Annotated in this window: 43 protein-coding genes, 2 tRNA genes and 1 pseudogene; 20 read left to right on the top strand and 26 right to left on the bottom strand. The window is 72.9% G+C overall.

Annotated features, from left to right (window positions below; all coding sequences use genetic code 11):
• Positions 1-80: 80 nt before the first annotated feature.
• Positions 81-428 (bottom strand): DUF4233 domain-containing protein, encoded by a 348-nt coding sequence (locus tag IF99_RS0116120; protein WP_030997191.1) that lies wholly within the window; start codon positions 426-428, stop codon positions 81-83.
• A 2-nt stretch (positions 429-430) separates the two neighbouring features.
• Positions 431-1,951 (bottom strand): bifunctional tetrahydrofolate synthase/dihydrofolate synthase, encoded by a 1,521-nt coding sequence (folC, locus tag IF99_RS0116115; RefSeq protein WP_030997190.1) that lies wholly within the window; start codon positions 1,949-1,951, stop codon positions 431-433.
• A gap of 108 nt (positions 1,952-2,059) precedes the next feature.
• Here folC and IF99_RS0116110 point away from each other — a divergent pair, with 108 nt between their 5' ends.
• Together IF99_RS0116110 and IF99_RS0116105 are read left to right on the top strand one after the other, a co-directional pair.
• The gene (locus IF99_RS0116110) at positions 2,060-3,070 is read left to right on the top strand and encodes a rod shape-determining protein (protein ID WP_199806503.1); all 1,011 of its coding nucleotides are present in this window, start codon (positions 2,060-2,062) and stop codon (positions 3,068-3,070) included.
• A 93-nt stretch (positions 3,071-3,163) separates the two neighbouring features.
• Entirely contained in the window at positions 3,164-3,712 is a 549-nt protein-coding gene (locus tag IF99_RS0116105) for a hypothetical protein (protein ID WP_030997188.1), read from the top strand.
• Between the two features lie 87 nt (positions 3,713-3,799).
• On the opposite strand, the gene IF99_RS0116100 is transcribed toward IF99_RS0116105, so the two are convergent.
• Positions 3,800-6,421 carry a valine--tRNA ligase gene (locus IF99_RS0116100; RefSeq protein ID WP_030997187.1) on the bottom strand — a complete coding sequence of 874 codons (2,622 nt, stop codon included), beginning with the start codon at positions 6,419-6,421 and terminating at the stop codon, positions 3,800-3,802.
• 197 nt (positions 6,422-6,618) lie between these two features.
• Here IF99_RS0116100 and IF99_RS0116095 point away from each other — a divergent pair, with 197 nt between their 5' ends.
• Entirely contained in the window at positions 6,619-7,644 is a 1,026-nt protein-coding gene (locus tag IF99_RS0116095; RefSeq protein ID WP_030997186.1) for a hypothetical protein, read from the top strand.
• Between the two features lie 83 nt (positions 7,645-7,727).
• Here IF99_RS0116095 and clpX read toward each other — a convergent pair whose 3' ends face one another.
• From clpX to IF99_RS0116070, 5 genes are all read right to left on the bottom strand, one after another.
• Positions 7,728-9,014, bottom strand: a complete 1,287-nt coding sequence (clpX, locus tag IF99_RS0116090) for an ATP-dependent Clp protease ATP-binding subunit ClpX (RefSeq protein WP_007827092.1) — start codon at positions 9,012-9,014, stop codon at positions 7,728-7,730.
• Between the two features lie 193 nt (positions 9,015-9,207).
• Positions 9,208-9,879, bottom strand: a complete 672-nt coding sequence (locus tag IF99_RS0116085; RefSeq protein ID WP_007827091.1) for an ATP-dependent Clp protease proteolytic subunit — start codon at positions 9,877-9,879, stop codon at positions 9,208-9,210.
• A 115-nt stretch (positions 9,880-9,994) separates the two neighbouring features.
• Positions 9,995-10,600 carry an ATP-dependent Clp protease proteolytic subunit gene (locus IF99_RS0116080; RefSeq protein WP_010271700.1) on the bottom strand — a complete coding sequence of 202 codons (606 nt, stop codon included), beginning with the start codon at positions 10,598-10,600 and terminating at the stop codon, positions 9,995-9,997.
• Between the two features lie 375 nt (positions 10,601-10,975).
• Positions 10,976-12,361 carry a trigger factor gene (gene tig, locus IF99_RS0116075; RefSeq protein ID WP_030997185.1) on the bottom strand — a complete coding sequence of 462 codons (1,386 nt, stop codon included), beginning with the start codon at positions 12,359-12,361 and terminating at the stop codon, positions 10,976-10,978.
• A 254-nt stretch (positions 12,362-12,615) separates the two neighbouring features.
• Positions 12,616-12,692: transfer RNA gene (locus IF99_RS0116070), tRNA-Pro, on the bottom strand.
• 196 nt (positions 12,693-12,888) lie between these two features.
• Between IF99_RS0116070 and IF99_RS0116065 the strand changes: the two genes are divergently transcribed.
• Positions 12,889-12,962, top strand: a tRNA-Gly gene (locus tag IF99_RS0116065).
• Between the two features lie 380 nt (positions 12,963-13,342).
• Here the strand turns inward: IF99_RS0116065 and IF99_RS0116060 are convergent.
• The gene (locus IF99_RS0116060) at positions 13,343-13,537 is read right to left on the bottom strand and encodes a hypothetical protein (protein WP_009065301.1); all 195 of its coding nucleotides are present in this window, start codon (positions 13,535-13,537) and stop codon (positions 13,343-13,345) included.
• 598 nt (positions 13,538-14,135) lie between these two features.
• Here IF99_RS0116060 and IF99_RS0116055 point away from each other — a divergent pair.
• Both IF99_RS0116055 and IF99_RS0116050 read left to right on the top strand, forming a co-directional pair.
• Positions 14,136-15,281 (top strand): acyltransferase family protein, encoded by a 1,146-nt coding sequence (locus IF99_RS0116055; protein ID WP_030997184.1) that lies wholly within the window; start codon positions 14,136-14,138, stop codon positions 15,279-15,281.
• A gap of 151 nt (positions 15,282-15,432) precedes the next feature.
• Positions 15,433-16,641: a cation:proton antiporter gene (locus IF99_RS0116050; RefSeq protein ID WP_030997183.1), complete on the top strand. Its 1,209-nt coding sequence runs from the start codon at positions 15,433-15,435 to the stop codon at positions 16,639-16,641.
• Between the two features lie 271 nt (positions 16,642-16,912).
• Here the strand turns inward: IF99_RS0116050 and IF99_RS0116045 are convergent, their stop codons facing one another.
• Positions 16,913-18,088: a PP2C family protein-serine/threonine phosphatase gene (locus IF99_RS0116045; protein WP_030997182.1), complete on the bottom strand. Its 1,176-nt coding sequence runs from the start codon at positions 18,086-18,088 to the stop codon at positions 16,913-16,915.
• Between the two features lie 182 nt (positions 18,089-18,270).
• Here IF99_RS0116045 and IF99_RS0116040 point away from each other — a divergent pair, with 182 nt between their 5' ends.
• Positions 18,271-19,503 carry a GNAT family N-acetyltransferase gene (locus IF99_RS0116040; protein ID WP_030997181.1) on the top strand — a complete coding sequence of 411 codons (1,233 nt, stop codon included), beginning with the start codon at positions 18,271-18,273 and terminating at the stop codon, positions 19,501-19,503.
• Between the two features lie 74 nt (positions 19,504-19,577).
• Here the strand turns inward: IF99_RS0116040 and IF99_RS0116035 are convergent, their stop codons facing one another.
• Entirely contained in the window at positions 19,578-20,393 is an 816-nt protein-coding gene (locus tag IF99_RS0116035) for an Fpg/Nei family DNA glycosylase (protein WP_030997180.1), read from the bottom strand.
• Positions 20,394-20,395: 2 nt separating this feature from the next.
• Positions 20,396-20,887 carry a ribose-5-phosphate isomerase gene (locus tag IF99_RS0116030; protein ID WP_030997179.1) on the bottom strand — a complete coding sequence of 164 codons (492 nt, stop codon included), beginning with the start codon at positions 20,885-20,887 and terminating at the stop codon, positions 20,396-20,398.
• Positions 20,888-21,094: 207 nt separating this feature from the next.
• Between IF99_RS0116030 and IF99_RS0116025 the strand changes: the two genes are divergently transcribed.
• Positions 21,095-22,669, top strand: a complete 1,575-nt coding sequence (locus tag IF99_RS0116025) for an amino acid permease (protein ID WP_030997177.1) — start codon at positions 21,095-21,097, stop codon at positions 22,667-22,669.
• Between the two features lie 169 nt (positions 22,670-22,838).
• On the opposite strand, the gene IF99_RS0116020 is transcribed toward IF99_RS0116025, so the two are convergent.
• Positions 22,839-23,426: a biotin transporter BioY gene (locus IF99_RS0116020; protein ID WP_030997176.1), complete on the bottom strand. Its 588-nt coding sequence runs from the start codon at positions 23,424-23,426 to the stop codon at positions 22,839-22,841.
• Positions 23,427-23,870: 444 nt separating this feature from the next.
• On the opposite strand from IF99_RS0116020, the gene IF99_RS0116015 reads away from it, so the two are divergent.
• The 3 genes from IF99_RS0116015 (at position 23,871) to IF99_RS0116005 (ending at position 26,903) form a co-directional block, all read left to right on the top strand.
• Complete coding sequence (locus IF99_RS0116015; protein ID WP_420705675.1) at positions 23,871-25,532, top strand: amino acid permease; 1,662 nt, start codon at positions 23,871-23,873, stop codon at positions 25,530-25,532.
• A gap of 257 nt (positions 25,533-25,789) precedes the next feature.
• Entirely contained in the window at positions 25,790-26,431 is a 642-nt protein-coding gene (locus IF99_RS0116010) for a superoxide dismutase (RefSeq protein WP_007827063.1), read from the top strand.
• Between the two features lie 250 nt (positions 26,432-26,681).
• Complete coding sequence (locus tag IF99_RS0116005) at positions 26,682-26,903, top strand: hypothetical protein (protein WP_030997174.1); 222 nt, start codon at positions 26,682-26,684, stop codon at positions 26,901-26,903.
• Between the two features lie 66 nt (positions 26,904-26,969).
• Here IF99_RS0116005 and IF99_RS0116000 read toward each other — a convergent pair whose 3' ends face one another.
• The gene (locus IF99_RS0116000) at positions 26,970-27,617 is read right to left on the bottom strand and encodes a DsbA family protein (RefSeq protein ID WP_030997173.1); all 648 of its coding nucleotides are present in this window, start codon (positions 27,615-27,617) and stop codon (positions 26,970-26,972) included.
• A 321-nt stretch (positions 27,618-27,938) separates the two neighbouring features.
• Here IF99_RS0116000 and pepN (IF99_RS0115995) point away from each other — a divergent pair, with 321 nt between their 5' ends.
• Together pepN (IF99_RS0115995) and IF99_RS0115990 are read left to right on the top strand one after the other, a co-directional pair.
• A complete protein-coding gene (pepN, locus tag IF99_RS0115995; protein ID WP_030997172.1) occupies positions 27,939-30,509 on the top strand; it encodes an aminopeptidase N in 2,571 nt (856 codons plus the stop codon).
• Between the two features lie 376 nt (positions 30,510-30,885).
• A complete protein-coding gene (locus IF99_RS0115990) occupies positions 30,886-31,968 on the top strand; it encodes a hypothetical protein (RefSeq protein ID WP_030997171.1) in 1,083 nt (360 codons plus the stop codon).
• 219 nt (positions 31,969-32,187) lie between these two features.
• Here IF99_RS0115990 and IF99_RS0115985 read toward each other — a convergent pair whose 3' ends face one another.
• Together IF99_RS0115985 and IF99_RS0115980 are read right to left on the bottom strand one after the other, a co-directional pair.
• Positions 32,188-33,987: a TIGR03767 family metallophosphoesterase gene (locus IF99_RS0115985; protein ID WP_030997170.1), complete on the bottom strand. Its 1,800-nt coding sequence runs from the start codon at positions 33,985-33,987 to the stop codon at positions 32,188-32,190.
• 532 nt (positions 33,988-34,519) lie between these two features.
• A complete protein-coding gene (locus IF99_RS0115980; RefSeq protein ID WP_030997169.1) occupies positions 34,520-34,990 on the bottom strand; it encodes an NUDIX hydrolase in 471 nt (156 codons plus the stop codon).
• A gap of 430 nt (positions 34,991-35,420) precedes the next feature.
• Between IF99_RS0115980 and IF99_RS0115975 the strand changes: the two genes are divergently transcribed.
• Positions 35,421-36,449, top strand: coding sequence for an aspartate-semialdehyde dehydrogenase (locus IF99_RS0115975; protein ID WP_030997168.1), 1,029 nt, complete (start codon positions 35,421-35,423; stop codon positions 36,447-36,449).
• Positions 36,450-36,673: 224 nt separating this feature from the next.
• On the opposite strand, the gene IF99_RS0115970 is transcribed toward IF99_RS0115975, so the two are convergent.
• Complete coding sequence (locus IF99_RS0115970; RefSeq protein ID WP_324604381.1) at positions 36,674-37,975, bottom strand: FAD-dependent monooxygenase; 1,302 nt, start codon at positions 37,973-37,975, stop codon at positions 36,674-36,676.
• Between the two features lie 551 nt (positions 37,976-38,526).
• On the opposite strand from IF99_RS0115970, the gene pepN (IF99_RS0115965) reads away from it, so the two are divergent.
• A complete protein-coding gene (gene pepN / locus IF99_RS0115965) occupies positions 38,527-41,100 on the top strand; it encodes an aminopeptidase N (protein WP_030997166.1) in 2,574 nt (857 codons plus the stop codon).
• 1,011 nt (positions 41,101-42,111) lie between these two features.
• Positions 42,112-43,125, top strand: coding sequence for a CDP-diacylglycerol--serine O-phosphatidyltransferase (gene pssA, locus IF99_RS0115960; protein WP_030997165.1), 1,014 nt, complete (start codon positions 42,112-42,114; stop codon positions 43,123-43,125).
• 145 nt (positions 43,126-43,270) lie between these two features.
• Here the strand turns inward: pssA and IF99_RS0115955 are convergent, their stop codons facing one another.
• The 8 genes from IF99_RS0115955 to IF99_RS0115920 form a co-directional block, all read right to left on the bottom strand.
• Positions 43,271-43,678, bottom strand: a complete 408-nt coding sequence (locus IF99_RS0115955; protein WP_030997164.1) for a PPOX class F420-dependent oxidoreductase — start codon at positions 43,676-43,678, stop codon at positions 43,271-43,273.
• Positions 43,679-43,837: 159 nt separating this feature from the next.
• Entirely contained in the window at positions 43,838-44,080 is a 243-nt protein-coding gene (locus tag IF99_RS0115950; protein WP_030997163.1) for a hypothetical protein, read from the bottom strand.
• 258 nt (positions 44,081-44,338) lie between these two features.
• Positions 44,339-46,441 carry a 4-alpha-glucanotransferase gene (gene malQ, locus IF99_RS0115945; RefSeq protein WP_030997162.1) on the bottom strand — a complete coding sequence of 701 codons (2,103 nt, stop codon included), beginning with the start codon at positions 46,439-46,441 and terminating at the stop codon, positions 44,339-44,341.
• A 36-nt stretch (positions 46,442-46,477) separates the two neighbouring features.
• The gene (locus IF99_RS30820; RefSeq protein ID WP_037827029.1) at positions 46,478-46,828 is read right to left on the bottom strand and encodes a hypothetical protein; all 351 of its coding nucleotides are present in this window, start codon (positions 46,826-46,828) and stop codon (positions 46,478-46,480) included.
• Between the two features lie 378 nt (positions 46,829-47,206).
• Positions 47,207-48,154 (bottom strand): SAM-dependent methyltransferase, encoded by a 948-nt coding sequence (locus IF99_RS0115935; RefSeq protein WP_037827026.1) that lies wholly within the window; start codon positions 48,152-48,154, stop codon positions 47,207-47,209.
• Positions 48,151-48,798 carry a cysteine hydrolase family protein gene (locus tag IF99_RS0115930; RefSeq protein ID WP_030997159.1) on the bottom strand — a complete coding sequence of 216 codons (648 nt, stop codon included), beginning with the start codon at positions 48,796-48,798 and terminating at the stop codon, positions 48,151-48,153. Before IF99_RS0115930 ends, IF99_RS0115935 begins: the two co-directional genes overlap by 4 nt.
• Positions 48,795-50,066 carry an isocitrate/isopropylmalate family dehydrogenase gene (locus tag IF99_RS0115925; RefSeq protein WP_030997158.1) on the bottom strand — a complete coding sequence of 424 codons (1,272 nt, stop codon included), beginning with the start codon at positions 50,064-50,066 and terminating at the stop codon, positions 48,795-48,797. Before IF99_RS0115925 ends, IF99_RS0115930 begins: the two co-directional genes overlap by 4 nt.
• A gap of 23 nt (positions 50,067-50,089) precedes the next feature.
• Positions 50,090-50,623, bottom strand: a complete 534-nt coding sequence (locus IF99_RS0115920; protein WP_030997157.1) for an EF-hand domain-containing protein — start codon at positions 50,621-50,623, stop codon at positions 50,090-50,092.
• Positions 50,624-50,972: 349 nt separating this feature from the next.
• Between IF99_RS0115920 and IF99_RS0115915 the strand changes: the two genes are divergently transcribed.
• On the top strand, positions 50,973-52,721 hold the full coding sequence (locus IF99_RS0115915; protein ID WP_037827033.1) for a serine/threonine-protein kinase: 1,749 nt from the start codon (positions 50,973-50,975) through the stop codon (positions 52,719-52,721).
• A gap of 67 nt (positions 52,722-52,788) precedes the next feature.
• Complete coding sequence (locus IF99_RS0115910; RefSeq protein ID WP_030997155.1) at positions 52,789-53,817, top strand: LLM class flavin-dependent oxidoreductase; 1,029 nt, start codon at positions 52,789-52,791, stop codon at positions 53,815-53,817.
• Between the two features lie 281 nt (positions 53,818-54,098).
• Here IF99_RS0115910 and IF99_RS0115905 read toward each other — a convergent pair.
• Positions 54,099-54,626, bottom strand: a pseudogene (locus tag IF99_RS0115905) (HNH endonuclease); the annotation flags it as partial.
• Positions 54,627-54,853: 227 nt separating this feature from the next.
• Between IF99_RS0115905 and IF99_RS0115900 the strand changes: the two are divergent.
• Complete coding sequence (locus IF99_RS0115900; RefSeq protein WP_030997153.1) at positions 54,854-55,930, top strand: mechanosensitive ion channel family protein; 1,077 nt, start codon at positions 54,854-54,856, stop codon at positions 55,928-55,930.
• A gap of 391 nt (positions 55,931-56,321) precedes the next feature.
• Entirely contained in the window at positions 56,322-57,506 is a 1,185-nt protein-coding gene (locus tag IF99_RS0115895; protein ID WP_030997152.1) for an ROK family transcriptional regulator, read from the top strand.
• The last annotated feature ends 165 nt before the right edge of the window (positions 57,507-57,671 follow it).

Below are 57,671 nucleotides of genomic sequence, written 5' to 3'. Positions count from 1 at the left end.
CAGGGAAGCGTATACGGGGCGCGGCCCCCATCCGTACGCAGGTTCGCCCCACCACCCGCGTCGCCCTTCGCCGTTCGCCCTCAGACGCCGGAGGGGCTGGGGTGCTCCGCCGCGAACCTCGCCTTGGCCTCGTCGATCTTCCGCCCGTAGTGCACAGAGGCCCACCAGAGCCCGCCGAACGCCGCGCCCAGGATGAACATCATCGGCACCACGATCCCCGAAAGGAACAGGGCCACCTGGAGCACCCAGCCGAGCGCGACCCCGACGGGGCGCGTGACGACGCCGCAGAGCAGGACGCACAGGAGCATCGCGCCCCCGCACACCCCCCACACCGTGCCCTGCCCGAGGTCCGTCTTCATCGCGACGAGACCGGCGAAGCCGATGATGAAGAACTCGCCGATGAGCGTCGAAGCGCAGAGCGTCCGCACGGTCAGCCCTTCCTTCCCAGGAGCAGCCGGGCCTCGCCGACCGTGATGACGGAACCGGTCACGAGCACGCCGCCGCCGGCGAACTCGCCCTCCTCCTCGGCGAGCGTCACCGCCGCTTCGAGCGCCTCGGGCAGTCGCGGCTCGACCTGGACGCGGTCCTCGCCGAAGACCTCGACGGCGAGCGCGGCGAGCGCGTCCGCGTCCATGGCACGGTGGCTCGTGTTCTGCGTGATCACGACCTCCGCCATGAGCGGCTCGAACGCTTCGAGCAGCCCGCGGGCGTCCTTGCCCTCGCTCACTCCGACGACCCCGATGAGCCGCGAGAAGTCGAACGCCTCGCCGATCGCCTCGGCGGTGACCCGCGCGCCCGCCGGGTTGTGCGCCGCGTCGAGCACGACGGTCGGCGACTTCCGCACGGTCTCCAGGCGGCCCGGCGAGGAGACGGCCGCGAAGGCGGCGCGCACGACCTCGCCCGAGAGCGGCTCGGGCCGCTGCGAACCGACGCCGAAGAACGCCTCGACGGCGGCGAGCGCGACGGCCGCGTTGTGCGCCTGGTGGGCGCCGTGCAGCGGGAGGAAGACCTCCTCGTACTCGCCGCCGAGCCCCCGCAGCGTCAGGAGCTGGCCGCCGACGGCGACCTGGCGCGAGACGACCCCGAACTCCATGCCCTCGCGCGCGACGGTCGCGTTCTTCTCGACGGCCTTCTTGAGGATGACCTGTGCCGCGTCCACGGGCTGCTGGGCGAGGACGACGGTCGCGTCCTGCTTGATGATCCCGGACTTCTCGACGGCGATCTCGCCGGGCGTGTCGCCGAGGCGGTCCGTGTGGTCGAGGGAGATGGGGGTGATGACGGCGACATCCGCGTCGATGACGTTGGTCGCGTCCCAGCTGCCGCCCATGCCGACCTCGACGACGGCGACGTCGGCGGGCGCGTCAGCGAAGGCGGCGTAGGCCATACCGGTCAGCACCTCGAAGAAGGAGAGCCGGTACTCCTGCTGGGAGTCGACCATCTCGACGTACGGCTTGAGGTCGCGGTAGGTCTCGATGAAGCGCTCGGCGCTGATCGGGGCGCCGTCGAGCGAGATGCGCTCCGTGACCGACTGCACGTGCGGCGAGGTGTACCGGCCGGTGCGCAGGTCGAAGGCGGTGAGCAGGGCCTCGATCATGCGGGCCGTGGACGTCTTGCCGTTGGTGCCCGTGATGTGGATCGACGGGTAGGAGCGCTGCGGTTCGCCGAGCACGTCCATGAGCGCGGCGATCCGGCTCACCGAGGGTTCGAGCTTGGTCTCGCCCCAGCGCGTGGACAGCTCCGTCTCCACCTCGCGCAGGGCCCGGTCCACCTCCGGGTCCTCGGGCCGCGCGGGGACATCGGCCTGCGGGGGCCCGGCCTGGGCGCGCAGGGTGCGGCTGCCGGCCTCGATCACCGCGAGGTCCGGGTCCCTGTCGGTCTCGGCGTCGATGATCCGGTCGAAGTGCTCGTCGTCGCCGTCGGTACGGTCGTCGTGCGGGGGCTGCTCACTCACACCGCCAGTCTACGGAGCGCCGCCGACGCGCGGGGCGGCAGCCTCGCCAGGAGTCCACAGGGACCCCGGACACCCGTATGACCGGATAATCAGGCACACTTGGCGATCATGGACATAGGCATTGATCTCGGCACCGCGAACACCCTTCTGTATGTGCGGGGCAAGGGCATCGTGCTGAACGAACCCTCGGTCGTGGCGGTGCGCGAGGGCCGCAAGGGCAGGACCGTCGCCGTGGGCACGGAGGCGAAGGAGACGCTGGGCCGCTCCCCCGGCACGATCACGGCGGTGCGGCCCCTGGAGTCGGGCGTCATCAGCGACTTCGACGCGACCGAGGAGATGATCCGGCACTTCGTCCGCAAGGCGGCGCCGCGTCGCTCGACGCGGATCAGGCTCGTCGTGTGCGTCCCGAGCGGCGTCACGCCCGTCGAGCGCCGGGCGCTCGTGCGGGCCTCGCACTCGGCGGGGGCGCGGAGCGTGTACGTGATCGAGGAGCCGATGGCCGCGGCGATCGGGGCGGGCCTGCCGGTCGGTGACGCGCGCGGCTCGATGGTCGTGGACATCGGCGGCGGTACGACGGAGGTCGCCGTCCTCTCGCTCGGCGGCCTCGTCACGGCGCGCTCGCTGCGGGTCGGGGGGCACGTCCTGGACACTGCGGTGACCGACCACGTGCGCAAGAGGCACGGCCTGCTCATCGGCGAGCGCACCGCGGAGGATGTCAAGGTCGCGATCGGCTCCGCCTGGCCCGTCCCCGAGGACCCCGAGCTGGAGAAGCGCACGTACGAGGTGCGCGGCCGCGAGAAGATCGCGGGGCTGCCGCGCCGGATCGAGCTGACGGCCCCGGAGGTCCGCCGGGCGCTCGACGAGCCGGTGGAGGCGATGATCCGGGCGCTGCGCGAGACCCTGGAGGAGTGCCCGCCGGAGCTGGCGGGCGACCTCATGGAGCACGGGATCGTGCTGACCGGGGGCGGCGCGCTGCTTCCCGGGCTGGACCTGCGGATGTCCTCGGCGACCGGTATCCCCGTCTTCGTCGCCGAGGAGCCGCTGGAGTGCGTGGCGCGCGGCTGCGGGGAGTGCGTGGAGCACTTCGACACCTTGCGGCACGTGCTGCGGGAGGGGTGAGCGCGGCCTCGCGGTCCGCCACACGGGGTACGGCGTCGCTCCCCTTCGGCGCGGTCACCGGTGTAACGAGCCGATAAATAGTGCAATGCGCCTATGTGGTATGCGCAGAATCCGGGCCGGGCGGCCCGTCAGCTCGCCGGTGACCTGGCACTCCTCGCGTGGGTCACCACATGGGCCTTCGGGGCCGCGGTCCTCCATCAGCTCGCGGACGGCATCGCCGGCCGCCTCTCGGCGGCGGGGCCGGCGTCGTGGTGGCGCCTGCTGCCGAAACCGGCGCAGGACGTGCTGTCCCTCGTCGACCCCGTCCAGTGGCCGCACCTCGTCACAGCGGCGGGTCTGGCGGTCTTCCTCCTCGCGAGCGTGCCCGCGATCGGCTGGTGGGTGCCGCGCCGCATGCGCTGGCACCGCCGGGCGAGCGCGGCCCACGCCCTCGCCGCCTCGGAGGACGGCCGCGAACTCCTCGCCCTGCGCGCGCTGATGCGTCCGCTGGACGACGTGGGCCGCACCGCGACCCTGACCGGGGCGACCCCGGGCCGCCTCGCCGAGGGCTGGCGCGACGCCGACCCGGCCACGCTGGAGGCGCTGGCGGGGGCGGAGTTGCGCAGGCTGGGACTGGAGGGCGCATCCGCCACCGAGCACTGAGACCGGCGCGCTCCCCTCGACCCCGTACCCGAAAAGGCCCGGCCCCCGCGTACCGCCGCGGGTGCCGGGCCTCCGTACGGCCGGGTGTCAGCCCTGCGGCAGCTTCTCCAACTGCCCCGTCAGGCGCACGATGTCCTCCTCGGCCTTCCGCAGTCGTCCGCGGATCTTCTCCACGACCGGTTCCGGCGCCTTCCCGAGGAACGCCTCGTTGCCGAGCTTCCCCTCCGCCTGCGCCTTCTCCTTCTCGGCAGCGGCGAGGTCCTTCGTCAGCCGCTTCCGCTCCGCCGCGACGTCGATCGTCCCCGAGAGGTCGAGCGCGACCTCCGCGCCCTCGACCGGGAGCGTCGCGGTGGCCGTGAAGCCCTCGCCCTCGGGCTGGAGGCGCAGCAGTTGGCGGATGGCCGGCTCGTGCGGCGCGAGCGGTGTGCCGTCCAGGTGGAGGCGGGCCGGGACCCGCTGGCCGGGCTGGAGGCCCTGGTCGCCGCGGAAGCGGCGGACCTCCGTGATGACCCGCTGGAGGGTGGCGATCTCCGCCTCGGCCGCGGCGTCGCGGAAGCCGGAGTCCTTCGGCCAGTCGGTGACGACGATCGACTCGCGCCCGGTGAGCGTCGTCCACAGCGTCTCGGTGACGAAGGGGACGATCGGGTGGAGCAGGCGCAGGGTGACGTCCAGGACCTCGCCGAGCACGCGGCGCGCGTCCTCGGCGGGCTGCCCGCCCGCCTGGAAGACGGACTTCGCCAGCTCCACGTACCAGTCGAAGACCTCGTCCCACGCGAAGTGGAAGAGGAGGTCGGAGAGCTTCGCGAACTGGTAGTCGTCGTAGAGCGCGTCGGCCTGCGCGGTGACCTCGCCGAGCCGAGTAAGAATCCAGCGGTCGGTCGCGGAGAGCCGTTCGGCGGGCGGCAGCGCGCCCTCGACGGTGGCACCGTTCATGAGCGCGAAGCGGGTCGCGTTCCACAGCTTGTTGGTGAAGTTGCGGGAGCCCTGGACCCACTCCTCGCCGATCGGCACGTCGACGCCCGGGTTGGCGCCGCGCGCGAGGGTGAAACGGAGCGCGTCGGAGCCGTACTTGTCCATCCAGTCGAGCGGGTCGACCGCGTTGCCGAAGGACTTCGACATCTTCTTGCCGTTCTGGTCACGGACCATGCCGTGCAGGACGATCTCGGAGAACGGCGGGGTGCCGTCCATCGCGTAGAGGCCGAACATCATCATCCGGACAACCCAGAAGAAGAGGATGTCGTAGCCGGTGACGAGGACGGAGTTCGGGTAGAACTTCGCGACGCTCGCGGTCTGTTCGGGCCAGCCGAGGGTCGAGAAGGGCCAGAGCCCGGAGGAGAACCACGTGTCGAGGACGTCGGTCTCCTGGTGCCAGCCCTCGCCGCTCGGCGGCTCCTCGCCGGGGCCGACGCAGACGGTCTCGCCGTCGGGCCCGTACCAGACGGGGATGCGGTGGCCCCACCACAGCTGGCGCGAGATGCACCAGTCGTGCAGGTTGTCGACCCAGTCGAAGTACCGCTTCTCCATCTCCCGCGGGTGGATCGTGACGCGTCCGTCGCGCACGGCACCGCTCGCGGCCTCGGCGAGCGGGCCGACCTTGACCCACCACTGCATCGACAGGCGCGGCTCGACGGCGGTGCCGCAGCGCGAGCAGTGCCCGACGGAGTGGACGTACGGGCGCTTCTCGGCGACGATCCGGCCCTCTTCGCGCAGCGCGGCGACGATCGCCGCGCGGGCCTCGAAGCGGTCCAGGCCCTCGAAGGGGCCGGGGACGGTGAGGATCGCGCGCTCGTTCATGACGGTGAGCGTCGGCAGGTCGTGGCGCCGGCCGATCTCGAAGTCGTTGGGGTCGTGCGCCGGGGTGACCTTGACGGCACCCGTGCCGAACTCGGGGTCGACGTGCGCGTCCGCGACGACGGGGATGGAGCGGCCCGTGAGCGGAAGCTTGATGAGCTTGCCGATGAGGTGCTGGTAGCGCTCGTCGTCGGGGTGGACCGCGACGGCGGTGTCGCCGAGCATCGTCTCGGCACGGGTCGTGGCGACGACGATGGACTCCTCGCCGTCCCCGTACCGCATCGAGACGAGTTCGCCGTCGTCGTCCTGGTACTCGACCTCGATGTCGGAGATCGCGGTGAGGCAGCGCGGGCACCAGTTGATGATGCGCTCGGCGCGGTAGATCAGCTCGTCGTCGTAGAGCTTCTTGAAGATGGTCTGGACGGCCTGCGAGAGGCCCTCGTCCATCGTGAAGCGCTGGCGGGACCAGTCGACGCCGTCGCCGAGGCGGCGCATCTGGCCGAGGATCTTCCCGCCGAACTCCTCCTTCCACTGCCACACGCGCTCGACGAACGCCTCACGGCCCAGGTCGTGGCGCGACAGGCCCTCCCCGGCGAGCTGCTGCTCGACCTTGTTCTGGGTCGCGATGCCCGCGTGGTCCATGCCGGGCTGCCACAGCGTCTCGTGACCCTGCATCCGCTTGCGGCGGGTGAGGGCGTCGATGAGCGTGTGCTCGAAGGCGTGGCCCAGGTGGAGGGAGCCGGTGACGTTGGGCGGCGGGATGACGATGGTGTACGGGGGCTTCTCGCTCGTGGCGTCCGCCTCGAAGTAGCCGCGCTCCACCCAGCGCTCGTACAGCGGCCCCTCTACGTCGGCCGGCGTGTACTGGGTCGGCAAAGCGGAGGCGGGCGCTGGAGTCTGCTGAGAGTTCTCGGTCACCCGCCCAGTTTAGAGCGGCGGGGCAACTGCCCCGCACGCGGTTTCCCGGAGGCCCCCGCACGCTCCGGCTTGGTAACAGTGCGGACCCCGCCCGCCCGGGACGGGGGGCTTTCGGACAGGATGGCCGGAGCACGGCTGTCGCGTACGCGACAGCCGGCGCCAGACGTCCGAAGTACGCAGCGAGAGGGAAGCCCAGCATGAGCGAGCAGCAGCCGGGCCCCTACGGGGGCTCGCAACCGCAGCAGCCTCCGGGGGGCAACGGCCCGAATCCGTACGGCTATCCGCAGCAGGGCCCGTACGGGGCACCCCCGGCGGGCCCCTACGGCGCCCCGGCACAGGGCGGCCCCCAGGAGGCGCCGAACCCGTACGCGCAGGGTGGGCCAGGACCGTACGGGCAACAGCCGGGCCCGTACGGCCAGCAGCCGGGCCCCTACGGGCAGGTCCCGCAGCAGGGCCACGGGGCCGGTTATCCGGGCGCTCCGCAGGCCGGGGCGCCGACGGGCGGCGGCAAGGGGAAGCGGAACGGGCTGATCATCGGCGGGGCCGTCGTCGTGGTGGCGCTGGCGGTCGGCGCGTACTTCGTCCTCGGCGGCTCGGACGGCGGCTCGGGGCTTCCGGACGACGGCCCGCACAAGCTCACCGCTCCGCAGACGGTGCTCGACACGTACGAGAAGAGCAAGGACGGCGCGGGCGAGGACGACTTCTCCGAGAAGGACATCGAGGAGATGAAGAAGTACGGGGTCGACGCGGAGGTGGACAAGGTCCTCAGCGCCGACTACCAGACCGCCGACCCGTCCACGGCGCAGACGATGGCCGACCTCAAGGACATCGACCTGCTCAGCTACGCGGGCGGGTACGGGAAGCTCAAGAACCCCGACAAGGCGGTCGACGCCCTCTTCAAGGTGCTCACGCGGCACTCGGAGAAGAAGGAAGGCGGCACCGGGCGGCCCACCTTCATCGGCACTCCCAAGGAGTACAAGCCGGCGGGCGGCGACGGAGCGATCTTCAAGTGCCAGCAGGCGACGAGCGAGATGCAGGGCGGCGGCCGCAACGGCGTCCCCAAGAAGATGAAGATCGCGGTCTGCGCCTGGGCCGACAACTCCACCATGGCCGTCGCGATGCCGACGAACCTGGGCGACGTCATGCTGGAGGAGGCGCCGAGCCTGCCGGAGGCCGCCCAGCTGACGGCGAAGCTGCGCGAGGAAGTACGCGTCAAGAAGTAGCGAAGGAACGGGAAGGGGGCGGGCGCCCGACGCGGGGCGCCCGCCCCCTTCCCCTTTCCGCGTCCCGGCGGACGCGGGCGGCCTCAGGCCGACTTCTGCTCGCCCGCGCCCCGGCCGCGCGCCTCGCGCGGGATGAGGGTCGGGTTGACGTTGGAGCGGACGACGTCGGCGGTGATGACGACGCGGCCGACGTCCTGGCGCGAGGGCACCTCGTACATGACCGGCTGGAGGACCTCCTCCATGATGGCGCGCAGGCCGCGCGCCCCGGTCTGCCGCAGGATCGCCTGGTCGGCGATGGCCTCCAGCGCCTCGTGCTCGAACTCCAGCTCCACGCCGTCGAGTTCGAAGAGGCGCTGGTACTGCTTGACGAGCGCGTGACGCGGCTCGACGAGGATGCGCAGGAGCGCCTCGCGGTCGAGGCTGTGCACGGAGGTGACGACGGGCAGACGGCCGATGAACTCGGGGATCATCCCGAACTTCACGAGGTCCTCGGGCATGACCTCGCGCAGGTGGTCGCTCGACTCGATCTCGCGCTTGGAGCGGATCGTGGCGCCGAAGCCGATGCCCTTGGCGCCCGCGCGGGCCTCGATGATGCGCTCCAGACCGGAGAAGGCGCCGCCCACGATGAACAGCACGTTCGTCGTGTCGATCTGGATGAACTCCTGGTGCGGGTGCTTGCGTCCGCCCTGCGGGGGCACGGAGGCCGTGGTGCCCTCCAGGATCTTCAGGAGTGCCTGCTGCACGCCCTCGCCGCTCACATCGCGGGTGATCGACGGGTTCTCGCTCTTGCGGGCGACCTTGTCGATCTCGTCGATGTAGATGATCCCGGTCTCGGCCTTCTTGACGTCGTAGTCGGCCGCCTGGATGAGCTTGAGAAGGATGTTCTCGACGTCCTCGCCGACGTATCCGGCCTCGGTGAGCGCGGTCGCGTCCGCGATGGCGAACGGGACGTTGAGCATCCGGGCGAGGGTCTGGGCGAGGTGGGTCTTGCCGGAACCGGTGGGACCGAGCAACAGGATGTTGGACTTGGCCAGTTCGATCGCGTCGTCCCGGCCCGTGGGCCCGCCGTTCTCGCCGGCCTGGACGCGCTTGTAGTGGTTGTAGACCGCGACCGAGAGGGCCTTCTTCGCCGGCTCCTGGCCGACGACGTACCCCTCCAGGAACTCGTAGATCTCGCGGGGCTTGGGCAGTTCCTCCCAGCGCACCTCCGAGGTCTCGGCGAGTTCCTCCTCGATGATCTCGTTGCAGAGGTCGATGCACTCGTCGCAGATGTACACACCGGGACCTGCGATGAGCTTCTTTACCTGCTTCTGGCTCTTCCCGCAGAACGAGCACTTGAGCAGGTCGCCGCCGTCACCGATGCGTGCCACGAGGTGCTTCCCCTTCGCCTGGGAGACGCGCTCGACGCGCGGACTCCTGGTCCCTCAACTCGACGGTACCTTGCCGGGAGCCCGGTCCGGGCCCCCCTCGGCCCGGATCACACGGACTGTGACCGAACCGGGAGGGGGCCCGGGACGCGGGAACCCGCTGAAACCACCGCTCAGACGGCGGAATCCACCACACTCAGGCGGCGGAACCCACCACCTTACGCGGGGTGGTGATCTGGTCGACAAGCCCGTAGGCGAGGGCGTCCTCGGCCGTGAGGATCTTGTCGCGCTCGATGTCGTCGCGGATCTTCTCGATCGGCGTCGTCGAGTGCTTGGCGAGCATGTCCTCCAGCTGCGTACGCATACGCATGATCTCCTTGGCCGCGATCTCCAGGTCGGAGAGCTGCTCGCGGCCGGTCTGGCTGGAGGGCTGGTGGATCAGGACGCGGGCGTTGGGCAGTGCCATCCGCTTGCCGGGGGCACCGGCGGCGAGCAGCACGGCGGCGGCCGAGGCGGCCTGGCCCATGCAGACGGTCTGGATGTCCGGCTTCACGAACTGCATCGTGTCGTAGATCGCGGTGAGCGCGGTCATCGAGCCGCCGGGGCTGTTGATGTAGATGGAGATGTCCCGGTCGGGGTCCATCGACTCCAGGCACAGGAGCTGCGCCATGACGTCGTTGGCCGAGGCGTCGTCGATCTGCACGCCGAGGAAGATCACGCGCTCCTCGAAGAGCTTCGCGTACGGGTCGTACTCGCGCACGCCCTGCGAGGTGCGCTCGACGAAGCGCGGGACGATGTAGCGGTTGTCCACCTGGGGGCCCGTGTAGAGGCCGCTGCCGGGGAAGTTGTTCATGTGGGTGTTCACCATCCTGTGGCGTTTCGGGCGGGGGGTCTCGTCAGGAGAGGCACGGACCGGGGGCGGGTCCGGGTGGGACGAGGAGTCCCGGGGGACCGCGCGGGCCCCGGTACCGGCGGGACCGGGATCAGGCCCCGGTGCCACCGCCGCCCGGGACGCCGGAGGCGACCGTGATGATCTCGTCGATGAGGCCGTAGTCCTTGGCCTCTTCGGCGGTGAACCAGCGGTCGCGGTCGCCGTCCCTGATGATCTTCTCGATCGTCTGGCCGGAGTGGCGGGCGGTGATCTCGGCCATCCGGTTCTTCGTGCGCAGCAGGTACTCGGCCTGGATCTTGATGTCCGAGGCCGTACCGCCGATACCGGCGGAGCCCTGGTGCATGAGGATGTCGGTGTTCGGCAGGGCGAACCGCTTGCCGGGCGTACCGCCGGTGAGGAGGAACTGGCCCATGGAGGCCGCCATGCCCATCCCGATCGTGATCACGTCGTTGGGGATGTACTGCATGGTGTCGTAGATCGCCATGCCCGCGGTCACCGAGCCGCCGGGGCTGTTGATGTAGAGGTAGATGTCCTTCGACGGGTCGGCCGCCAGGAGGAGCATCTGTGCGGTGATCTTGTTGGCGATGTCGTCGTCCACCTGCTGGCCGAGGAAGATGATCCGCTCGCCGAGCAGTCGGCTGTAGACCTGGTCGCCGAGACCACCACCACTGAAGGCTTCGCCGGCGGCGGAGGGCATCAGATTCGTCACGTATCCACCTGCTCGTCTTGACGACGGCACCGGGCCGTCTTACGTCGTCTGCTGGAGCCTGGGACCCCGGCCGCCCGCCGTGCTCGACGGGGCTTCGGGGACTCCCCTGCCCTCGTATTCAAGGACCCTAACGCGCGGGTCGGCGCAGGCCATCCCGCATTCGGAACTGTTCGCTGTGAGCGCAGGTTCCGGCGGCGGGGGGCGGAGACCGGCTCGGCCTGGCGGCCGGCCCTGTCCTCAAGCGCCGGACGGGCTTCATTTTCGGGCCGGGGCGCGATCCGGGGTGCGCGTTGTCCGGGAACGTACGCGGGAGGGCCCCGGGATCGGTGTGATCCCGGGGCCCCTCCATCTACGTACGACCGCTTACTTGGACTCGGCCTCGGCCTCGGGGGCGTCGGTGGACTCGACGGCCTCGGTGGTCGTCTCCTCCTCGTCCTCGTCGTCGCTCAGGTCGACGACCTGGCCGTTGGTGTCCTTGACCGTGGCGGCCTCGACCACCGTCGCGAGGGCCTTGCCGCGGGCGACCTCGCCCACGAGCATCGGGACCTGGCCGCCCTCGACGACCGCCTGGGCGAACTGGTCGGGGCTCATGCCGGAGGAGGCCGCACGGCGCAGCAGGTGCTCCGTCAGCTCCTCCTGCGAGACGTTGAGCTTCTCGCGGGAGACCAGCTCGTCGAGGACGAACTGGGTCTTGATGCCCTTGACCGCCTGCTCCTCGGTCTCGGTCTTGAACTCCTCGGCGGTCTTGCCCTGGATCTCCAGGTACTTGTCGAGGTCCAGGCCCATCTGCGGGAGCTGGTGGTGCTCCAGGTTGTGGGTGCGGGTCTCGATCTCGTCCGCGAGCAGCTTCTCGGGGATCGGGACCTCGACCAGCTCCAGGAGCTTGTCGAGCACGCGCTCCTGCGCCTGCGTGGCCTGGTCGTACTGCTTCATGTTCTCCAGGCGCTTGCGGCTGTCGGCGCGCAGCTCCTCAAGGGTGTCGAACTCGCTCGCCATCTGGGCGAAGTCGTCGTTCAGCTCGGGGAGCTCGCGGGCCTCGACCTTGGAGACCTTGACGGCGACCTCGGCCTCCTTGCCCGCCGCGGAGCCGCCCTTCAGCTCGGAGGTGAAGGTGGCCTCGCCACCGGCCTTGAGGCCCTTGACGGCCTCGTCGATGCCGTCGAGCAGCTCGCCCGAACCGATGGTGTACGAGACCTCGCTGGCGATGCCGTCGTCCAGCACCTCGCCCTCGACCTTGGCCTCCAGGTCGATCGTGACGACGTCGCCGTCCTCGGCGGCACGCTCGACGGCGGAGGTCGAGGCGAAGCGCTCGCGCAGCTCCTCGACGGCCTTGTCGACGTCCTCTTCGCTGACCTCGATCGGGTCGACCTCGACCTCGATGCCGGAGTAGTCCGGGATCTCCAGCTCGGGGCGGATGTCCACCTCGGCGGTGAAGGAGAGCAGCTCGCCGTCCTTCAGCTCCTTGATGTCCACCTCGGGCTGGCCGAGGACGTTCAGCTCACCCTCGTTGACGGCCTCGGTGTAGAACTTCGGGAGCGCGTCGTTGACGGCCTCCTCCAGCACGGCACCACGGCCGAAGCGCTGGTCGATGATGCGGGCCGGGATCTTGCCCTTGCGGAAGCCCTTCACCGTGACCTGCTGGTTGATCTTCTTGTACGCCGCGTCGAGGCTGGACTTGAGCTCCTCGAAGGGCACCTCGACAGTGAGCCGAACCCGGGTCGGGTTCAGGGTCTCCACGGCGCTCTTCACGGTTAGGTCTCCTTGGTGGCTGACTTCTGGGTGGTGCGCGGCCACACCGTTCGTGCGGACCGGACGATGAGGGCCCGGGGGCGTCCGGCACGTTCTTCGATGGGCACGACGCCTCAGGGCCGTTGAGAGCTCTGGGCACGTTCACCGGAAACGCGGACACACGGGCACGCAGCTTGCATAGTAACCGTGCGCGTGAGAAGACCTGCAATGCGATCTTGAGGCTGGTACGACAGCGCTCTCGCCGCTGGTGCTGCTGGTCGGGGTGGCCGGATTCGAACCGACGGCCTTCCGCTCCCAAAGCGGACGCGCTACCAAGCTGCGCCACACCCCGCTGGTGCGGATCGTAGGGTACATGGCCCGCGACCGCACAGGTCACGAGCGGCACGCGGGGCGGGACACGGGGTGACGTGCGGGGCAGGTGCGACGGCGGGGACGGACGCGCGGGAGCGAAGGGGTGTGCGCCGGGCCCCGGCGAACCGCTACGATGCTGCTCGTGCCGTGCGGCGGAAGCCGTCACCGCACGCGATGCGGGCGTAGCTCAATGGTAGAGCCCCAGTCTTCCAAACTGGCTACGCGGGTTCGATTCCCGTCGCCCGCTCCAGGCAGGACCGCGGGGCCGGTCCGGAAGGTCACTTCCGGACCGGCCCCGTCGTCGTCGGGGAACCCGGCACGTCTTGTACAGAAACGCCCGGCACGACTCGTACGGGAGCATCCGGCTCAGGCTCGTACGGAAACACGTGGCTCGGCACGTCCGGGCACGCGGGCCCCACGCCCCACCGACGCCGCGCCCTGTCCGGGCCTTACCGTGCGCGCAGACCGGCGTCGGGCAGCCGGAAGGCGCCGAGCGGTACGCACCGGGGCCCGGGGTGGTCCGGGAGAAGGGGCGCGGGAGCTGGGCGCGGTTTGGGGCGGCTCAGCGCGGCGGGACGGTTCCGGCGGGCGGCCCGGGGCGGGCCGCCCGGGGCGGGGTGGGGGTGCGGCTCAGAAGCTGATCTGGTTGATCGTCTGCGCTATCGAGTCCAGGAAGCGCTGGATCGAGGGCGCCATGCCGCTGGAGGCGAGGAAGAAGCCGAAGAGCACCGCGACGATGGCCGGACCGGCCTTGATGGAGCCGCCGCGGAGCAGCACCACCAGGATGACCGCCAACAGCACCACCACTGACAGCGAAATGGCCATAACTGATCACACCCTTGGTCGGTCTGCTCCCGGCCCGGGGAGGTGCACGGCCGCACGCCCCCGCCAGAACCATGGTGCCACCAACCGGGCCGTCCTATGCGACGGGTGACGCAACGTCGGCCAAGGGGGGTCCACCGGCCCAGGCGTTCAGGCCATAAGAGAGGCGGTCGACGCCTTCTGAGGTATGTGGGGCAGAAGGGGGGCGCGCGAGATGACGGGCGGCGCATGCGAAGCCCCGTACGCCGGTCGCGCGCCGGGCGGGAATGGGCGGTAAAGCCCCGGGAAAAAGCGGAACGCCTGCCGCCGGAACGGCGGGGATTTCCCGGCCGCTCCCGCCCGGCCCCCGGGCCCGCCCCGGCTCGCGCGGGCGAGAACGCCGCCTGCGCGCGGGCGCGGGAGAAGTGGCGGCGAAAGCGTGCGGAATACCGCTGGTCCGTGGGGGTGTGGCGGGAGTCGCGTGGCGTTCAGCCCGCGCGGGCGGAAAGTCGGGTAGACGAAGACAACGGCAACGGATGAGTCAAGAAACGAACAAAGTCGATCAGTCGCTATCTCGTATCGGTCACAGGAGCGGTCGGGGCGCGGCGGCACCGAGGTATCCATGCATCACGACCCCACGGAATCCGGGCAGCTCAGCGCGGTACCTGCGGACCCGGCGGCGGGCCGCCCCCTGCCGCCCGAGTCCGTGGCGCCCGCGGCGGGGCCCGGCGCCGCGAAGGGGACCGCGACCGCGGGGGGCGGAAAAGTCCGCGACCCGTTCTTCGACAACGCGAAATACCTCGCGATCGTGCTCGTCGCGCTCGCCCATTCCTGGGAACCGCTCCTCTCGTCGAGCCGCCCCCTGCGCGCGCTCTACCTCACCGTCTACGCCTTCCACATGCCGGCGTTCATCATCATCTCCGGCTACTTCTCGCGGACTTTCACGCTCGGCGCCCCGCAGGTGCGGAAACTGATCACCGGGGTCGCCGTGCCCTATGTGATCTTCCAGTACGCGTACACGCTCTTCGCCCGTCTCGCGGGCCCCGATCCCGTGCCGACGTGGAGTGTTATCGACCCGTGGTGGCTCAACTGGTTTCTCGTCGCGCTCTTCGCGTGGCGGCTCACGACCCCGCTGTGGCGTCTCGTGCGGTGGCCGCTCCCGCTCGCCCTCGCCTTCGCCGTCCTCGGCTCGATGTCCCCGGAGATCGGCGCTGACCTGGATCTTCAGCGCGTACTCCAGTTCCTGCCGTACTTCGTGCTCGGCCTGCTGCTGCGCCCGCGCCACTTCGCGTTCCTCGCCCACAAGTGGCCGAAGATCGTCGCTGGGCCGGTGCTGCTCGCGGGCCTCTGCGCCGCCTGGTGGCTCGCCCCGCACCTGCCGTACGCCTGGCTCTACCACCGGGAGAGCGCCCAGGACCTCGGCGCGCCCTGGTGGAGCGGCCCGCTCATGACCTTCGCACTGTTCGCCGCCTCGCTCGTCCTGACGGCCGCCTTCCTCGCCCTCGTGCCGCGCCGCGCGACCTGGTGCACGCGACTGGGCGCGGGCACCCTGGGCGGCTACCTGCTGCACGGCTTCCTGATCAAGGCCGCGGAGTGGGGCGGCTGGTACGACGGCGCCTTCGCGCACTCCGTCCCCGGCGCGCTGCTCTTCAGCGCGGGCGCGGGGCTCGCGGTGACCCTGCTCTGCACCCCTCCCGTGCGCCGCGCCTTCCGCTGGGCGCTGGAGCCCCGCCTCGACTGGGCCTTCGGCGGGACGCGCGGGGCCTGAGCGCGGCAACGCCCGCTCCGGAGAACGCACTTCAATCGGACAACTCTCCCCCTTTCAACCGTTTGGTAAGGTAACTCTTGACTTTCACTTGACCATTACTTGACTTGATGCGGAGGTCGGGCTCATCGGACACGCGGAGACCCTCATAGCGATGGGCGGCGCTTTTCTCGCCGCCGCCGTGCTCGCCCGCGCGGGCGGGCGCATCGGACTCCCCACCATCCCCCTGTTCATCCTGGCCGGGATCCTTCTCGGCCCGCACACCCCAGGAGTCGTGCTGGTCTCGGACCCGCACGACCTGGAGATGCTCAGCGCCCTCGGCCTGGTGCTGCTGCTCTTCTACCTGGGGCTCGAATTCCATCTCGACGACCTCAAGACCGGCGGGCGGCGCATGGCGCTCGCCGGGGGCACGTATCTCGCCCTGAACGTCGGCGCCGGCCTCGGCTTCGGATTCGCCCTCGGCTGGGGCACCTCCGAGGCTCTGGTCCTCGCCGGGGTGCTCGGCATCTCGTCCTCGGCGATCGTCACGAAGGTCCTCGTCGACACCGGACGCCTCGGCAATCCCGAGACGCGCCCCATCCTCGGCATCACCATCGTCGAGGATGTCTTCCTCGCCCTCTATCTCGCCGCCCTCCAGCTGATCCTCTCCGGAGCCGACTCGCTCGGCGCGGCGGTGCTCGACGGGGCGAAGGCGTTCGGCTTCCTGCTGCTGCTCGCGCTGGCGGCGCGCTTCGGGACGAAGGCCATCGGCCGGCTCATGCACACGCGGGACGACGAGCTTCTCGTCATCTCCTTCCTGGGGATGGCTGTCTTCGTCTCCGGGGTCGCGGAGTGGTTCGGGGTCGCGGACGCGATCGGGGCCTTCATGGTCGGCCTGATGCTCGGCAGCACGTCGTCCGGTGCCCGTATCCGCACCCTCGTGCACCCGCTGCGGGACGCCTTCGGGGCCATCTTCTTCTTCGCCTTCGGTCTCTCCATCGACCCGGGCGACCTGCCAAGCGTGTTGTGGCCCGTCCTGTTCGCGGTCCTGCTGACCTTCGCCATGAACGTCCTCGCGGGACTGCTGGCGGCCCGCATGTACGTCTTCGGCAGGGGCCCGGCCGCGAACATCGCGACCACGCTCGTCGCCCGCGGCGAGTTCGCGCTGATCCTCGCCACGATGGCGGCGGCGGCCGGCCTGGACGAGCGCCTCTCGCCCTTCATCGCCGGCTACGTCCTCCTGCTCGCCGTCCTGGGTCCGCTGTCAGCAGGCCGCGCGCACTGGCTCGCGCGCCTGCTGCCGAAGACCGCGCGGGTCCCCGAAGCGGGGTCCGCGCCACCGGCCGAGCCCGTCTCCCTGGTCAAGGCCGGGGACGCGGGGTGAGGACGTGACGCGGGGCGGCCCGGTGACAGGGCGCCCCGCGTCACGTGCTCCGGCCTCATGCGCTCCCCGCCGACCGGACGGGACGCGACCCGGGGGCGTCTTCGGCGCCGCGTCCCTCCGGTGACGGGCCCAGGGACGGCCGGGCGAAGGCGCGTTCCGACGCCGCGCGCTTCCGGTGGGGGGCACCGGGACGACGGGGCGAAGGAACGAGCGGGCGCGTGCCGAAGCGGAGGACCGAGCGGGCGGGCACGGACACGCGGGTTGCGTCCGCCTACGCGCCGGACGCGTCGCGCTCCCCCACCTGGTCCCGGCAGATCAGCACCAGCGCCCTGTCGTCGTTCACGTCCTTGGCGACCGCCTCGATGAGGTGCCACGAGGCACCCGCGAAGCCGCCCGGGACGTAGCGGTCGGCCTCGCCGGTGAGGCGGTCTATGCCCTCGGAGATCTCGCGTTCGGCGGTCTCGACGAGGCCGTCGGTGAAGAGCATGAGGACGTCGCCCGGGTTCAGGCGGCCTTTGGCCGGGTCGAACTCGGCGCCGCCGTACACACCGAGGAGGGGGCCTTCGGCGGTCATCTGCTCCCAGCGGCCCGTTCCGGCGTGGAGCTGGACGGCCGGCGGGTGGCCCGCCGAGTAGACCTCGTAGGCGCCGGTCTCCAGGTCGAGGACCAGGTGGATCGACGTGGCGAAGCCCTCGTCCCAGTCCTGGCGGAGCAGGTAGCCGTTGGCCGCGGGCAGGAAGTCCGCCGGCGGCAGCGAGCCGAGGAGGCCGCCGAAGGCGCCGGACAGGAGCAGTGCGCGCGAGGCCGCGTCCATCCCCTTGCCGGAGACGTCGGTGAGGACGACTTCGAGGACGCGGCCCTTCTCCGTGCGCGCGGCCACGACGAAGTCGCCCGAGAAGAACTGCCCGCCGGCGGGCCGCAGGGACATCTCGCGGTGCCAGCCGCGCGGCAGGCCCGGCAGCTTGCTCTGGACCCGGATGCGTTCGCGCAGGTCGAAGAGCATCGTGCCGCCGCGCCGCCACGGCACGCCGACCCTGCTGCGGAACTGGGCGACGAGCAGGCTGATGAAACCGCAGCCGGCGACGACGAGGATCGAGCCGGGGGTGACCCGCGCAGGGCCGTCGGCGTACGGGCCGAGGACCACCGATTCGACGATGAGGGCGGCGGCCGACGCGGCGTAGAGCCCGAGCAGGCTCGCCGGGCGCAGGACGAGACCGCCGAGCGTGATCGGGACCGCGAGCATCGCGGGATCGCACCAGACGGGCGCGACGACCGTGAGCCAGCCGATGAGCGGCACGCACAGGAGCAGCCCCGCGAGGGCGATCCAGTCCGAACCGTCACCCCGGAAGTAGTCGACCCCCGCCCGGCGCACGGCGATGCGGACCCGGTGGTACCGCTTCCGCCACCGTGCCGCGGGGGTCTGCGCCGCAACGCGTTCGCCTGTCATTGCTCGGGACCCTACCGAGCGGCGATGCCTTCGCGCACCGAGGGGTCCACTTTGTCCAGGAAGCGCACACCGCACGAATTCCGCACAGATGATCGGGCGTGCGGAGTGCACAGGGGGCGCACACCGCGCACCCCGTGGAAAATCCCCTCGCGGCGAGACGGCGGCCTTGGTAGGGAGGCGGTATGACGACCGAGGTACGCAAGCTCGACAAGGCCCATTACTCCCAGTGGTACGACAATCTGACCCTCGCGTTCGGCGGGCTGCACGAGGCGGAGGAGGAGCGCGCGCTCTGGGACGAACTCGTCGAGTTCGACCGCGCGTTCGCCGCCTGGGACGGTGCGGAGCTGATCGGTACGGCGAGCGGGTTCGCGTTCCGGATGACCGTGCCGGGCGGCGCCCCTGTCCCGGCGAACGGCGTGACGATGGTGAGCGTCGCCGACACGCACCGGCGGCAGGGCGTGCTCACCGCGATGATGCGCCGACAACTCGACGAGGTGCGCGCCCTCGGCGAGCCGCTCTCGGTGCTGACCGCCTCCGAGGCGCCGATCTACGGTCGTTTCGGGTACGAGGCCGCGACGCGCATGGTGCGGGCGCGCATCGACGCGCACCGGGTGCGGGTGGCGGCTCCGGAGGGAACCGAGCGGGTCCGGGTGCGCCGGGCGGGGCTCCTGGAGTCGTTGCCCGCGTGCGAGGCGGTGTACGCGGCGCTCGTTCCCGGGCGCCCCGGGCTCTTCGCGCGGCAGCCGGGCTGGGAGCGGCTCGGGGTGCTCGACCCGGAGGCGGACCGTGCGGGTTTCTCGGCGTTGCGAGTCGTGCTCGCCGAGCGCGACGGCGAGGTCGTGGGGTTCACCCGTTTCCAGGTCAAACCGGTGTGGGACACGGCGGGCACGCCGCACGGCGAGGTACGGGTGCGCAACCTGGAGGCGCTCGATCCCGCCGCGTACGCGGCGCTGTTGCGGCATGTCCTCTCGCTCGACCTGATGGAGACCGTGGAGCTGAGCCGGACGCCGGTCGACGCGCCGTGGCAGGCGCTCGTCAGCGACGTGCGCCGCTGCCGCCCGACGCTGCGCGAGGAGTTGTACGTGCGGCTCGTCGACGTGGGCGCGGCGCTCGCGGCCCGGACGTACCAGGTTCCGGTGGACGTCGTGGTCGAGGTGCGGGACGACTTCTGCCCGTGGAACGAGGGGCGTTGGCGGTTGCGGGGCGGCCCGGAGGGCGCGGAGTGCGTACGGACGGAGGACGCGGCGGATCTCGCGCTGTCGGTACGGGAGCTGGGCGGCGCGTACCTCGGCGGCACGTCCCTCACGGAGTTCGCGGCGGCCGGGCGGGTGCGGGAGCTGAGGGCGGGCGCGTTGGGGCGGGTGTCGCTCGCCTTCGGGAGCCAGGTGGCGCCGTTCCTGGCGCACGGGTTCTGAGGCGGGGCGCGGGTTCCGTGCGCGGGCGGGTTCCGGAGCGGGGGCGTACCCCAGGGGTGGCCCCGCCTCCTTGGCTAGCCCTCGGTCCCCTGGCAGCGCGGGCACCAGAAGAGGTTGCGGCCCGCCAGCTCGCGTGTCCTGATCTCCGTGCCGCAGATCAGGCAGGGCTGGAGGGCGCGGCGGTAGACGTAGACCTCGCCGCCGTGATCGTCGCGGCGGGGCGGGCGGCCCATGGCCTCGGGGGTGTGCTCGGGGCGGACCGTGTCGATCCGGCCGAGGCGGACGCCCTCGCGCATGAGGTCGCGGAGGTCGGCCCAGAGCGCGTCCCACTCGGCGCGGGTGAGGGAGCGGCCGGGGCGTGCGGGGTCGATGCCGTGGCGGAAGAGGACTTCGGCGCGGTAGACGTTGCCGACACCCGCGACGACCTTCTGGTCCATGAGCAGCGCGGCGATCGTCGTGCGGCTGCGGGAGACACGGGTCCAGGCGGCCTCTCCGTCGTCGGCCTCGCGCAGCGGGTCGGGGCCGAGGCGGGCGTGGACGGCCGCCTTGGCGTCGTCGTCGATCAGGGCGCAGGCCGTGGGGCCCCGCAGGTCGGACCAGCCGCCCGGTCCGGTCAGGCGCAGCCGGATCGTGTCGGTGGGCGGGGGCGGGCTGCCGGGCCCCTGGGCGACCTTGCCGAAGAGGCCGAGGTGGATGTGGACCCAGCCGAGCGGGCCGAAGCCCAGGAACAGGTGCTTGCCGTGGGCCTCGGCGCCGTCGAGGACGGCCCCGTCGAGCAGCGCGGCCGAGGCGGCGAACTTGCCCTGGGGAGAGACGGCCCTCACCGGCCGGCCGCCGAACCGCTGGTCGTGGTCGGCGGCGAGCCGGTGCAGGGTGTGACCTTCGGGCACGGTCAGGCTTCGGGCTGCGGGTGGTGGGCCGGGACGGGCGGCAGGACGCCGCTCTTCTCGTACGCGGTGAGCATCTCGATGCGCCGGGTGTGGCGCGGCTCCCCGGAGTACGGGGTGCTGAGGAAGACCTCGACGAAGGAGGTGGCCTCGTCGGTCGAGTGCATCCGGGCGCCGACCGAGACGACGTTGGCGTCGTTGTGCTCGCGGGCGAGCTTCGCCGTCTCGACGCTCCAGGCGAGGGCGCAGCGGACGCCCTCGACCTTGTTCGCCGCGATCTGCTCGCCGTTGCCGCTGCCGCCGATGACGACGCCGAGCGCCTCGGGGTCGGCGGCGGCGCGCTCGGCGGCGCGGAGGCAGAAGGGCGGGTAGTCGTCCTGGGCGTCGTAGAGGTGGGGCCCGCAGTCGACCGGCTCGTGGCCGTGCTCGGTGAGCCATTCGACGAGGTGGTTCTTGAGTTCGTAGCCCGCATGGTCGGAGCCGAGGTACACGCGCATACCGAGGAGTGTGGCACGTCGAGAACGGGGTAGCCGCTCCCGGGTCCGGGTGGCGCGCGTCCCCCCGTATCCGTGCCCCGCCCCGGACGGTGACCCAGCCAACCGAGCGTGTCCTTGACAACAAATCGGATGCGGGGGTTCCACTAAGCGCCCGCTTTGTGGTCCTCTTCCGGAACCCATGCTCGGATGAGACGAAGGACTCCACGTATGACGCAGTCGATCAGCGAGCCCGGACACAAGGACGGGCCCCAAGGGCCGGGCGGGAACGGCGGACCCGGCGATCCCGGGGGCCCCGGCGGTCACCAGGGCCCCGGCGAGCCCCGGGGGGACGGCGGCGGTCCCGGGGGAGGCGACGGGGGTCCCGCGAAGAACGCGGAGGGGCTTCAGCAGGGTCTCAAGGGCCGTCACCTGTCGATGATCGCCATCGGGGGCGTGATCGGCGCCGGTCTCTTCGTGGGCTCCAGTGCCGGTATCGCCGCGGCGGGCCCGGCCATTCTGGTCTCGTACGCGCTCGTCGGGCTGCTCGTCGTACTGGTCATGCGGATGCTCGGGGAGATGGCCGCCGCGCGGCCGTCGTCGGGGTCGTTCTCGGCCTACGCGGACATGGCGCTCGGGCGCTGGGCGGGCTTCTCGATCGGCTGGCTGTACTGGTTCTTCTGGGTCGTGGTGCTCGCCGTCGAGGCGACTGCGGGCGCGGTGATCCTCAACGGCTGGGTCCCCGCGATACCGCAGTGGGGCTGGGCTCTGATCGTGATGGTCGTGCTGACCGCGACGAACCTCGTGTCGGTCGGCTCGTACGGGGAGTTCGAGTTCTGGTTCGCGGGCATCAAGGTCGTCGCGATCGGCGCGTTCGTGATCATCGGACTGCTCGCCGTCTTCGGCATCCTGCCCGGTTCGGACAACCCCGGGTCGGGTTTCGACCACCTCACCGATACGGGCGGCTTCCTGCCCAACGGGGCGGGATCGGTCCTCACGGGCGTGCTGCTCGTCGTCTTCTCCTTCATGGGCAGTGAGATCGTCACCCTGGCCGCCGGTGAGTCCTCGAACCCGCAGAAGGCCGTGACGAAGGCGACCAACAGCGTCATCTGGCGTATCGGGATCTTCTACCTGGGCTCGATCTTCGTCGTGCTCACGCTGCTGCCCTGGGACAGCAAGTCCATCCAGGACGACGGTTCGTACGTGGCGGCGCTCAACTCCATCGGCATCCCGCACGCCGGCCAGATCATGGACGTCATCGTGCTGACCGCCGTGCTCTCCTGCCTCAACTCCGGCCTCTACACGGCCTCCCGCATGGCCTTCTCGCTGGGCGGGCGCGGCGACGCGCCGAAGGCGTTCGCGCGCACCACCAGCCGGGGCGTGCCGCAGGCGGCGATCCTCGGCTCGGTCGTCTTCGGCTTCGTCGCGGTGTGGTTCAACTACCAGTGGCCCGAGAGCGTCTTCGAGTTCCTGCTCAACTCCTCGGGAGCGGTCGCGCTCTTCGTGTGGCTCGTCATCTGCTTCTCCCAGCTGCGCCTGCGCCGGAAGATCCAGCACGAGTCGCCGGAGAAGCTCGTCGTGCGGATGTGGCTGTACCCGTATCTGACGTGGCTGACGATCGCGATGATCCTCTTCGTCGTCGTCTACATGCTGTTCGACGACGACGGCCGTGTGCAGATGCTCCTCTCGCTGCTCGTGGCCGCACTCGTGGTCGGCTTCGCGCTGATCCGCCAGCAGGTGCGCAAGAAGCAGGGTCCCGGCGCGGGTCCTGACGCGGTCCCGGAGGCGGCGGCGGTACGGGAGTGACGACTCCGCCCGCACGCTGACGGACGCCGAGGGGGCGGGCCCGGGCGGGTCCGCCCCCTCGGCGCGTCGGGCGCGCCCTTCCGCCGGTGCCGCCGGCGCCCGCCCCCGGGTGCGCGAGCGCCGCCCGGCGGCCGTTCGGCCGGAGCGGCGCTCAAGCGGGGGACAGGGGTCAGTCCTGGTGGCGGCCGATCAGCTTCCAGGCGGTGGGGAGGGCGCCGGTCGCGAGGGCGGTCTTGAGGAGGTCGCCGACGACGAACGGGGTGAGCCCCGCGGCGATGGCCGCGCTCGCGTCGAGGTGCGCGGAGTACGCGAGGTAGGGAACGCCGGTCGCGTAGATGATCACGTTGCCGAGGAGCATCGCGCCCGCGGTGCGCAGCGGCGAGCGGTCGGCGCCGCGCCGGGCGAGCGTCCCGACGACGAGGGCGGCGATCATCATGCCGGGGATGTAGCCGAAGGAGGCCATCGCGGCCCCCGACTGTCCCTCGGAGAACCACGGCATCCCGACGACCCCGGCCACCGCGTAGAGGGCGAGCGCGAGGAAGCCGCGGCGGGCGCCGAGCGCCGTGCCCACGAGGAGCGCGGCGAAGGTCTGGCCGGTCACGGGGACCGGGGAGCCCGGCACCGGGATCGCGATCTGGGCGGCGAGCCCGGTGAGCGCGGCACCGCCGAGCACGAGGACGGCGTCCCGGGCACGGCTCGCGGGGAGCAGGTCCGCGAGGACCGCTCCCGGACGGTGGACGGCAGAGACAGAACTCATCGCATTAACTCCGGTTCTCGGGTGGTTCCGTGGGGACGGGGCCGTTCGGCAGGGGAGGCGCCCGGAGGGGCGCAGTGCGACCGTACCGAGGAGTCAACGGGCGTTCACCGGCCGTGGCGGACAAAGCCCCGAGGAGAGACTTGGTGGGGATCTCACAAAGGGTCCCCTTCACACCCTTTCTCCCGCCTCTTCGGCGTGAGCCTCGTCACCTTCGGAGCAAGCCCCGCATGACAACGCCCCTTTCTCACGAGGCCGGGTGGACGGGAGGGCCACTCTCGCCGAGCCCGGGAGCGGGGGGCTGTGGAGTTCCGCCAAAGCCGCTCGGCGAGCGCGGCTTCACCTCGCGTGAACTGGACGTCCGCATGGCGGACACTCCATCCCGGAAAGCGGACCGCGCGCGAGAATCCCCCGGCGTCCCCGTCCCCCACCTCACGGATCGTGCCCATGACCCCGCGCACCCCACCACCGGCAGGCACCACCGCCGGAGAGCCGATGCCGCCCGGGACGACGGCGCCGCCGTCCGCCACCGGCCTCCCCACCCCACTCTCCCCCACCGGCCATGACCCGGGCAACGGTCTCGGCAACGGCCTCAAGCAGCGCCACCTCTCGATGATCGCGCTCGGCGGGGTCATCGGCGCGGGACTCTTCGTCGGCTCGGGCGCGGGCATCGCTTCGGCCGGGCCCTCGGTCGTCCTCGCCTACGCGCTCTCCGGCGCGCTCGTCATGCTCGTGATGCGGATGCTCGGCGAGATGTCGGCGGCGCACCCCGCCTCGGGCTCCTTCTCCGTCCACGCCGAGCGCGCGATCGGCCCGTGGGCCGGGTTCACCGCCGGGTGGATGTTCTGGATGCTGCTGTGCGTCGGGGTCGCGGCCGAGGCGATCGGCGCGGCCTCGATCATGACGGGCTGGTTCCCCGGCTCCCCCGACTGGCTGTGGGTCGCGCTCTTCATGGTGCTGTTCTGCGCCACGAACCTCACCGCGGTGGGCAACTTCGGCGAGTTCGAATTCTGGTTCTCGGCGCTCAAGGTCACCGCGATCGGCGCCTTCCTCGTCCTCGCGATGCTCGCCATCGCCGGAGTGCTGCCCGGCAGCGAGGCGCCGGGGGCGCGGCACCTCACCGGCGAGGGCGGCTTCTTCCCGCACGGCGCGGACGGGCTCGTGACCGGACTGCTCGCCTCGGTCTTCGCGTACGGGGGCCTGGAGACCGTGACGATCGCCGCGGCCGAGTCCGAGCGGCCCGCGCGCGGCGTCGCGAAGGCCGTGCGCACCGCGATGTGGCGCATCGCGGTCTTCTACGTCGGCTCGATGGCCGTCATCGTCACGCTCGTCTCCTGGCGCGACCCCGAGGTCTCCGCGAAGGGCCCGTACGTGGCGGTGCTCGACAGCCTCGGCATCCCGGCGGCCGGGCAGGCCATGAACGTGGTCATCCTCGCCGCGCTGCTCTCGGCGATGAACGCGAACATCTACGGCTCCTCACGCATGGCCTACTCGCTGGTCGCGCGCGGCCAAGGCCCCCGCTTCCTGCGGCACCTCTCGCGCGGCGGCGTGCCGCGCCCCGCCGTCGTCGCCTCGTCGGCCTTCGGCTTCCTCGCGGTGCTGCTGAGCTACTGGTGGCCGGACACGGTCTTCTCGTGGCTGCTCAACATGGTCGGCGCCGCGGTCCTCGTCGTGTGGGGCTTCACCGGAGCCGCCCAGCTCCGCACCCGGCGCCGCCTCGAACGCGAGGCGCCCGAGCGGCTCCTCGTCCGCATGTGGGGCTTCCCCTGGCTCACCTGGGTCGCGCTCGCGGCGATGGTCGCCGTGCTGCTGCTCATGCTCCGCGAACCCGACACCCGCGTCCAGCTCTACTTCACCGGCGGCCTCGCGGTCGTCCTGAGCGCGGTGGGGCTGGCGCGGTACGGGAGGGGACGTGGCGCGGCGCGAGGGGACGGCGCGGGTGCGCGAGGGGACGGTGTCGGCGGGCGCGAGGACGGTGTCGGCGGGCGCGAGGGCGGTCCCGGCCTGCGGGAGGACGGTCCTGGCGGGCGCGGCGAAGGCGAAGCCGTGCCGACGCAGGCGGCGCCCGCGCGCGGCGGCCGGGAGGGAACCCGGGCGCGTACCGATTGACCAGCCATCCTCTTCGCGGCCATTACGGGCCCCCGGCGCTTGCGCCGGGGGCCCGCTGTCGTGTGCACCGGGGCCGGTCCTCGCAGGGAGGGGGCCGGTCGCGGAAGGGCCTTCTCCGTGCGCTCCCCCCCACCCCTCCGACGGCGGCATGTCGCGTACGCCCGCATGATCCACCGGCTACTCTCGCTGATAACGTGCACTTGCAAGCCATTCGCAATAAGCTCGGCGCAACAAGAAGTCTTGGAGGGCGTCTCCGCATGGCCGTCTACACACTCCCGGAACTGCCGTACGACTACTCCGCGCTGGCCCCGGTGATCAGCCCGGAGATCATCGAGCTGCACCACGACAAGCACCACGCGGCCTACGTCAAGGGCGCGAACGACACCCTGGAACAGCTCGCCGAGGCGCGGGACAAGGAGTCCTGGGGGTCCATCAACGGGCTGGAGAAGAACCTCGCGTTCCATCTCTCCGGGCACATCCTGCACAGCATCTACTGGCACAACATGACCGGTGAGGGCGGCGGCGAACCGCTCGCGGCCGATGGTGTCGGCGATCTGGCGGACGCCATCAAGGAGTCCTTCGGCTCCTACGCGGGCTTCAAGGCCCAGCTCACCAAGGCCGCCGCGACCACGCAGGGCTCCGGCTGGGGCGTGCTTGCCTGGGAGCCGGTGAGCGGCCGCCTCATCGTCGAGCAGATCTACGACCACCAGGGCAACGTGGGGCAGGGCTCGGTGCCCGTCCTCGTCTTCGACGCCTGGGAGCACGCCTTCTACCTCCAGTACAAGAACCAAAAGGTGGACTTCATCGAGGCGATGTGGCAGGTCGTCAACTGGCAGGACGTCGCCGCGCGCTACCGCGCGGCGAAGGCCCGCACGGACTCCCTCATCCTGGCCCCCTGAGGCCCCGGCCCCCGCACGTCCTGCTCGTGATCGTCTTCTCACCTTTCACGCGGCAGGCGGCAGAGAGGAGAACCCCCGCGAGGACGTGACTCGCGGGGGTTCTCCGCGTCCGGGCGAGGGAGGAACGCGGCGTGCGGGCGACCGGCGTGGTGGGCGGGCGCATGAGGCGTGCGGGTGCTTTCCGGGGGCTCGCGGGCCCAGGTCGCCGCGCGCTCTTACGGGGCCCGTTCCCGTGCCGCATCGTGGGCGAATGCAGCCCAAAGACACCTATTGCGTCTTCTGCCGCAGCACGGAGCGGCATCTCCCCCTGACCGAGAACCAGCAGCGGTGGGTCCGCCTGCAGAAGGGCGCCACCTTCTACGTCGGTGATCTGCTCATGTGCACGGCCGGTTCCTGCCGGAAGGTCCGCTCTTCCGGCAATACGCGCCGCTTCCACCCGGAGTTCCTGCGGATTCCCGAGGGGGTGGAGTAGCGGCACGGCGCGGTGCGCCCGCGCGGCGGGGCCGGGAGACCCGGGCGCGGGCGCCGGACGCGGGGGTCAGTCGAAGACCGGGTCCTGGGTGCGGGTGCGCTTCAGCTCGAAGAACCCCGGGACCGAGGCGACAGCGAGGGTGCCGTCCCACAGGCGGGCCGCCTCCTCGCCCTTGGGGGCCGGGGTCACGACGGGACCGAAGAAGGCCACGCGCTCGCCCGTGGCGCCGGGGACGGCGATGACCGGGGTGCCGACATCCTGGCCGACGAGGTCGATGCCCTCCTTGTGCGAGGCACGCAGTTCGGTGTCGTACGTGTCCTTCTCCGCGTAGTCCGCGAGGGAGGCCGGCAGCCCCACCTCCTCCAGGGCGCCGAGGATCGCCTCACGCGTCGGGCCCTCGCCCCGGTTGTGGAAGCGGGTGCCGAGCGCCGTGTACAGCTTGCCGACCACCTCGTCGCCGTGCAGCTCACGGGCCGCGATGACGACGCGCACCGGACCCCAGGCGGGGCCGGCCATCATGTCCCTGTACTCCTCGGGCAGCTCGTCGAGCCGCGGCTCGTTGAGCACGGCCAGGCTCATGACGTGCCAGTGCACGTCGACCGGGCGGAGCTTCTCCACCTCCAGCATCCATCGCGAGGTCATCCATGCCCACGGGCACGACGGGTCGAACCAGAAGTCCGCGGTCACCCGTTCCTGCGTCTGCTGCTCGCTCATCTCGCTCCTCGTAGCGCCGTCCCGCGGTCACGGGCACCGGCCGTTCGTGGGTCAGTCTTCACCGCTGGCAACGTGCCTTCGCGGCCAGGGATTCCTGCGAACGACGATCTCAGGGAAAAACTCAGGGTCACGGTCTGCCGACCCTGAAAAATCTCCGGGTTGTTTGTCCGGGGACTCCCTGATGTCCTCCCTCCCGGCCTCGTGCGAGGATCGTTGGCGTATCCCCACAGTGCGACCGCGGTGCGACGCAGTGCGGCAGCGTCGCACCCTCTGTCACGCAGCGCGATGCCAGCCACGCCCCACAGTCACGAAGGAGTGCCGGTGCCCGGAGAGAACCTGACCCGCGAGGAAGCCCGTACCAGGGCGGAGCTGCTCTCGGTCACCTCGTACGAAGTGGAGCTCGACCTGCGCTCCGCCGTCGGCGAAGGTCCCGCCTCGGGCCCCCGTACCTTCCGTTCGCTGACCACGCTCCGCTTCACGTGCGCGGAGCCCGGGGCGAGCAGCTTCGCGGACCTCGTCGCCCCCTCCGTCGACTCCGTGACGCTCAACGGCCGCTCCCTCGACCCCGCCGAGGTCTTCGACGGCACCCGCGTCGCGCTCGACGGCCTCGCCGCCGAGAACACCCTCGTCGTCGACGCGCGGTGCGCCTACTCGCGCACCGGTGAGGGGATGCACCGCTTCGTCGACCCCGAGGACGGCGAGGTCTACCTCTACACGCAGTACGAGCCCGCCGACGCCCGCCGGGTCTTCACCAACTTCGAGCAGCCCGACCTCAAGGCCCCGTACCGCTTCCGCGTCCAGGCCCCCGCGGGCTGGCGGGTGTGGAGCAACGGCGCGGGCGAGCTGACGTCCGGCGTGTGGGAGTTCGCCGAGACCGAGCCGATCTCGACGTACATCACGTGCGTCGTCGCCGGCCCCTACCACTACGTGACGGACTCCTACCGGCGCGCCCTGCCCGACGGGTCGACGCTGGAGATCCCGCTCGGCGCCATGTGCCGCAAGGGCCTCGCCCCCTACTTCGACGCGGACGACATCTTCCTCGTCACCAAGCAGGGCCTCGACTTCTTCCACGAGAACTTCGACTACCCCTACCCCTTCGGCAAGTACGACCAGGCGTTCGTCCCCGAGTACAACCTCGGCGCGATGGAGAACCCGGGCATGGTCACCTTCCGCGAGGAGTACATCTACCGGGGCAAGGTCACCGAGGCCTCCTACGAGCGGCGCGCGAACGTCATCCTGCACGAGATGGCGCACATGTGGTTCGGCGACCTCGTCACCATGAAGTGGTGGGACGACCTGTGGCTCAAGGAGTCCTTCGCCGACTTCATGGGCGCCTTCTCGATGGTCGAGTCCACCCGCCACCGCAACGGCTGGATCACCTTCGCCAACAACCGCAAGGCGTGGGCGTACCGGGCCGACCAGCTCCCCTCGACGCACCCGATCACCGCCGACATCCGCGACCTCCAGGACGCGAAGCTCAACTTCGACGGCATCACGTACGCGAAGGGCGCGAGCGTCCTCAAGCAGCTCGTCGCCTACGTCGGGCAGGACGCCTTCCTGGAAGGCGCGCGCCGCTACTTCAAGCGCCACGCCTACGGGAACACGACGCTCGGCGACCTGCTCGCGGCTCTCGCCGAGACCTCCGGGCGGGACATGACGAGCTGGGCCGCGGCCTGGCTGCAAACGGCGGGCGTCAACACGCTCACGCCCGAACTGACGCTGGACGAGGGCAAGATCGCCGAGCTTGCCGTGCGCCAGGAGGCCGCCGCCTCGCACCCGGAGCTGCGGCCCCACCGCGTCGCGATCGGCCTCTACCGGCGCGAGAACGGCGCGCTCGTGCGGTACGCGCGCGCCGAGGCGGACATCGCCGGGCCCCGCACCGTCATCACGGAGCTGGCCGGGCAGGACGCCCCCGAGCTGATCCTGGTCAACGACGACGACCTCACCTACTGCAAGATCGGTTTCGACGCGACCTCGCTCGCCACGCTGCGCGCCCACCTCGGCGACATCACCGACCCCCTCGCCCGCGCCCTGTGCTGGTCGGCGCTGTGGGGACTCACCAGGGACGGGCTCCTCCCGGGGCGCGAGTTCATCGCGACCGTGCTGCGGTTCGCGGGCCGCGAGAGCGACATCGGTGTGCTCCAGATGCTGCACGCCTGGGCACGTACCACGGTCACCCACTACGTGGCGCCCACGCGCCGCGAGGAGACCGCCGCCGCGCTCGGCGCCGGTGCGCTCCAGGAGCTGAGGGCCGCCGAGCCCGGCAGCCAGCACCAGCTCACCTGGGCCCGCTTCCTCGCGGCCACCGCCTCGTCGGCCGAGGAACTCGCCCTGGTGGAGGGCCTGCTCGCCGGTACGGAGTCGGTGGAGGGCCTGGAGGTGGACCAGGAGCTGCGCTGGACCTTCCTCGAACCGCTCGTCGTGGACGGGCGCGCGGGCGAGAAGGAGATCGAGGCCGAACTGGCCCGCGACCACACCGCCTCCGGCAAGCGCCACCAGGTGCGGCTGCTCGCCGCGCGTCCCACCGAGGCCGTCAAGGCGCAGGTGTGGGCGCAGGTCGTGGAGTCGGACGAGCTGTCCAACGCGCTCGTCGAGGCGAGCATCGCCGGTTTCGAGCAGCCGAGCCAGCGGGCGCTGATCGCGCCGTATGCGGAGAAGTACTTCGCGGCGATCGCACGGGTGTGGAGCGAGCGGTCCATCCAGATCGGGATGGACATCGTGCGGGGGCTCTTCCCCTCGCTCCAGGACAGCACGGCGACGCTGGAGCAGGCGGACGCGTGGCTCCTCCAGCACCCGGAGGTCTCGCAGGCGGCACGGCGGCTCGTGGCGGAGTCGCGGGACGACCTCGCACGGGCCCTGCGGGCGCAGGAGTGCGACGCGAAGGCGAGCTGAGGCGGGACCCCGGGGGCGCCGGGGCGGGGCGGAGCTCCGGAGCGCCGGGGCGGGGCGGAGCTCCGGAGCGCCGCCCCGGGGCGGGCCCCGAGTGCGCCGGGGCGGGGCAGAGCTCGCGGGCGCCGGGATGCGGGGCGGACTTCGGTGCGCCGGGGCGGGGTTCGCTTCCTGCCCCGGCGCGGCCGGGCAGAGGGGAGGCGCGGTGGGCCGGGACGCGCGGGCGGCGGCGTTGTCGCAGGCCGGGAGGCTCTCACCCGTTCGGCTCTGCCTCCGTCTCGGCACTCGAACACGCGTACTTTAGGACGAAGTTGTCCGGTTTCGTCGACGGAATCGTTACAGCGGTTAGCCGGGGGCGCCGGGGAGGAAGACCCCCGGCATGACTCATCTCTCCTCTGCCGTCCCCGCTTCCTCAGCCGCCCCCGCGGCTCGCGAGTTGCCCATCACGGGTCCGCACCTCGTGGCCGATGCCGCGCAGTTGCGCGCCCGGGGGATCAGTGCCGCCCGGCTGACGGCCCGTTGCGCCCCCGGCGGGGGCTGGCAACGCCTGCTCCCCGGCGTATTCCTGCTGCGTTCCGGGCGGCCCACGACGGAGGAGCGGCTGCACGCCGCCGTGCGGTACGCGCGGCGGCCCCCGGCCGGGCGGGCCCGCGGGGTCCCGGCCCAGCCGACCTCCGAGGAAGCCCGCGATCCCGGCACGGTCGCGATGATCACGGGCCCGGCCGCGCTCGCCCTGCACGGCTTCCCGCTGGAGGGCCCGGTGGGGTCGCTCGCGAGGGCCGAGCGGTACGACGTGCTCGTGCCACGGACACGCAGGCTGCGCTCGACGGCGTTCGTGCGGATCGTGCGCGGCGCCGAACTGCCCGTCCCGCAGCAGGTCACGGGCGTGCCGACCGCGCCCGTGACGCGGGCCCTCGCCGACACGGTCGCCGAGCTGAGCGACGCGGCGGCGGTGACGCGGCTGCTGGGGCGCGCGGTCCGCGAGGGGTACTGCGGCACCGGGGCGCTCCTGGCCGAACTCCGGCGCTGCGGGCTCATGAACAGGCCGTGCGTACTGGACGCCATGGAGACGCTGTTGCGCGAGGACCGGGGCGTCGCAGAGGAACGGCTGTACCGCATGGTCGAGGAGAACGGGCTGCCCGACCCGGCGTGGAACGTCGAGCTGCGGCTTCCCCAGGGTCCCTCGCTCGGCACGGTCGACGCGTACTGGCCCGAACAGGCCGTGGCGGTCGAACTGGACACGCGGGTGCACCGGCCCGGCGAGGCGCACGCGCCGGACGCGACGTGGACGGAGTCGGCGCGCAAGCGGGAGCGCCTGGAACTGCTCGGCATCACGCTCCTCCACCTCACCCCGCGCAAGCTGCGGGACGCGGCCGAGCAGCAGTCCTGCGTCGTGCGCACGGCACTGCTCACGGCGGCGGACCGCGAACCGGCGGCGTACGTGGAGGTGCTGCCGCGCTGAGGCGCCTGGAGTCCGGGGCGTGCCGTGACCGGGGCGGCACGGAACCCCGCCCGCCCCTTCATTGCTCCACCCCTCCCCCGTTCCCTCACTGCTCCCTCCCTCTCTCGCCCTCCCCCGCGTGAGTCTCTCGAACTCCCGCACGAGACGACTTCCGGACATATGTCGACAAGGCGATGTGGTCACCTGCCGACGGGTGTACGGCCGTTCGGGGGACGGGGTTCAGCGGGTGGGGAGCAGGAGTTCGGTGTTCCGGTCGGAGGGGCGTCCGGCGAGGCTCGTGCGGGCGCCCGGGGCGTTGAGGGCGAGTTCGCGGTAGAGGGAGGCGAGGCCCCGGGGACCGAGGTCGGTGCGGTCGGTCGCCGCCGGGGCCGAGGACTCGACGAGGGTGGTGAAGAGGGAGAGCGTGCCGTCGCCGTTGGCCGTCACCTCGATGACGCGGGCGAGCTGGGGGTGGTCGATGTGGGATGCGGTGGAGATCTCCCAGAAGCCGGGGTGAGGGGTGATCGCGTTCTTGTGGCTGTGCCCGTTGATCCAGGCGAGGACGCGCGGGCTGCGGCTGAGCAGGTCCCGTACCGCCGCACCGTCCCTTCGGCGTTCGCCGGGGCGGGCCGGGTCGGGACGGGTGTTGCGCATCGTGGCGCTCGTGTGGTGGCTGAAGACGAGCGCGTACGGCTGCTCGGCGCGTGCGAGGGTGCGTTCCAGCCACCGGAACTGCGTCTCGTCGAGCGAGCCCTCGTAATGGCCGCCGAGGTCGGTCGTGTCGAGGCTGATGCCGAGGACGTCGTCGCCGATCGGGAAGGCGTAGTAGCGGGTGCGGCGGTCGAGGTTGTTCTCCGTGTAGCCGTGACCGTGCGGCCCGGGGCCTGTGTGCCGGGGGTCGAGGTGGGCGCGCAGGTACTGCTCGGGGGTGACGGGAGCGCGGCGCGGGTCGGGGGTGACGCGGCGGGTGCGGCGGCGCTGCTCGTGCAGAAGGGCGCGGAAGAGGTCTCCCTTGGGGTCCTGTCCGGCGGTGACCTTGCGCCAGAAGCCGGCGCCGGTGCCGGCCGGGAGGCTCATGAGCTTGCGGTCGCCCGTGGCGATCTCGCGCGCCCAGCCGTCGCCCGGGCCCCAGCAGCCGCCGGGAAGGAAGTCGTGGTTGCCGACCGTGGAGTACCAGGGGAGGTCGAGCCCGGGGCTGTGGAGGGTGCGGGTCGCGGCGGCGAGGTAGCCGGGCAGGTACGGGTAGCCGTGGCGCTTGTCCGCGTCGGCATGGCGCGCGTCCGGCTGCCAGTAGAGGTCGAGCCCGGCACTCTGCACACCCTCGAAGTGGCCGCGGAGGCCGGTGTCGGGGGTGACGGCGCCGCCGCTCATCAGGCCGAGGAACCAGTCGAGTTCGCAGGCCGCGTTGTTGTCGGTGTTGTCGCCCGTGGTCATGACGAGGTCGAGCGGGGCCCCTGTCGCGGGGGCGCCGCGCAAGCCGTTGACCCGTTCGACGAGCGCGAGCGCGCCGACGACGGACAGCGCCTCCTGCGGGCGCCAGGCGCTCGCGGTCGCCGCGCGCAGGTACTCGTACCGCAGCGGGTGCTGCACGTCGACGAGGTGCAGGTCGGTGAACTGGACGAGCGCGGCGAGAGTGCGCCGCCGGTCCCGCCGTCCCGCGTGGGCGGTGGCGAGATCCTCGCGTACGAGGCGGTCCCAACCGGGTCCCTCGGCGAGCCGCCGGTAGCCGCCCGGGCCGCCGCGCGGGGTGGCGACGGAGTCGAGGGTGGTGCCCTCGGTGTAGGGGGCGAGGGGCGCGGGCGGCGAAGGCCGGGAGGAGAGCCGGACGGCGGGCGCGGGCGCCCCGGCGGGGGCGGGGGCGGCGGTGCGGGGCGGGCTGCCCCAGGCGCCGAGCGCGCCGGAGAGGCCGGCGGCCCCTGCGGTGAGCCCGGCCGCCGACGCGGCGAGCAGGAGGGTGCGGCGAGCGGGGGCGGAGCGCGGGGCGGGGGTGTGGGGAGCGGGGGTGTCGTGGGGGGTGCTGCTGGAGTGTGTACGCGACATGCGCGTCCCTCCCGGGCGGCGGGAGGGAGCGGTTCCCCCTCCTCACCTGGGAGGTTCGGCAGCGCGAGTGGCCACGACGTGAACGCCGCCGCACGGCTCGCCACCGCTTGGGCTACGGGGATCACTCGGCCCACCCGCCCGTCCCCACCCGGCCGGGCACCGGCCTTCAGCGGGCAACGCGGGGTTCATGTACGGGGGTAGGGGCTGCCGAGCGCGGCACGGGCGTCCGGTTCTGGGCGACGGCGGGGCGGCTGGGGAGGCGCGGGCTGGGGGGCGGCTCCGGGGGCGTCGGGGGCGCTCGGGATACACCAGCCGGGGCGGCTCCGGGGTACGGCCCGGGGACGCTCGGAAGGCGCCGACCGGCGGGCGGCTCCCGGAGCGTCGGCCGGGCCGGGGGGGAGACGGCGAGACCGCTGCGGGAACGGGCGGGTCCGGCGCCGCGAGGCGCGAGGCGTGGGCCGTACGGGATGAGCGGTCCGCGCCGGGCGGGCCCGCGCGCCCGCGCCACCGGGCGCCGCGCGGTCCGCGCCCCTCACGTCTCGCGCGGCACCCGCCCCACCGCGGGCCGTTCGCGCCACAGCCGCATCCCCACCTCGACGAGTTCCACGTGCGGGAGTTCCTCGATGCCGGTGAGCGGGTGCCAGGCGGCGAGGTCCGTGGAACCGTTCTCCTCATTGCGGAGGCTGCCACCCGTGATCGCCGCCTCGTAGACGAGCCGGAGGCCGTGGAAGGCGGAGCGGGTGCCCATGCGGCTGTGCTCGCGGCGGATGGAGTCGGTCCCGAGGAGCGAGGTGGGCTCGGCCTCGTAACCGGTCTCCTCGGCGACCTCGCGGATCACCGTGTCGTACGGGTCCTCGCCGGGTTCCATACCGCCCCCCGGCAGGGTCCACAGACGGCGGCCGTCCGCCGCGACCCAACGGGCGAGCAGGATCTCGGGGCTCGCGCTCACACGGTTCTCGCGGACACACACGGCGTAGGACGCCACCCTCAATTCCCAGCGCATCCATCGACGTTAGCCGCTCCTCGCGGAGGGGGCCCAGAGATCGGGGATGCGGCAGGGAGGCGATCCCTCCGAAGTTCGGCACGGCGACGATCGGAATATCGCCCCGGAAACCGGCCGGGCGACGATCTGATGATCGCCCGGCAACCCGCACGGCGAGTGTCCTGTCCTCGCCCGGCGCACCCCGCGCGGCGATCATCCGGCCACCTCCGCCGCACACCGGCCGGGCGATCATCGGACGATCGCCCGGACCATCACCACGCCCCCCGCCCCCTCCCCCGTGACCCGTCTCACCCCGGCGTCACGACACCGCGGACCGCCTGTGGCACGTCCCACGTAGTGAACATCGCATTGGACAGAGCGCCCCCGGGCAGTCGCATCATGGTCGTGTGTCCGCAGGCCAGCCAAGGCCGCAGCAGTGAAGGAGTCCCCCGTGAGGGTCGGAATCGTCGGAGCCACCGGTCAGGTCGGCACGGTCATGCGCAGGATTCTCGCCGAGCGGGAGTTCCCGGTCACCGAGCTGCGGCTCTTCGCCTCCTCGCGCTCCGCGGGCTCCACGATCGACTGGCAGGGCGGCCCCGTCACGGTCGAGGACGCGGCGACGGCCGACTACCAGGGGCTGGACATCGTCCTCTTCTCCGCCGGTGGCGCGACGTCGAAGGCGCTGGCCGAGAAAGTCGCGGCCGCCGGCGCCGTCGTGATCGACAACTCCTCGGCCTGGCGCCGCGACCCCGAGGTCCCCCTCGTCGTCTCCGAGGTCAACCCGCACGCCATCGCGGACCGGCCCAAGGGCATCATCGCCAACCCGAACTGCACGACGATGGCCGCGATGCCGGTGCTCAAGCCGCTGCACCGCGAGGCCGGGCTCGAAGCTCTCGTCGTCGCCACCTACCAGGCGGTGTCGGGCTCGGGCCTCGCGGGCGTCGCCGAGCTGCACGGACAGGCGCAGAAGACCGTGGCCGACGCCGACAAGCTGACGCACGACGGCGAGGCGGTCGACTTCCCCGAGCCCGGTGTCTACAAGCGCCCCATCGCCTTCAACGTCCTCCCCCTCGCGGGTTCCCTCGTCGACGACGGTTCCTTCGAGACCGACGAGGAGCAGAAGCTGCGCCACGAGTCGCGCAAGATCCTGGAGATCCCGGAGCTGAAGGTCTCGGGCACCTGCGTGCGCGTCCCGGTCTTCTCCGGCCACTCCCTCCAGATCAACGCCCGCTTCGCCCGCCCGCTGAGCGTCGCGCGCGCCGAGGAGCTGCTCGGCGAGGCCGAGGGCGTCGAGCTGTCCGAGATCCCGACCCCGCTCCAGGCCGCGGGCAAGGACCCCTCCTACGTCGGGCGCATCCGCGCCGACGAGACGGTCGAGAACGGTCTCGCGCTCTTCGTCTCCAACGACAACCTGCGCAAGGGCGCGGCGCTCAACGCGGTCCAGATCGCTGAGCTGGTCGCGGCCGAGCTGAAGGGCTGAGGCCCACGCCGGCACGTCGCGCACCGGTGCGAGGAGCCGAGGCCCCGTCGGCACCGTGGCACGGAGGAGCTGAGGGCTTGCGGGGCGCCGGTGCGCGGAGCTGAGGCTCCCCGGACGCCCGGCACACACCCGCCGTCACGGGGCGGTCCCGCCGCACGCGGGGCCGCCCCGCACGCGTCTCCGCCTTCGGCGTCCTGGCATGCCGGCGTCCCGGCCGGGGGCGGTCACCAGGCCTCCGCCGCCGCTTCCAGCGCTCGATGCGCCGCCGTCCAGCGGTTCAGCTCGTCGGCCGTCAGCACGTCCCCGACCTGCGCGAACCCGTCCGGTGCCCGCGCGGCGACGAGGTCGAGGAGCGTGTCGCAGGGCGGGGGTGCCATGGCGTCGAGCGCGGCGACGCGGGCGGCGCGGTGGCTCTCGTAGAGGCGCATTCCGGCGGCGCGGTCGGGGGTCGTGCGGGCGAGGCAGCGGGCGAGGACCGCCGCGTCGAGGACGGCGAGCCCGGTGCCGTCGGGCGCGGCGGGCAGCAGCGGGTGCGCGGCGTCGCCGATGAGGCTCACGCGGCCCTGGCCCCAGCGGGTGAGCGGCGCGCGGCCGACGAGGGGGCCGCCCTGGATGCGGGGCGTGGCGGCGAGCAGCGCCGGCACGTCGAGGTCGCCGATGCGCCAGCCCGCGTAGTGCGGCAGCACCTCGGCGAGCCGCCCCCTGCGGTTCCAGTCGGCCGCCCCCGCGCCGCCGGGCAGGCCCTCCGGATCGATCCGCACGCTCGCGGTCCAGTGCAGGAGCGCCTGGCCGCGGCGCGGCAGGCTCTCGTAGGGGTAGCCCGCGTACGGGGCTCCGGGGCCGTTGCCGTACGCGGGCGGGGGCTGCGCGCCGTCGTCGTACGGGTACGAGACGGGGTGGACGTGCAGCCGTACCCCGCCGCCGCCCGCGACCATGACGGTGCGCCCGCCGAGGACGGGCTGCCAGGGCACGAGCCCGCGCCACCACCACACGCCGCTCCATCTCGGGGGCGTCTCACCGGGGTGGAGTCCGGCGCGGACGGCGGAGCGCAGCCCGTCCGCGCCTATCAGGGCGAGAGCCGTCTCGGTGCGCACCCGTCCACCGCCGCGCAGGGCGACCCGTACCCCGTCGCTCTCGCTCTGGTGGAAACGGACGACGGCGGTCGAGGTGCGCACCGCGTCGGTCCCGAGTCTGGTCCGTACCGCCTGGAGGAGGAGGTCCTGGAGGACGGCGCGGCGAATGCTGTACTGCGGCACGGGGTGCCCCAGGCCGAGGCCGCGCGGTTCGCTCCACAGGTGGCCGCCGTGCCGGTCGTAGTGGGAGAGGACGGCGGGCGCGACGGCGTGGTGGGCGAGGGTCTCACCGAGGCCGAGGGCCGTGAGTTCGGCGACGGCGCTGGGGGGCAGACTCACGCCCGTGCCCAGGGGCGGCGCGAGGTCGGCGGCCTCGACGACCGCCGCCCTGATGCCGGCGGCGTGCAAGGAGAGCGCGAGGGTGAGGCCGCCGATCCCGGCCCCTGACACCAGCACGTCGTGGTCCACGGGCACAGGCGCGCACCGCCTCTCGTACGGGGCCCTTCGGCGCCTGGCGCCGGGCGGGCCCGCGGGTCCCGGCCGCGGCCCGGGACAGGGCCTCGGCGCGCGGATAGTACCGCGGGTGGCACGGGGTGCAGAACGGCCGGAGGGGGCAGGAGCCTCCGTTCTGAGCTGAAAAAGAGGTTCCGGCTGCCTCGGCCGGAGCTCAGGGAAATATCAGGGCAGCCGGATGGGCCTCCCGGGGCGGCGAGAAGGGACGAGGGCGGACGGGACAAGGACCCTCGGGGTCATCCCTGACAACCGTCTCAGGGATGGGTCAGGGGCGAGCTCGAACAGAACCCGGAGGCGCTCTCGGGGAAAACCCGGAGCGACCCCCGAGGGCGAGCGGCCCCGCCGCGTCCGGCGCGGCCATCCGTGATCCTCCCGCACCGCACCGGGGCCCGCCCGCGTGGAAGGATGGGCGCCATCACACATCGAAACCGACATTCGGCGCGGCGGGCCCTCCCCCTCCCGCACCGGACCGAGCAGGACGAGGAGCGAGCGTGCCTGGCACGAATCTGACCCGCGAAGAGGCGCAGGAGCGGGCGCGGCTGCTGACGGTCGATGCCTACGACATCGACCTCGACCTCAGCGGCGCGCAGGAAGGCGGTACGTACCGCTCCGTGACGACTGTGCGCTTCGACGCGGCCGAGGCGGGCGCGTCGACGTTCATCGACCTCGTCGCGCCCGCCGTCCACGAGGTCGTCCTCAACGGCGAGTCGCGGGACCCCGCCCAGGTCTTCGCCGACTCCCGCATCGCCCTCGACGGGCTGCGCGAGGGACGCAACGAGCTGCGTGTCGTGGCCGACTGCGCGTACACCAACACCGGTGAGGGCCTGCACCGTTTCGTCGACCCGGTGGACCAGCAGGCTTATCTGTACACGCAGTTCGAGGTGCCGGACGCGCGCCGCGTCTTCGCCAGCTTCGAGCAGCCCGACCTCAAGGCCGCCTTCACCTTCACCGTGCGGGCCCCCGAGGGCTGGACGGTCGTCTCGAACTCGCCGACGCCCGAGCCGAAGGACGGGGTGTGGTCCTTCGCGCCGACACCGCGCATCTCCTCGTACATCACCGCGCTCATCGCGGGCCCGTACCACGCGGTGCACAGCGAGTACGTCAACGGCGAGCAGCGTGTGCCGCTCGGGATCTACTGCCGGCCCTCGCTCGCCGAGCATCTGGACGCCGAGCACATCTTCGAGGTCACCCGGCAGGGCTTCGCCTGGTTCCAGGAGAAGTTCGACTACCAGTACCCGTTCGAGAAGTACGACCAGCTCTTCGTCCCGGAGTTCAACGCGGGCGCGATGGAGAACGCGGGCGCGGTGACCATTCGCGACCAGTACGTCTTCCGCTCCAAGGTGACGGACGCGGCCTACGAGCGGCGCGCCGAGACCATCCTGCACGAGCTGGCCCACATGTGGTTCGGCGACCTCGTGACGATGGAGTGGTGGAACGACCTGTGGCTCAACGAGTCCTTCGCCACCTACACGTCGGTCGCCTGCCAGGCGCACGCGCCCGGCACGCGCTGGCCGGCCTCCTGGACGACCTTCGCCAACACCGAGAAGACGTGGGCCTACCGGCAGGACCAACTGCCCTCCACGCACCCGATCATGGCGGAGATCAAGGATCTCGACGATGTCCTCGTCAACTTCGACGGGATCACCTACGCGAAGGGCGCGAGCGTCCTCAAGCAGCTCGTCGCCTACGTGGGCATGGACGAGTTCTTCGCCGGGGTGCAGGCGTACTTCAAGCGGCATGCCTTCGGCAACACGCGGCTCAGCGACCTGCTCGGCGCCCTGGAGGAGACCTCCGGGCGTGACCTGTCGACGTGGGCGCAGAAGTGGCTCCAGACCGCAGGCATCAACGTGCTGCGCCCGGTGATCGACGTCGACAGCGAGGGCCGCATCACCTCCTTCGCCGTCAAGCAGGAGGCGCCTGCGCTGCCCGCCGGGGCGCGCGGCGAGGCCGTCCTGCGCCCGCACCGCATCGCGATCGGGCTCTACGAGCTGGGCGCGGACGGCAAGCTCGTGCGCACCGACCGCGTGGAACTGGACGTGGACGGGGAGCTGACGCCCGTCGAGGCGCTCGTCGGCAAGCCGCGTCCCGCCGTCGTGCTCCTCAACGACGACGACCTCTCCTACGCCAAGGTGCGCCTCGACGAGGACTCGTTGAAGGTCGTCACCGAGCACCTGGGCGACTTCGAGGAGTCGCTGCCGCGCGCCCTGTGCTGGGCGGCGGCCTGGGACATGACGCGTGACGCCGAGATGGCGGCGCGCGACTACGTGGAGCTGGTGCTGCGCGGGGTCGGCAAGGAGTCCGACATCGGGGTCGTGCAGTCGCTCCAGCGGCAGGCGAAGCTCGCGATCGACCAGTACGCGGACCCGGCCTGGCGCGACCGCGGGCTGACCCGCTGGACCGACGCGACGCTGGCGCACCTGCGGGCCTCGGCCCCTGGCAGCGACCACCAGCTCGCCTGGGCCCGTGCCTTCGCCGACACCGCGCGCACGCCGGACCAGCTCGACATCCTCGTCGGCCTCCTGGAGGGCACGCAGACCATCGAGGGCCTCGCCGTGGACGCGGAGCTGCGCTGGGCCTTCGTGCAGCGGCTCGCCGCGGTGGGGCGGTACGACACCGAGGAGATCGACGCCGAGTTCGCCAAGGACCGTACGGCGGCAGGCGAGCGGCACGCGGCGACGGCCCGTGCCGCGCGCCCGACCGAGGAGGCGAAGGCGGAGGCGTGGGCCTCGGTCGTCGAGGCCGACACGCTGCCGAACGCGGTGCAGGAGGCCGTGATCCTCGGCTTCGTGCAGACGGACCAGCGTGAGCTGCTCGCCCCGTACACGGAGAAGTACTTCGCCGGCGTGGGCGAGGTGTGGAACAGCCGCTCGCACGAGATGGCACAGCAGATCGCGGTGGGCCTCTACCCGGCGCTCCAGGTGAGCGAGGACACCCTGGCGGCCACGGATGCCTGGCTCAGGTCCGCCGAGCCTTCGGACGCCCTGCGCCGCCTGGTGACGGAGTCCCGCGCGGGCATCGAGCGCGCGCTGAAGGCCCAGTCGGCGGACGCGGCCGCAGGACGCTGAGCCGAGCCCCCTGGCGGAGCCGAGTCCCCGCGGAGCCGAGTCCCCGCGGAGCCGAGTCCCCGGCGGAACCGTGCCTCCGGCGGCCCGGTTCCGCCGGGGACGGCTGGCCGGGGTCAACCCGCCCGGGGAGCGGCGGGCGGTCAGGGCTGTGGGGGGCGCAGCCCTCGCTCGGGGCGCCGGGCTCCGGGGCGCGTAGCCCTTGCCGGGAACACCGGACGGCCCGGCCTCCCGAGGCGCACCACCCCCGCCAGGGACACCGGACCCTCCGGCCTCCCAAGCCGCGCAACCTCCGCCGGGGACAGCAGGCGGGGGCGCGCGGGGCCGAGGGGATGGCACTCCGTGGCCAGGGCGCCGGGTCGTGGGCGGAGGGCTGTCCGGCGCCCGCCCGGAGCCCGATCGGCGCTTGTACCTCGACCAGCAACCCGCGCGAGAGTCCCGGCCTCGTCCAGCACCCGCGCCGAAGCCCCATGCGCGCGTCCGACCCGTCCAGCGCCCCGCGCCGGGGCCCCGTCCGCGCCTCTGAGGCCGATCCAGCGCCCGCCCCGAGGGCTGGACCAACAGGGACCCGCCCCGCCCCACGGACTGCCCCACAGCCGGGACCGGACGCGCACGCCCCCCCCACGATGCGCACCCCCGGCCGCTCCAGCGCACGGCGCCGATCGGCCGAGAGTGAGCGGATCCACGCCCGGGGTGGCTGGCGGGGCGGCGGGGCGCGGCGCTTTCGCTTCACCGATGCGCCTTCCGGGTCATATTGCTTGCCCACAAAGGAACTGACGGGCCATCAGCGAGCGTCTTATCGGGAGAATTCGGGGGGTCGTGGAGGGGTCGATGGGTGCCCGGAGTCATCCGAGCGCGCCCCCCGCTCGCTACAGTGGCCACTTCGCGGTGACGAGCCGTCAAGGTTCGGGCATGTCCGTCCCCCATTGGTGACGTGCCTTGTCGCGACTCCCGGAGCAGCGCGGCGCAGTGGCGTCCATCGCTCCGGAACACCTTCAAGTTCCCCCAAGGAGCATGATTTTGAGCGTCACCGAACCGGAGACGACCACCAGGACCTGGCGGAGGGGCCGGCGTACGGACCGTCTCTCCCGCCTCCCCCGCCAGGTCCACCGCCCCGGCGCCGGGGCAGGACGCACCCCGCTCAGCGCGTCCGTTCCCTCCCCCTCCCCGGCCCGCCCCGTCACGGGCACCGGCACCGCTCTCGTCGAGGTGCCCTCCGTCCCCTCTCCCGGTACCCCGTCCGGCGCCCCTGCGGGCGGCAGCGGGGTCGAGGAGGAGGTCCGCCTGCGGCTCTCGTTCGCGGACCTGCTCACGCTCGGCAACGCGGTGTGCGGCTTCGCCGCGATCTACTGCGTCACCACCGCCGTCCTCATCCCGCATCTGCTCGACGGGACGAGTGGCGACGGGGTGCGGCAGGGCGGGGCGTCGGCGGTGATGTTCATCCTGCTCGGCGCGCTCTTCGACCTGTGCGACGGGATCGTCGCGCGGCGCTTCGGCGGCTCCGGGATGGGTCCCGAGCTGGACAACCTCTCGGACCTCATCAGCTTCGGCCTCGCGCCCGCCTACTTCGTGCTCGTCTGGGGCCTCGTCGGCGGCGGCGAGAACCACCTCGGGCTCACGACGGTCTCGGCCGTCGCGGTGCTCCTCGGCGGAGTGATGCGGCTCGCGCGCTTCTCCATCACGACGATGCGGGACGGGATGTTCGAGGGGATGCCGATCCCCTTCGCCGCGCTCACCGTGCTGTCCGTCGTGCTGCTCCAGCTTCCCTTCGTCGTCACCGTCCTCGCGGTGCTCGCGATCGCGTACCTCATGATCAGCCGGGTCGCGTACCCGAAGCCGACCGGGCGGCTGGCCGTGGCCACCGCCGCGTGGGGCGCCGTCAACATCGGTTGCCTCGTGGCCTGGGCGCTGGACTGCCCCGGTGGCGAGACGCTGCTCGTGACGGGCTGCTGCCTTCAGGTCGCCCTCGCCGCCGCGCTGCCGGTCACGGCCTGCGTGCGCAAGGTGACGGGCCGACGTCTCGCCTGATCCCGCACCGTGCCGAGAGGGGCCCCGGAGCCGACCGCTCCGGGGCCCCTCTCGCGTCAGCGCGGCCCGTCGGCGGCCCGGGCGTGCGGGAGCCGGGCGCGGTGTGCCGGGCAGTGGTGTGCCGGGTGCGAGGCCCGCATCCGGGTCAGCGGGCGTTGCCCGTGATCCGTTCCGGGGTGATGCGCAGGACGACGCGGAGGTCCTCCGGCGGCTGCCGGAGGAAGTTCTCGCCCGCGCCCGGACCCGCGTAGCGCTCGGCGAGGCGGACGGCGGTGGCCCGCTCCTCGTCCTCGGAGACCAGCGCCGTGCCCCGCACCTCGACGTACCGTTGCGGGTCCTCGGGGTCGTAGACGCAGAGGCTGACGGCCGGGCGCAGCCGGGCGTTGCGGACCTTGAGGCGGCCCTCCTGCGAGGAGACGACGATGTCGTCGCCGTCGAGGCCGTACCAGACGACGGAGGTCGCGGGGGCGCCGTCGGCGCCGGTGGTGGCGAGGACGGCGTAGAGGGGGCGCGCGAGGAACGCGCGGGCGGAATCGCTCAGGTGGGTGGCCATGCGCCGGATGCTATGCCCGGCCACGGTGCGCCGGTATGCGCCGGACCGGCCGCGTCCGCCCGGGCTGGTCCGGGCGGGCACACCAGAGGCCGGACCCTTGTCCTCACCCGTGGGGAGGAGAACGGTCCGGCCGGTCCGGCGGACGGGAAGCGGCGCGGCTCAGGAATGCGACTGCCGGCCCGCGCTCTTCTTGGAGCCGACCATCACGAGGCCCGCGATCACCAGGAAGGCGAGGATCGGGATGCCGACGAACAGACCGAGGGTCTGGATCACGCTCAGGCCGGGGCCGGGGTCGTCGCCGTCGTCGCGGGTGAGCGCGAGAGCGGGGGACGTCATGGCCAGCATGAGCAGCGTCGTACCGGCGGCGAGGGTGCCGGCGCGCAGGGAGTTCTTCTTGTCCACGGGCTTCTTGTCCACGCTCCCAACTTAGCCGGGCGGCTTCCGCGACACGCGGGCGGGGGGCCGTATGGGGAGGTACTTCCGCAACACGCCGGACACCCACGCCCTTCACCGAAGGCCGGCTCGCCGGAGGCCGGCCCAAGACCGGCCCGCCGGAGGCCCCCGCCCGGCAACGAGCCCCCGCGCGACGGGACCCCACCCCACGAAGCCCCCGCCCGCCGAAGGCCCACGCCGGAGCCGCCACTCACCGGCCCCCCGCGCTCACCAGTCCCCCGGTTCCCCCACCCCGTCCCGCAGCCCCGCGAAGAACTCCGCCACCCGCTGCGAAGCCGTCAGTTCCTCCAGGCTCAGCGCGCGCCCTTTCGCGTCGGAGAGGGGGAGGCGCCAGTTGGGGTACTCGGTCCAGGTCCCGGGCAGGTTCTGCGGGCGGCGGTCGCCGACGGTGTCAGGGAGCCAGATGCCGGTGAGCGCGGCCGGGGTGCGCAGCAGGAAGCGGTGCACCGCGCGGATCACGCCTTCCTCGTCCCCGGGGCCTTCCGGCAGGAGCCGCAGGGCGCCGAGGCGGTCGAGCCATTCGCCCAGTTCGGCCTCGGCCCGCGCGCGCTCCTCCTCGTAGGGGCCGGTGAGCAGGCCGAGCCGTTCGCGCAGGATGACGTCGTCGCCGGTGAAGCGCGCGGCGGTGGGCGGCAGGTCGTGCGTCGTGGCGGTGGCGAGGGCACCGGGGCGCCACTCCTCGGGGGCGAGCGGGCGGGCGCCGTCCGCCCAGTCGCGTTCGAACCACAGCACGGAGGTGCCGAGGATGCCGCGCCGCGCGAGCGCGTCGCGCACGCCCGGCTCGACGGTGCCGAGGTCCTCGCCGATGACGAGCGAACCCGCGCGGTGCGCCTCCAGGCACAGCACGGCGAGCATCGCCTCGGCGTCGTAGCGCACGTACGTACCGGCCGTCGGCTCCTCGCCCGCCGGGATCCACCACAGGCGGAAGAGGCCCATGACGTGGTCGATGCGGACCGCGCCCGCGTAGCCGAAGAGGGCGCGGAGCAGGGCCCGGTAGGGGGCGTAGCCGGAGGCGGCGAGGCGGTCGGGGCGCCAGGGCGGGAGCCCCCAGTCCTGGCCGCGCGCGTTGAAGGCGTCGGGCGGGGCGCCGACGGAGATCCCGGCGGCGAAGACGTCGCGCTGCGCCCAGGCGTCCGCGCCCTCGGGGTGGACGCCGACGGCGAGGTCGTGGACGAGGCCGACGGGCATCCCTGCCTCGCGCGCGGTGCGCTGGGCCGCGCGCAGTTGTTCCTCGGTGAGCCAGGCGAGGTGGCGGTGGAAGGCGACGCTCTCGGCGAGGTCGCCGCGCGCGCGGGCGGTCGCCGCCGAGCGCGGGTCCTGGAGCCCGCCCGGCCAGGTGGATCGTTCGGGCCCGTACGCCTCGACGAGCGCGCACCATGTGGCGTGGTCGTCGAGCGCCTCGCCGTGCTCGGCGTAGTAGGCGTCCCGCGCGGCGGCGCGGCCGGGGTCGAGCGGCACGGCGCAGACCTCGGCGAGCGCGGGCCGCTTGAGGGCCCACACGGCGTCGCGGTCGATGAGCGCGTCCTCGCGCAGGACGGCGTGGCGCAGTCCCGCGGCGGCGTCCAGGAGCGGCGCGATACGGGCGCGCGCCGCCGCGTCCAGGTAGGCGTACTCGGGGACGTCCTCGACGCGCAGGTGCACGGGGTCGGGGAAGCGGCGCGAGGAGGGGCGGTACGGGGAAGGGTCGGTGGGCTCGCCCGGGACGGCCGCGTGGAGCGGGTTGACCTGGACGAAGCCGAGGTCGTGGGTGCGGGCGGCCCAGCCGGCGAGCGCCGCGAGGTCGCCGAGGTCGCCCATGCCCCAGGAGCGTGCGGAAAGGAGGGAGTAGAGCTGGACGAGCAGCCCGCTGGCGCGGCCCGTGGGCGTGGGGGCGTGGTCGGGGGCGACGACGAGGTGGACCTGCGCGGCGCGGCCGTCCGGGGTGAGCACCTGGAGGCCGTGGACACCGAGCGGGAGAGCGGGGGCGGCCTCACCGGGCGCGGCCGTCCACTCCGTGACCCCGCCGTCCTCGGTACGGGCCGAGCAGCGGGTGCCCACGGGGAGGTCCGCGAGGGCCCGCGGTGGGGCGACCGGGCCCTCGGCCTCGTCCGGCGGGCTCCACACGACGACGGTCGGGGGCAGCACCCGGCGCTCGCGCTCGGCCTCGGCCGCCGCGAGCGCCGCCGCCGCCGACTCGGGCGTGGCGGCGTCCACGCCGAGCGCGGCAAGCGCGGCGACGACGGCGGAGCGGGGCACGTCGACGGTCTGCCCCGGCCCCTGCGAGTAGGAGGTGGCCACTCCGTGGAGCGCGGCGAGCCGGGCGAGTGCCATGTCGGGTCCGCTTTCTCTCGGTCGCGCGGCCGGAGGTCAGACGGCCACGCAGGGCCTTCCGGGCGCGTAGGTCTCGGCGGGGGTTTCGGCGGGATGCGGGTCGGCGAACGGGGGCTCGCTGGTGAGGGGGACCGCCTCGGCGAGCGGGGGCTCGCTCGTCAGCGGTGCGGTGTCGGTGAGGGGAGGTTCGCTGGTCAGCGGGGGTTCCTGGGCGCCGTGCGAGGCGGCGCCGGGGAGGCCGGCGTCGGGATCGGACGCTGCCGACAGGTCGGGCCGTGCGGGTCGCGGACGCCGGAAGTCAGCGAGGCGGTGGCGGTCGACCGGGGATGCCGGCAGGTCCGGGCGTTTGGAGAGGGCGGACAGAAGCAGTTGAGCCGGTGTTCCCACGGGGGCCTCCTCGGGTGGGGTGCGTGGTAGACGCAGCCCTACCCGCTGGGGGCGGGGACACCCGTGATTGGGGCCGGGAGGTGGCGCGGGTCACATTTTGGCGCGCGGGTGCGGGGGCGGGGGTGTGGCGCGCCGTCCCGCCGGAGGGTTCCTGGGCCTCCGCCCCGTGCCCCGCGCCGCCCGCGCCGGAGGAGCGGGGCACGAGTTCGTGCGGGCCGCTTTTCTTCCGGCATCCCGTCGCAGCCGGGTATCCCGACTCCGTGCGGCATCCCGTCGCAGCCCGGCATCCCGTCTCCGTGCGGCATCCCGTCGCAGCCCGGTGTCCCCTCGCGCTGCGGCCTCCCGCCTCAGCGCGGCGTCCCGTCTCCGTGTGGCGTGTCACTTCAGTGCGAACACCCACCGGTTCGCCGCCAGGGCGTCGTTCGGCTCGGGCAGCGGGCCCCGGCCCAGGGCGTGGCTGTGATCGAAGGGAGTGCGGGTCTCGGTGCGCCAGCCGAGCTCCGCGAGGGTGGCGGCGGAGTCGGGGCGGGGTTCGGTGTCGAACAGGCCGAGGAGGTCGATCCCGAGGCGCTCGCGGGTGTGGGCGTAGACCGGGGAGTCGCGGACGGCCGCCGTTTCGAGGCCGAGCTTGATCTCGTAGGCGAGGCTGCTGCCCGGCGCGCTGTGGGCGTGCAGGTCGGCGAGGAGCCGCGCCTCGGCGTCGGCGGGGAGGTAGAGGAAGAGGCCCTCGGCGAGCCAGGCCGTGCGCTGGGAGGGGTCGAAGCCCGCTTCCTTGAGCGGTCCGGCCCAGTCCTCGCGCACGTCCGCGGCGAGGGTCCGTCGTTCGGCGGCTCCCGGCACGGGCGGCAGCGCGTCGAGCACGCGCTGCTTGAAGGTGAGGACGGGGGCCTGGTCGATCTCGTAGACGACCGTCCCCTCCGGCCAGGGGAGCCGCAGGGCCCGGGTGTCGAGCCCGGCGCCGAGGAGCACGACCTGTCGTGCGCCGCTGTGCGCCGCGTATCCGAGGTGGTCGTCGAGCACGCGGGTGCGCAGCGCGAAGTACCTGCCGAGGCGCCCCCACAGCGGATCGGCCTCCCCGCCGGGCACGTCGTCGGGGTGCAGCGGCCAGTCGGCGCAGCCCCCGGCGGCCCGCACGAAGTGCTCGGCGTAGGGGTCGCGGGCGAGGGCGTCGGGACGGTGGGTCTCGATGGCGCGTGCGGCGGCGACGAGCAGCGCGGTGCGGGCCACGCCGGTCTCGGCCTCGCTCCGCACTGCCACACCGCTCTCGGCCTCGACCGCGCCGCGCACCCCCGCACCGCACGGGCCCGCTCCCGGGGCGTCGCTCATGAGGAGCCTCCCGCCACCGGTACCTGGGGACCCGGGATCGTCTCCGGGTGCCGTGTCCACGTCTCCGCGCGCGCGTGGGGGACGACGCGGGCACCGTAGAGGCGGTGCATGAAGGTGAGGATCTGTGTGTCGGGGGTGTGCAGGGCGGTGGTGCAGTCGGCGAGGAGGGTGAGGTGGAAGCCCTTCTGGAAGGCGGTACGGGCGGTGCTGTCGACGCAGATGTCGGTGAAGACGCCCGCGAGGACGAGGTGGCCCGCGCCGAGACGGCGCAGGTGGTCCTCGAAGCCCTCGCAGAGGAAGGCGTCGAAGCAGGCGCGTTTGAGGAAGTCGGCCTCGTGCGGGGCGGCTTCGAGCGGGGCGGCGAGAGCGGCGCCCCAGGAGCCTTCGAGGCACTTGGGCGGGCGCCCCCTGGCGCGGTCGCGGCTGCGCCAGGCGGGGCCCTGGTGCGCGGGGTCGCCGAGGAAGCGGACCCAGACGACGGGGACCCCGGCGTCGCGGGCCGTGGTGACGGCTCTGGCCGTGTTGTGGACGACGGCGGTGAGCACGGCGGGCTCGCCGGGGTAGCGGGACGCGGCGAGCGGGCCCTCGCAGAAGTCGTTCTGGAGATCGACGACGACGAGGGCGGTGCCGCCTTGGCCGCTCACCTCGCGAGCCCCGGGGCGCGGTCCTGTCCCGGGGCGGGCACCAGCGCCTGCGCGAGGGTCGCCGTCACCGGTACCGGCGCCCCGGCCGGAACGGGAGCCCAGGTCTGCGCCGAAGCACCGGCCCGCGCGGGCTCCTCCGCCGACGCGGGCGGGTGCGCCCCGAGTTCCCCGAGGAACGCGTCCACGACACCGGTCGTCGCGTGCTTGCCGCCCTGGTCGGGGGTACGGATCCCGGCGGAGCCGAGCCGGGCGAGCGCCGCCTCGGCGGCAGCCTCGGCCCCCGTACAGCCCACGTACCGCTCGGCGATCGCGGCGGCGGCGCGCAGGGTCGCGACGGGGTTGAGGAGGTCGCGGCCCTCCAGGTCGTCGGCGGAGCCGTGCACCGTCTGGTACTCGACGAGTCCCGCGACGTCCGGGTCCAGGTGGACGTTGCGGGTGCAGTGGTCCTCCTGGCGGCCCGATCCGTAGCGGTCGAGGAGGACGAGGTGCATGATGTCGGCCCACTCGTTGCCCGCGAGGAGGACGGTGCGGTCCTCGGGCCGGTGGGCGACGAGGTTGCGGTTGACCGTGTCGGGCTGGAAGACGCCGACCTCGATGCCCTCGCGCGCGGCGAAGTCCCTCACCCAGGCGTCGAGCGCCCCGTCGAGGAGATGGAACTTGTACGCCATGACGATGCGGGCCGGGCCCTCGGGCCACTCCTCGCGGGCGCGGCGCAGCGCGTAGGCGAGGAGTTGCTCGGTGATCTCGCGGCTGAACTCGGTGGTGCGGGAGACGTGCCCCGGGGTGTGGGTGTTCCCTCCCGTGTAGAAGCCCTGTGCCTCGTCGCGGACGAGCAGCAGTCTGGCCCCGTCCGCGTCGAGCGTGTCGACCTTCACCGCGCGCAGTCGCTGCCGTACGAGGTACAGGCTCTGCGCGTTGATGGCGGTGCGGAAGACGACGCGGGTCCCGGCGGCGGCCCGGGCGCGCAGCCACTCCTCGTAGTGCGCGGCGTCCTCCGCGCTGAGGCGGCGGATCTCGGGAACACCCGCCCCGCCCGGCTCGATGGCGAGCGGGCGCAGCGAGACGTAGGAGTGGTAGACGCGGGGGGAGCGGACGAGGGTGACGGGCCGTTCGTGGCGCGTGGCGAGGTGGCCGAGGACGCGGGTGAAGACGGCGGCGACCTCCTCGCCCGTGCCCCGGCCGACGGCGAGGCCGACGGTGGGCGCTGGGTCCGCCGCGGGGGCGGGGCCGGCCGGGGATACGGGGGTGTACTCGTTCATGTCGTTCATTTCGAGGGACAGGGCTTCCCGGCTCAGGCCGCGACCACGGGGACCAGTTGGTCGCCCGGGATGTCGGCCTTCTCGGGGGCGTAGAAGTCCTTGATGCCCTCCACCCAGACGGGGACGGGGAGCTGATCGGCCGTCGTCGGGCCGAAGGCTTCGAAGAGCGCCTCGGTGTTGTCCGGCGCGAAGCCGATCGCGGTCATGAGGGCGAGGAAGTCCTGCCGGTCGATGAGCCCGTCGCCGTCCGGGTCGCCGAGGGCGGCGAGGGCTTCGGCGAACTCGGCGACGGTCGCGTCGAAACGCTCGGGCGAGAGCACGCAGGCCGCGTACTCCTCGAAGTCGATCTCGCCGTCGCCGTTGGTGTCGAGCGTCGTGCGCAGGGTCGTCCAGTACCGCGTGAAGGCCCCGCGCATCCGGTCCTTGGCCGGGGCGGCGGCCTCGGGCGCCGCGGCGACGACCCGGTCGGCCATGAGCGTGAAGTCCTCGGCCTCCAGCACGCCACTGCGGTTGGCGTCCAGCAGGGAGAAGACGAGGGCGACCCGCTGGGTGGCCTCAGCACGCATGTTCACTCACTCTCGTGCGGCGGGACCGGTCACTCCGATGGCCCGCTCCGTACGGCCGGATGTCGCCCGGCCCGGACCGGTTGTCGCCCGGCCCGGGGAATGACTGCCCCACCGCCGCGCACCCACACGAATACCGGGGGATTTAACCGAATGGGGTGAAGTACCAATGTTTTCCGGCGCGTTCACTCTCCTGTGTGCCACAGGGAAGAACGCCAGGTGAGAGACCGTGCGGGACCACCGGATCGAGCGGTCGGCACCAGGCATGGGCCGCTCTGAAATTCGTACAAGTTATCTTGTTGTTTCCCTGTATCCAGGGAGGGTTGAGCGGATGGTCGAGGGGAGCAGGCACGTGTCCGAACAGGACCGGCTCATTGGTGGCCGCTACCGGCTGCTCGAACGGGTCGGCAGCGGGGGCATGGGCACCGTCCACCTCGCCGAGGACACGATGCTCGGGCGCCGCGTCGCGCTGAAGAAGCTCCATGTGCCGCCGCACCTCGCCGAGGACGAGCTCCAGCGCATGTACGCGCGCACCCGGCGCGAGGCGCGCAGCGCCGCGATGATCACGCACCCCCACGTCATCGTCGTGCACGACGTCGTGGACGACAGCGGCCTGCCGTGCATCGTCATGGAGTACGTGCCGTCCCGGACGCTGGCCGACGTGCTCCGCGAGGAGGGGTCGCTGCCCGTCCCCGAGGCCGCGCGCATCGGCGCGGCGATGCTCTCGGCGCTGTCCGCCGCGCACGCGGTGGGCGTGCTGCACCGGGACGTGAAGCCGGCGAACGTGCTCCTCGGCGAGGGCGGGCGCGTCGTGCTCACCGATTTCGGGATCGCCGTCGAGCCCGGCACGCCCTCGCTGACGCGGACCGGGGAACTCATCGGCTCGGTGCAGTACCTGGCGCCCGAGCGGCTGCGCACCGGGATCGCCGTGCCGGGCCCGCCCGCTGACCTGTGGGCGCTCGGCGCGACGCTCTACCAGGCCGTCGAGGGGCACCACCCCTTCGACCGGCCGACACCGATCGAGACGGCGTACGCGATCTTCGAGGCGGCCCACCCGCCGCCCCGTCACGCGGGAGCGCTGGCCGCCGTGCTCGAAGGGCTCCTCGTCAAGGACCCCTCGCGCCGGATGGACGCGGCGACGGCGGCGCGGCTCCTGGAGCGCGCGGAGCGCGAGGACGGCGGCTGGCCGGAGCCGCTGCGCGGCGGCGGGGACGTCACGGCGCGGGTGATCGACGCGACGCCGTCGGGCGGCAGCCCCTACCCGGGCCAGGAGGCGGCGGAGGCGCTGCCGGTGGCCGGAGCCGCCCCCCTCACGGCGGCCGGGACGGGCCCGGTCCCCGCGACGGCGGCGGCGCGGCCCGCGCCCGGCGGGCCCGTCTACCCCTCCCCGGCTCTCGCCGCCACCTTCCCCGGCGAGGCCCCCACCTTCCCGTACCAGGCGGCCGCGCCGGACACGCCGCAGCCGGACGGTCCCGCGGGGACGCCCCGGCGCCGGGTCCTGTGGTGGACGCTCGCCGCCGTGGCCGTGGCGGGCGTCGTGTCGGCGGGGCTCGTCACCAGGCCCTGGGAGGGCGAAGGCACGGGGTCCCGGGCGGACCCGAAGCAGCCGGTCGCGGCCACGGGCCCCGCGTCCCCGGCGAAGCAGGCGGCCCCGCCGGTGCCGGAGGGGTACGCCCTCGCGCAGGTCCGGAAGGACCGGGTCGCTGTGCCGATGCCGGAGGACTGGAAGGAGCGGTCCTCGGGCGAGGGCTCCTTCCTCGCCTACGCGCCCGGCATGACGGCGAACCTGCGCGTCGACATCAGCACGTACACGGGCGACCCGCTCCAGCACTGGCAGGAGACCGAGGAGCCCCAGACCTCGCACGGCGTGGCCGCCTACCAGCGCGAGAAGATGTCGCGCACGACGTACCGGGGCCACGACGCGGCCTACTGGGAGTACACGTACACCGACGGCGATGTGCGCTCGCGCGCGGCCGAACTCGCCTTCAAGACGAAGGACGGCACGATGTACGAGCTGTACCTCGCGGCGCCGAACGCCAAGTGGCAGACGTACCGCCCCACCTTCGACGCGGCGCTGGACGGCTTCCGCTTCCCGGAGTGACGCCGGTTCCGCCGGAGCACGCCCGCCCCTCCCGCGCCCTCTCCTCCCTCTCCCTCGGAGTCCGCCCATGCCCCGGCTCAGCACACTCGGCTTCCTCACGATCGGCCTCTTCGACCCCGACTCGCCGCGCGCGGGCCACGAGGCCACGCTCGACCTCATCACGCACGGCGAGTCCCTCGGCCTCGACTCCGCCTGGGTCCGCCACCGCCATCTCCAGTACGGCATCTCCTCCCCCGTCGCCGTCCTCGCCGCAGCGAGCCAGCGGACCTCGCGCATCGGGCTCGGCACCGCCGTCACGCCGCTCGGCTGGGAGAACCCGCTCCGGCTCGCGGAGGACTGGGCGACGGTCGACGTGCTCTCGGGCGGCAGGCTCAACCCCGGCTTCAGCGTCGGGCCCCCGGCGCGGTACGAGGAGGTCAAGGGCGCCCTGTACCCGGACACGGCGGAGGCCGAGGACTTCTCCTACGCGCGCGCCTCGCGGCTGCTCGCGTGCGTGCGCGGCGAGCCGGTCACGGCGGGCGGCGCGACGACGGGCTTCGAGGCCCGCTCCGACCGCGTGCAGCCGCGGTCACCGGGGCTCGCGGAGCGCCTGTGGTACGGGGCGGGGAGCCTGCGGTCGGCTCGGTGGGCCGGGGAGCAGGGGCTCAACCTGCTGACGAGCAGCGTCGTGAAGTGGGACCCCGAGGTCGCCCCGGCCGACGGAGTCCCGCCGTTCGCCGCGCTTCAGCGCGCGCAGATCCGCGCCTTCCGCGCGGCCCACCCGGACGGCGCCCGCGCCCGCGTCTCGCAGGGCCTCGTCGTGGTACCGACGGACTCGGCGACGCCCGCGCAACGGGAGCGCTACGAGGCGTACGCGCGCGAGCGCCTGCCCCGCACGAGGGAGCCGCAGGGTCCCGCCAGGCTGCTCTTCGCGCCCGACCTCGTGGGCCCCTCCGCCGAACTCGCCGAGCGGCTCCACGCGGACGTGGCCTTCCAGGAGGTCGACGAGGTCGCCTTCGCGCTGCCCTTCGACTTCGCCTACGAGGACTACGTCCAGATCCTCGGCGACTTCGCGCACCACCTGGGCCCCGCGCTGGGCTGGGAACCGGGCCGCTGAGGGAGGCGCGGCGCGGCTGCGGGGGATACATGGCGCCTCCGCGGGGGGACGCGGCGCCTCCGGTTCGAGGGGAAAAGGCGCGGTCGGCCCGCCGAGGAGGCCGCTCAGGCGGTGGCGGCCGGGGACACCCCGCCGAAGGGCTGGGCACCCCCGGAGCCGAGGCTCTGGCCGGCGGCGCCGAGGCCCTGGCTCCCGGCACCGCGCCCCTGGCCCCCTGAGCCGAGGCCCTGGCCCGCCACCGTTCCCCAGCCCTCCGCCGCCTCTCCGGCCTGCTGCCCGCCGAGCGCCTCGATGCGCGCGAGGGCGTCGTCGGCACCGAAGGGGCGCAGGTAGGGCAGCCAGCTCGGGTCCCTGTGCCCCGTCCCGATGATCCGCCAGGCGAGCCCGGAGGGCGGGGCGGGGGCGTGGCGCAGGCGCCAGCCGAGGTCGGCGAGGTAGCGGTCGGCCTTGGTGTGGTTGCAGCGGCGGCAGGACGCGACGACGTTGTCCCAGGCGTGCCGGCCGCCTCTGCTGCGCGGCACGACGTGGTCGACGCTCGTGGCGACGGACCCGCAGTAGGCGCACTTCCCGCCGTCGCGGGCGAAGAGGGCGCGACGGGTGAGCGGCACGGGCCCCCGGTAGGGCACCCGGACGTAGCGCTTGAGCCGGACCACGCTGGGTGCGGGGACCGTGCGGCTCGCGCTGCGGAGGAGGACGCCGGTCTCCTCCAGGCACTGGGCCTTGTTCTCCAGCACGAGGACGAGCGCGCGGCGGAGCGGTACGACGCCGAGGGGCTCGTACGACGCGTTGAGGACGAGGACGTGCGGCACGTGTGCCTCCTTGTACGCCGGCGGCGCGTGGCTCGCGCCGGGACGATCCGCTCCAGTCTCACCCCGGGCCGGGTGGCGGCGCCACCATGGACGGGTAACGGGCCCGACGTGTTTTCGCCCACAGCGGGTCCCGCCGCGGGGCCGCTGCCTGGGGCGGAGCGGCCCCGGAGCGCACGAGCCGCGGAGCCCCCGCGCTGCCCCGTTAGTGTGGTGAATCGTCCCCGAACATGGAGGTCCCCGTGGTGTCCCCCGTCCTCTCGGCCACCGGTGCGAGCCCTGATCCGGTCACTTTCCAGGACGCCCAGGAGAGCGCCACGGACGCGGCCGGCTGGGTGCGCGAGAACTGGTCCGACTGGCTCGGCGTGGGGCTGCGCATCGTCCTGATCGTGGTCATCGCGCTCGTCCTGCGCCAAGTCGTACGCCGTACGATCACCCGCTTCATCGCCCGGATGAACCGCCCGGGCGAGAACGCGGCGACCACCGCGCTCGGCGGGCTGCTCGTCAACGCGGAGCGCCGCCGCCAGCGCTCGGAGGCCATAGGGTCCGTCCTCCGCTCCGTCGCCTCGTTCCTGATCCTCGGCACGGCGGCCCTCATGGTGCTGTCCACCTTCAAGATCAACCTGGCGCCGCTGCTCGCCTCGGCGGGCGTCGCGGGCGTCGCGATCGGTTTCGGGGCGCGGAACCTCGTGACGGACTTCCTCTCGGGCGTCTTCATGATCCTGGAGGACCAGTACGGGGTCGGCGACACGATCGACGCGGGCGTGGCCAGCGGCGAGGTGATCGAGGTGGGGCTGCGCGTGACGAAGCTGCGCGGGGACAACGGCGAGATCTGGTACATCCGCAACGGCGAGGTCAAGCGGATCGGCAACCTGAGCCAGGGCTGGGCGACGGCGGGCGTGGACGTGACCGTCAAGACGGACGAGGACCTGGACAGGGTCAAGGCGACGCTGGCGTCCGTGGCCGAGGCGATGAGCAAGGAGGAGCCCTGGAGCGAGCGGCTGTGGGGCCCGGTGGAGACGCTGGGCCTGGAGTCGGTGCTCCTGGACTCGATGGTGGTCCGCGTGGCGGCCCGTACGATGCCGGGCCAGGCGGTCGCGGTGGAGCGCGAACTGCGCTGGCGCATCAAGCACGCCTTCGATCAGGAGGACATCAGCATCGTCGGCGGTATGCCGGTCTCGTCCCCGGCGGCGGACGGCTCGGACGCGGCGGCGGGTGTGGCGGCCCCCTCGGCGTACGCGTCGTCGACGTCGCCGCAGACGCTGAACGCGAGCCCGCTGCCGCCGCAGACACCGTTGCAGAAGTGAGGGCGCCCCGGCGCCTGTGCGAGGTGCGCCGGGCGAGAACGGCGCCCCATGAGCCCGGCGGTCAGGGGGGCTCCCCCGCCGCCCGCCGCACCGGCCTCGCACCCCGTCGAGGCCGGGAGCGCCCCCGCCGCCGCGCGGTCCACTGACGCCGCGCCGACGCCCTGAGCGGCCTTCGCCGCCACCGGCCCGCAGGTCATTCACACCCTCGTGCACGGTTTGCCCGCATTTATCGCACCTCGCGCCAATTCGCCACGTAGACGCCCCTCCTCCCCTCCCGAAACCCGGCTATTGACTCCCGTCCCCCTGTCCTTTAGGTTCCTGCCACCGATAGGAAACCTTCCTAACAATGCTGTGGGAGGGTCAGGAACCCCCGAAGGGCGGGTCGCAGGCGATGGCTTCCAGCACCACCCCCGGCACCCCGGCCGCGACGCCCGGCACCCCCGCCGTCCTGCGCGCGATGAACGACCGCGCCGCTCTCGACCTGCTCGTCCTGCACGGACCGCTCACGCGGACGCGGATAGGGGAGCTGACCGGGCTCTCCAAGCCGACGACCTCGCAGTTGCTCGCACGGCTCGAAAACGCCGGGCTCGTGCGGAGCAGCGGGAGCGAGAGCGGCCGGCCGGGCCCGAAGGCGCTGCTGTACGAGGTGGAGCCGAGCGCGGCGCACGTCGCCGCCCTGAGCGTCGGGCACACCGGGATCAGCGCCCTCGTGGCGGATGTCACGGGCCGGGTGGCCGGGCGCGGGCGCGTCGGGGCCGACGCGGTCGCCGAGAACGTACGCAACAGGACCGCGCAGCTCGTGCGCGAGGCCGTCGAGGCCGCGCTCGCCGAGGCCGGCCTGCGCGCCGACCGCCTGCACCACACCGTGATCGGCACCCCGGGGGCGCTCGACCCGGTCAGCGGCGAGCTGCGCTACGCGCCGCATCTGCCCGGCTGGCACTCCCGCACGCTCCTCGCCGAGCTGGCCGAGGAGATCGGCACGCCGGTACGGATCGAGAACGACGTCAATCTCGCGGCGCTCGCCGAGCAGTACCAGGGCGCGGCACAGGACCACGACGACTTCGTGCTCGCCTGGCTGGACCGCGGCGTCGGTGCCGCGATCGTGCTCGGCGGCACGCTCCTGCGCGGAGCGACGGGCGGCGCGGGCGAGATCGGCTACATGCCGCTGCCCGGCGCCCCGCTCGCGCGCGGCGGCGAGGGCGCGACGGCCGGGGACGACGGGGGCGGTGGCCTCCAGAGCCTCGTGTCCGTCCCGGCGGTACGGGCCCTCGCGGGCGGGGCCCCGCTCGCCGAGGCGCTCACCGTGCCGGCCGTGCTCGACGAGACAGCGCGGCGGCTCGCCACCGGGATAGCCGCGGTCGTCGCCGTCGTCGACCCCGAACTCGTCGTGCTCTCGGGGCAGGTCGCCGAGGCCGGGGGCGAGGAGCTGCGCACGCGGGTCGAGGCCGAACTGACCGGGCTCGCGCTGCCGAGGCCGCTGCTGCGCATCAGCGAGCTGGAAGGCGACCCGATTCTCGTCGGTGCTCTGCACGTCGCGCTGGAACAGGCCCGGGACGCCGTCTTCGACACCAGTTGACGACGGCCTGAGAAGGACCGGGCGGCCCGCGCACGACCGGGCGGCCCGCGAACAGCCGGGCGAGAGCCCGTACCGACCGCCGGGGCTCGCCCGAGGAGACTCCCCGTCCAGCCCGGACGGGCCCCGGCCACCAGTCCGCCCCCGCACACCCCGCACCCCGCACCC

Origin of the sequence: Streptomyces sp. NRRL F-5630, from assembly GCF_000719475.1 — a bacterium.
In the GTDB taxonomy this organism is placed as follows: domain Bacteria; phylum Actinomycetota; class Actinomycetes; order Streptomycetales; family Streptomycetaceae; genus Streptomyces.
Note: the sequence above shows the minus strand (reverse complement) of the source record. Positions and strands in the feature narration are given on the sequence as shown.

Bases quoted from the DNA above. Each gene is read 5' to 3' on its own strand.
- IF99_RS0116050 (WP_030997183.1), top strand. From the start codon at position 15,433: ATGGGCGGCGCTTTTCTCGCCGCCGCCGTGCTCGCCCGCGCGGGCGGG.
- IF99_RS0115955 (WP_030997164.1), bottom strand. From the start codon at position 43,678: ATGGCCACCCACCTGAGCGATTCCGCCCGCGCGTTCCTCGCGCGCCCC.
- IF99_RS0116040 (WP_030997181.1), top strand. From the start codon at position 18,271: ATGACGACCGAGGTACGCAAGCTCGACAAGGCCCATTACTCCCAGTGG.
- IF99_RS0116110 (WP_199806503.1), top strand. From the start codon at position 2,060: ATGGACATAGGCATTGATCTCGGCACCGCGAACACCCTTCTGTATGTG.
- IF99_RS0116030 (WP_030997179.1), bottom strand. From the start codon at position 20,887: ATGCGCGTGTACCTCGGCTCCGACCATGCGGGCTACGAACTCAAGAAC.
- IF99_RS0115925 (WP_030997158.1), bottom strand. From the start codon at position 50,066: ATGAACGACATGAACGAGTACACCCCCGTATCCCCGGCCGGCCCCGCC.
- IF99_RS0115990 (WP_030997171.1), top strand. From the start codon at position 30,886: ATGACTCATCTCTCCTCTGCCGTCCCCGCTTCCTCAGCCGCCCCCGCG.
- IF99_RS0116005 (WP_030997174.1), top strand. From the start codon at position 26,682: ATGCAGCCCAAAGACACCTATTGCGTCTTCTGCCGCAGCACGGAGCGG.
- malQ (WP_030997162.1), bottom strand. From the start codon at position 46,441: ATGGCACTCGCCCGGCTCGCCGCGCTCCACGGAGTGGCCACCTCCTAC.
- pssA (WP_030997165.1), top strand. From the start codon at position 42,112: ATGATTTTGAGCGTCACCGAACCGGAGACGACCACCAGGACCTGGCGG.
- IF99_RS0116060 (WP_009065301.1), bottom strand. From the start codon at position 13,537: ATGGCCATTTCGCTGTCAGTGGTGGTGCTGTTGGCGGTCATCCTGGTG.
- IF99_RS0116080 (WP_010271700.1), bottom strand. From the start codon at position 10,600: ATGCCCTCCGCCGCCGGCGAAGCCTTCAGTGGTGGTGGTCTCGGCGAC.
- IF99_RS0115895 (WP_030997152.1), top strand. From the start codon at position 56,322: ATGGCTTCCAGCACCACCCCCGGCACCCCGGCCGCGACGCCCGGCACC.
- IF99_RS0115985 (WP_030997170.1), bottom strand. From the start codon at position 33,987: ATGTCGCGTACACACTCCAGCAGCACCCCCCACGACACCCCCGCTCCC.
- IF99_RS0116055 (WP_030997184.1), top strand. From the start codon at position 14,136: ATGCATCACGACCCCACGGAATCCGGGCAGCTCAGCGCGGTACCTGCG.
- IF99_RS0116095 (WP_030997186.1), top strand. From the start codon at position 6,619: ATGAGCGAGCAGCAGCCGGGCCCCTACGGGGGCTCGCAACCGCAGCAG.
- IF99_RS0116025 (WP_030997177.1), top strand. From the start codon at position 21,095: ATGACGCAGTCGATCAGCGAGCCCGGACACAAGGACGGGCCCCAAGGG.
- IF99_RS0115920 (WP_030997157.1), bottom strand. From the start codon at position 50,623: ATGCGTGCTGAGGCCACCCAGCGGGTCGCCCTCGTCTTCTCCCTGCTG.
- IF99_RS0116010 (WP_007827063.1), top strand. From the start codon at position 25,790: ATGGCCGTCTACACACTCCCGGAACTGCCGTACGACTACTCCGCGCTG.
- IF99_RS0116000 (WP_030997173.1), bottom strand. From the start codon at position 27,617: ATGAGCGAGCAGCAGACGCAGGAACGGGTGACCGCGGACTTCTGGTTC.
- IF99_RS0115910 (WP_030997155.1), top strand. From the start codon at position 52,789: ATGCCCCGGCTCAGCACACTCGGCTTCCTCACGATCGGCCTCTTCGAC.
- IF99_RS0116045 (WP_030997182.1), bottom strand. From the start codon at position 18,088: ATGACAGGCGAACGCGTTGCGGCGCAGACCCCCGCGGCACGGTGGCGG.
- IF99_RS0115980 (WP_030997169.1), bottom strand. From the start codon at position 34,990: ATGCGCTGGGAATTGAGGGTGGCGTCCTACGCCGTGTGTGTCCGCGAG.
- IF99_RS0116085 (WP_007827091.1), bottom strand. From the start codon at position 9,879: ATGGTGAACACCCACATGAACAACTTCCCCGGCAGCGGCCTCTACACG.
- IF99_RS0116105 (WP_030997188.1), top strand. From the start codon at position 3,164: ATGTGGTATGCGCAGAATCCGGGCCGGGCGGCCCGTCAGCTCGCCGGT.
- IF99_RS0115900 (WP_030997153.1), top strand. From the start codon at position 54,854: ATGGAGGTCCCCGTGGTGTCCCCCGTCCTCTCGGCCACCGGTGCGAGC.
- IF99_RS0115935 (WP_037827026.1), bottom strand. From the start codon at position 48,154: ATGAGCGACGCCCCGGGAGCGGGCCCGTGCGGTGCGGGGGTGCGCGGC.
- IF99_RS0116015 (WP_420705675.1), top strand. From the start codon at position 23,871: ATGACCCCGCGCACCCCACCACCGGCAGGCACCACCGCCGGAGAGCCG.
- IF99_RS0116020 (WP_030997176.1), bottom strand. From the start codon at position 23,426: ATGAGTTCTGTCTCTGCCGTCCACCGTCCGGGAGCGGTCCTCGCGGAC.